Annotated in this window: 47 protein-coding genes (1 of these 47 running past the window's edge); 23 read left to right on the forward strand and 24 right to left on the reverse strand. The window is 59.8% G+C overall.

Annotated features, from left to right (window positions below; all coding sequences use genetic code 11):
• Positions 1–123: 123 nt before the first annotated feature.
• Positions 124–1,176 carry an S-methyl-5-thioribose-1-phosphate isomerase gene (gene mtnA / locus ACIX8_RS16720; RefSeq protein WP_014266552.1) on the forward strand — a complete coding sequence of 351 codons (1,053 nt, stop codon included), beginning with the start codon at positions 124–126 and terminating at the stop codon, positions 1,174–1,176.
• A gap of 119 nt (positions 1,177–1,295) precedes the next feature.
• Here the strand turns inward: mtnA and ACIX8_RS16725 are convergent, their stop codons facing one another.
• Positions 1,296–1,637 (reverse strand): carboxypeptidase-like regulatory domain-containing protein, encoded by a 342-nt coding sequence (locus ACIX8_RS16725; RefSeq protein ID WP_014266553.1) that lies wholly within the window; start codon positions 1,635–1,637, stop codon positions 1,296–1,298.
• Between the two features lie 418 nt (positions 1,638–2,055).
• Between ACIX8_RS16725 and ACIX8_RS16730 the strand changes: the two genes are divergently transcribed.
• The 5 genes from ACIX8_RS16730 (at position 2,056) to metG (ending at position 8,913) form a co-directional block, all read left to right on the forward strand.
• Positions 2,056–3,858, forward strand: a complete 1,803-nt coding sequence (locus ACIX8_RS16730; RefSeq protein WP_014266554.1) for a VWA domain-containing protein — start codon at positions 2,056–2,058, stop codon at positions 3,856–3,858.
• A 3-nt stretch (positions 3,859–3,861) separates the two neighbouring features.
• Positions 3,862–4,167 (forward strand): hypothetical protein, encoded by a 306-nt coding sequence (locus tag ACIX8_RS16735; RefSeq protein ID WP_044176945.1) that lies wholly within the window; start codon positions 3,862–3,864, stop codon positions 4,165–4,167.
• 148 nt (positions 4,168–4,315) lie between these two features.
• Positions 4,316–5,668, forward strand: coding sequence for an MFS transporter (locus ACIX8_RS16740; protein ID WP_014266556.1), 1,353 nt, complete (start codon positions 4,316–4,318; stop codon positions 5,666–5,668).
• 254 nt (positions 5,669–5,922) lie between these two features.
• Positions 5,923–6,537, forward strand: coding sequence for an RNA polymerase sigma factor (locus ACIX8_RS16745; RefSeq protein ID WP_044176947.1), 615 nt, complete (start codon positions 5,923–5,925; stop codon positions 6,535–6,537).
• A 21-nt stretch (positions 6,538–6,558) separates the two neighbouring features.
• Positions 6,559–8,913: a methionine--tRNA ligase subunit beta gene (gene metG, locus ACIX8_RS16750; protein WP_014266558.1), complete on the forward strand. Its 2,355-nt coding sequence runs from the start codon at positions 6,559–6,561 to the stop codon at positions 8,911–8,913.
• 6 nt (positions 8,914–8,919) lie between these two features.
• Here metG and ACIX8_RS16755 read toward each other — a convergent pair whose 3' ends face one another.
• Entirely contained in the window at positions 8,920–9,378 is a 459-nt protein-coding gene (locus ACIX8_RS16755; RefSeq protein ID WP_014266559.1) for a cupin domain-containing protein, read from the reverse strand.
• A 12-nt stretch (positions 9,379–9,390) separates the two neighbouring features.
• Positions 9,391–9,777 (reverse strand): cupin domain-containing protein, encoded by a 387-nt coding sequence (locus ACIX8_RS16760; protein ID WP_014266560.1) that lies wholly within the window; start codon positions 9,775–9,777, stop codon positions 9,391–9,393.
• A gap of 106 nt (positions 9,778–9,883) precedes the next feature.
• On the opposite strand from ACIX8_RS16760, the gene ACIX8_RS16765 reads away from it, so the two are divergent.
• Genes ACIX8_RS16765 through ACIX8_RS16775 form a run of 3 tightly spaced genes read left to right on the forward strand, consistent with a single transcriptional unit; the run spans position 9,884 to position 12,322 of the window.
• The gene (locus tag ACIX8_RS16765) at positions 9,884–10,717 is read left to right on the forward strand and encodes a TatD family hydrolase (RefSeq protein WP_014266561.1); all 834 of its coding nucleotides are present in this window, start codon (positions 9,884–9,886) and stop codon (positions 10,715–10,717) included.
• A 48-nt stretch (positions 10,718–10,765) separates the two neighbouring features.
• Positions 10,766–11,266, forward strand: coding sequence for a YajQ family cyclic di-GMP-binding protein (locus ACIX8_RS16770; RefSeq protein ID WP_014266562.1), 501 nt, complete (start codon positions 10,766–10,768; stop codon positions 11,264–11,266).
• Positions 11,267–11,317: 51 nt separating this feature from the next.
• Complete coding sequence (locus ACIX8_RS16775; RefSeq protein WP_014266563.1) at positions 11,318–12,322, forward strand: polyprenyl synthetase family protein; 1,005 nt, start codon at positions 11,318–11,320, stop codon at positions 12,320–12,322.
• Between the two features lie 4 nt (positions 12,323–12,326).
• On the opposite strand, the gene ACIX8_RS16780 is transcribed toward ACIX8_RS16775, so the two are convergent.
• From ACIX8_RS16780 to ACIX8_RS16790, 4 genes are read right to left on the reverse strand one after another with little or no spacing between them, the layout of a single operon-like run.
• Positions 12,327–12,899 (reverse strand): zeta toxin family protein, encoded by a 573-nt coding sequence (locus tag ACIX8_RS16780; protein ID WP_014266564.1) that lies wholly within the window; start codon positions 12,897–12,899, stop codon positions 12,327–12,329.
• Positions 12,899–13,051, reverse strand: coding sequence for a hypothetical protein (locus ACIX8_RS25990; RefSeq protein ID WP_014266565.1), 153 nt, complete (start codon positions 13,049–13,051; stop codon positions 12,899–12,901). Before ACIX8_RS25990 ends, ACIX8_RS16780 begins: the two co-directional genes overlap by 1 nt.
• Positions 13,052–13,061: 10 nt before the next feature.
• Positions 13,062–13,331: an exodeoxyribonuclease VII small subunit gene (locus tag ACIX8_RS16785; RefSeq protein ID WP_014266566.1), complete on the reverse strand. Its 270-nt coding sequence runs from the start codon at positions 13,329–13,331 to the stop codon at positions 13,062–13,064.
• Entirely contained in the window at positions 13,331–15,214 is a 1,884-nt protein-coding gene (locus ACIX8_RS16790) for a bifunctional homocysteine S-methyltransferase/methylenetetrahydrofolate reductase (RefSeq protein ID WP_014266567.1), read from the reverse strand. The genes ACIX8_RS16785 and ACIX8_RS16790 overlap by 1 nt, the downstream gene beginning before the upstream one ends.
• Before the next feature lie 146 nt (positions 15,215–15,360).
• Between ACIX8_RS16790 and ACIX8_RS16795 the strand changes: the two genes are divergently transcribed.
• Both ACIX8_RS16795 and bshB1 read left to right on the forward strand, forming a co-directional pair.
• Positions 15,361–17,034, forward strand: coding sequence for a hypothetical protein (locus ACIX8_RS16795; protein WP_014266568.1), 1,674 nt, complete (start codon positions 15,361–15,363; stop codon positions 17,032–17,034).
• Positions 17,035–17,045: 11 nt separating this feature from the next.
• A complete protein-coding gene (bshB1, locus tag ACIX8_RS16800) occupies positions 17,046–17,789 on the forward strand; it encodes a bacillithiol biosynthesis deacetylase BshB1 (protein WP_014266569.1) in 744 nt (247 codons plus the stop codon).
• 10 nt (positions 17,790–17,799) lie between these two features.
• Here the strand turns inward: bshB1 and lpxD are convergent, their stop codons facing one another.
• The 4 genes from lpxD to ACIX8_RS16820 form a co-directional block, all read right to left on the reverse strand.
• On the reverse strand, positions 17,800–18,729 hold the full coding sequence (gene lpxD / locus ACIX8_RS16805; RefSeq protein ID WP_014266570.1) for a UDP-3-O-(3-hydroxymyristoyl)glucosamine N-acyltransferase: 930 nt from the start codon (positions 18,727–18,729) through the stop codon (positions 17,800–17,802).
• A complete protein-coding gene (locus tag ACIX8_RS16810; RefSeq protein WP_014266571.1) occupies positions 18,726–19,670 on the reverse strand; it encodes a lysophospholipid acyltransferase family protein in 945 nt (314 codons plus the stop codon). The genes lpxD and ACIX8_RS16810 overlap by 4 nt, the downstream gene beginning before the upstream one ends.
• Positions 19,671–19,769: 99 nt before the next feature.
• Positions 19,770–20,468, reverse strand: coding sequence for a lipid-binding SYLF domain-containing protein (locus ACIX8_RS16815; RefSeq protein ID WP_014266572.1), 699 nt, complete (start codon positions 20,466–20,468; stop codon positions 19,770–19,772).
• A gap of 135 nt (positions 20,469–20,603) precedes the next feature.
• Complete coding sequence (locus ACIX8_RS16820; RefSeq protein ID WP_014266573.1) at positions 20,604–21,242, reverse strand: DedA family protein; 639 nt, start codon at positions 21,240–21,242, stop codon at positions 20,604–20,606.
• 324 nt (positions 21,243–21,566) lie between these two features.
• Here ACIX8_RS16820 and ACIX8_RS16825 point away from each other — a divergent pair, with 324 nt between their 5' ends.
• The 3 genes from ACIX8_RS16825 to ACIX8_RS25995 all read left to right on the forward strand — a co-directional run bounded on the left by ACIX8_RS16825 (position 21,567) and on the right by ACIX8_RS25995 (position 23,780).
• Positions 21,567–22,373, forward strand: coding sequence for a chlorite dismutase family protein (locus tag ACIX8_RS16825; protein ID WP_014266574.1), 807 nt, complete (start codon positions 21,567–21,569; stop codon positions 22,371–22,373).
• A gap of 2 nt (positions 22,374–22,375) precedes the next feature.
• Positions 22,376–23,278: an endonuclease III gene (gene nth / locus ACIX8_RS16830; RefSeq protein WP_014266575.1), complete on the forward strand. Its 903-nt coding sequence runs from the start codon at positions 22,376–22,378 to the stop codon at positions 23,276–23,278.
• A 361-nt stretch (positions 23,279–23,639) separates the two neighbouring features.
• Entirely contained in the window at positions 23,640–23,780 is a 141-nt protein-coding gene (locus ACIX8_RS25995) for a hypothetical protein (protein ID WP_190273683.1), read from the forward strand.
• Positions 23,781–23,817: 37 nt separating this feature from the next.
• Here the strand turns inward: ACIX8_RS25995 and ACIX8_RS16835 are convergent, their stop codons facing one another.
• Together ACIX8_RS16835 and ACIX8_RS16840 are read right to left on the reverse strand one after the other, a co-directional pair.
• Positions 23,818–24,585, reverse strand: a complete 768-nt coding sequence (locus tag ACIX8_RS16835) for a uroporphyrinogen-III synthase (protein WP_014266576.1) — start codon at positions 24,583–24,585, stop codon at positions 23,818–23,820.
• A 127-nt stretch (positions 24,586–24,712) separates the two neighbouring features.
• Positions 24,713–28,120, reverse strand: coding sequence for an alpha-mannosidase (locus ACIX8_RS16840; protein WP_223295362.1), 3,408 nt, complete (start codon positions 28,118–28,120; stop codon positions 24,713–24,715).
• Between the two features lie 78 nt (positions 28,121–28,198).
• Between ACIX8_RS16840 and deoC the strand changes: the two genes are divergently transcribed.
• Positions 28,199–29,224, forward strand: coding sequence for a deoxyribose-phosphate aldolase (gene deoC, locus ACIX8_RS16845; RefSeq protein ID WP_014266579.1), 1,026 nt, complete (start codon positions 28,199–28,201; stop codon positions 29,222–29,224).
• A 131-nt stretch (positions 29,225–29,355) separates the two neighbouring features.
• The gene (locus ACIX8_RS16850; RefSeq protein WP_014266580.1) at positions 29,356–31,758 is read left to right on the forward strand and encodes an aldehyde dehydrogenase family protein; all 2,403 of its coding nucleotides are present in this window, start codon (positions 29,356–29,358) and stop codon (positions 31,756–31,758) included.
• Positions 31,759–32,053: 295 nt separating this feature from the next.
• Here ACIX8_RS16850 and ACIX8_RS16855 read toward each other — a convergent pair whose 3' ends face one another.
• A complete protein-coding gene (locus ACIX8_RS16855; protein ID WP_014266581.1) occupies positions 32,054–33,022 on the reverse strand; it encodes an oxidoreductase in 969 nt (322 codons plus the stop codon).
• A 75-nt stretch (positions 33,023–33,097) separates the two neighbouring features.
• On the opposite strand from ACIX8_RS16855, the gene ACIX8_RS16860 reads away from it, so the two are divergent.
• The 3 genes from ACIX8_RS16860 to cysK all read left to right on the forward strand — a co-directional run bounded on the left by ACIX8_RS16860 (position 33,098) and on the right by cysK (position 35,485).
• Positions 33,098–33,502, forward strand: coding sequence for a winged helix-turn-helix transcriptional regulator (locus ACIX8_RS16860; protein WP_014266582.1), 405 nt, complete (start codon positions 33,098–33,100; stop codon positions 33,500–33,502).
• 140 nt (positions 33,503–33,642) lie between these two features.
• Positions 33,643–34,320 carry an ROK family protein gene (locus ACIX8_RS16865; RefSeq protein WP_014266583.1) on the forward strand — a complete coding sequence of 226 codons (678 nt, stop codon included), beginning with the start codon at positions 33,643–33,645 and terminating at the stop codon, positions 34,318–34,320.
• 109 nt (positions 34,321–34,429) lie between these two features.
• Positions 34,430–35,485 carry a cysteine synthase A gene (cysK, locus tag ACIX8_RS16870; RefSeq protein ID WP_014266584.1) on the forward strand — a complete coding sequence of 352 codons (1,056 nt, stop codon included), beginning with the start codon at positions 34,430–34,432 and terminating at the stop codon, positions 35,483–35,485.
• A 91-nt stretch (positions 35,486–35,576) separates the two neighbouring features.
• On the opposite strand, the gene ACIX8_RS16875 is transcribed toward cysK, so the two are convergent.
• Positions 35,577–37,130 carry a catalase gene (locus ACIX8_RS16875; RefSeq protein ID WP_014266585.1) on the reverse strand — a complete coding sequence of 518 codons (1,554 nt, stop codon included), beginning with the start codon at positions 37,128–37,130 and terminating at the stop codon, positions 35,577–35,579.
• Between the two features lie 102 nt (positions 37,131–37,232).
• Positions 37,233–38,219: a hydroxymethylbilane synthase gene (hemC, locus tag ACIX8_RS16880; protein WP_014266586.1), complete on the reverse strand. Its 987-nt coding sequence runs from the start codon at positions 38,217–38,219 to the stop codon at positions 37,233–37,235.
• Positions 38,220–38,264: 45 nt separating this feature from the next.
• On the opposite strand from hemC, the gene ACIX8_RS16885 reads away from it, so the two are divergent.
• Positions 38,265–38,936 (forward strand): NAD-dependent epimerase/dehydratase family protein, encoded by a 672-nt coding sequence (locus tag ACIX8_RS16885; RefSeq protein ID WP_014266587.1) that lies wholly within the window; start codon positions 38,265–38,267, stop codon positions 38,934–38,936.
• A 9-nt stretch (positions 38,937–38,945) separates the two neighbouring features.
• On the opposite strand, the gene hemA is transcribed toward ACIX8_RS16885, so the two are convergent.
• The 3 genes from hemA to ACIX8_RS16900 form a co-directional block, all read right to left on the reverse strand.
• On the reverse strand, positions 38,946–40,223 hold the full coding sequence (gene hemA, locus ACIX8_RS16890) for a glutamyl-tRNA reductase (protein WP_014266588.1): 1,278 nt from the start codon (positions 40,221–40,223) through the stop codon (positions 38,946–38,948).
• Complete coding sequence (gene ccsA / locus ACIX8_RS16895; RefSeq protein ID WP_014266589.1) at positions 40,220–41,035, reverse strand: cytochrome c biogenesis protein CcsA; 816 nt, start codon at positions 41,033–41,035, stop codon at positions 40,220–40,222. Before ccsA ends, hemA begins: the two co-directional genes overlap by 4 nt.
• A 125-nt stretch (positions 41,036–41,160) precedes the next feature.
• Positions 41,161–41,403 (reverse strand): hypothetical protein, encoded by a 243-nt coding sequence (locus tag ACIX8_RS16900; protein ID WP_150110642.1) that lies wholly within the window; start codon positions 41,401–41,403, stop codon positions 41,161–41,163.
• A gap of 142 nt (positions 41,404–41,545) precedes the next feature.
• Between ACIX8_RS16900 and mutS the strand changes: the two genes are divergently transcribed.
• Genes mutS through ACIX8_RS16915 form a run of 3 tightly spaced genes read left to right on the forward strand, consistent with a single transcriptional unit; the run spans position 41,546 to position 47,006 of the window.
• Positions 41,546–44,293, forward strand: a complete 2,748-nt coding sequence (mutS, locus tag ACIX8_RS16905) for a DNA mismatch repair protein MutS (RefSeq protein WP_014266591.1) — start codon at positions 41,546–41,548, stop codon at positions 44,291–44,293.
• On the forward strand, positions 44,290–45,480 hold the full coding sequence (locus tag ACIX8_RS16910; protein ID WP_014266592.1) for an anhydro-N-acetylmuramic acid kinase: 1,191 nt from the start codon (positions 44,290–44,292) through the stop codon (positions 45,478–45,480). Before mutS ends, ACIX8_RS16910 begins: the two co-directional genes overlap by 4 nt.
• A complete protein-coding gene (locus ACIX8_RS16915; protein WP_014266593.1) occupies positions 45,477–47,006 on the forward strand; it encodes an ABC transporter substrate-binding protein in 1,530 nt (509 codons plus the stop codon). The genes ACIX8_RS16910 and ACIX8_RS16915 overlap by 4 nt, the downstream gene beginning before the upstream one ends.
• Before the next feature lie 111 nt (positions 47,007–47,117).
• Here ACIX8_RS16915 and ACIX8_RS16920 read toward each other — a convergent pair whose 3' ends face one another.
• The 5 genes from ACIX8_RS16920 to ACIX8_RS16940 all read right to left on the reverse strand — a co-directional run.
• The gene (locus ACIX8_RS16920) at positions 47,118–48,650 is read right to left on the reverse strand and encodes a CehA/McbA family metallohydrolase (protein WP_014266594.1); all 1,533 of its coding nucleotides are present in this window, start codon (positions 48,648–48,650) and stop codon (positions 47,118–47,120) included.
• Positions 48,651–48,829: 179 nt separating this feature from the next.
• A complete protein-coding gene (locus ACIX8_RS16925; RefSeq protein ID WP_014266595.1) occupies positions 48,830–50,296 on the reverse strand; it encodes a cupin domain-containing protein in 1,467 nt (488 codons plus the stop codon).
• 6 nt (positions 50,297–50,302) lie between these two features.
• Complete coding sequence (locus tag ACIX8_RS16930; RefSeq protein WP_014266596.1) at positions 50,303–50,896, reverse strand: RNA polymerase sigma factor; 594 nt, start codon at positions 50,894–50,896, stop codon at positions 50,303–50,305.
• A 250-nt stretch (positions 50,897–51,146) separates the two neighbouring features.
• Positions 51,147–54,803 carry a carboxypeptidase-like regulatory domain-containing protein gene (locus ACIX8_RS16935; RefSeq protein WP_014266597.1) on the reverse strand — a complete coding sequence of 1,219 codons (3,657 nt, stop codon included), beginning with the start codon at positions 54,801–54,803 and terminating at the stop codon, positions 51,147–51,149.
• 211 nt (positions 54,804–55,014) lie between these two features.
• On the reverse strand, positions 55,015–57,671 hold the 3' portion of the coding sequence (locus tag ACIX8_RS16940) for a TonB-dependent receptor (RefSeq protein WP_014266598.1). The gene runs 637 nt beyond the window's last position; only the last 2,657 of its 3,294 coding nucleotides appear in the window; its start codon lies beyond the right edge, outside the window — the gene reads right to left on this strand; its stop codon occupies positions 55,015–55,017.

The following is a 57,671-nucleotide window of genomic DNA, read 5'->3' on the forward strand; positions in this document are numbered from 1 at the left end:
GGCATCCTTACCGCGCTACAACTACAACTCCGCCAGGGGCTTCAGCCAGCATTTCCCCCGACATCCCTTCCCACAGCCCTCACGACAACCGCACACCCTCGTCCGCGATAAACTGAAAGAGACATGATTCCTACCCTTGAATGGACGCCTGAAGGCGTTAACTTCCTCGATCAGACCAAGCTCCCCCTCGAAGAGACCTACGTTCTCGCCACCGACTATAAGCAAGTCGCCACCGTGATCCGCGACATGATCGTGCGCGGCGCTCCCGCCATCGGTGTCTCCGCCGCTATGGGCGTTGCCATCGGCATCGACCGCAGCACCGCCACCACCATTCCCGCCCTCAACGAAGAGGTCGCCGTCATCTGCGAGACCCTCGCGAAGACCCGCCCCACCGCGGTCAATCTCTTCTGGGGCATCGCCCAGGTGCGCGATCTCTACAACGAGCTCGCCGCGAAGAATACGCCGATCCGGGAGATCAAGGCCGCCGTCGTAGCGTTGGGCCAGCGGCTGTACGACGAAGACATCGCCGCCTGCAAGCGGATGGGAGCCCACGGCGCCTCACTGATGCCGAAGGAAGGCACCGTGCTGACGCATTGCAACGCCGGTGCACTCGCGACCTGCGGCTACGGATCGGCACTCGGCGTGATTCGCGGTGCCATCGAGGCCGGCCACAAGATCCACGTGTTCGCCGACGAAACCCGTCCCTTCCTTCAAGGCGCTCGTCTCACCGCGTGGGAACTGATGAAGGACAACATCCCCACCACCGTTCTCTGCGACAACATGAGCGCGCACCTGATGAGCAAGGGCCGCATCCAGGCCGTGATCGTCGGTGCGGACCGCATCGCCGCCAACGGCGACACCGCCAACAAGATCGGCACCTACGGCGTCTCCATCCTGGCCAAGGAGCACGGGATTCCCTTCTACGTAGCGGCGCCGTTCAACACCATCGACCTCGCTACGGCACACGGCAACGACATCCCTATCGAGCAGCGCGATGCCCGCGAGGTAACCCACTCCAACGGCAAGCAGATGACCCCGGACGGCGTGGGCATCGAAAACCCCGCCTTCGACGTGACCCCCGCGAAGTACATCACAGCGATCATTACCGAACGCGGTGTGCTGCGCGCGCCCTTCGACGAGTCGATCAAGGCGATGGCGCAAAAGGGCACAAACTAGAGCATTTCCCCGGGAGCAAATCTCCTGTAGGTGTATAGCGGAATCACGGAAGTGCATCTTCCGTGGCGGATCTGCTGGATAGTGCTCGTCCAGCAGATCCGCCCCAAGGGTCAGCGATTTTAATCTTTGGCGTTGCACTTACGAGTTGAGTCTGCACTGGCAGCGCCCAGGTCCACGTGCGAGACGCCTCCGGCTTCGACAGAGAGCTTCCGAACAGCGTGATGAGGCCCACCTTCGACAATCGAGTAACGTCCCGGCTTGAGATTTTCTGCTTTATATGTCCCTTCACAGGTCGCCATGATACCGATGACGGAGCCGCTGTCATTTCCTGTGAGAATGATTTGAGCGCCGGGATCGGCACTGCCAACGATAGAGCCTGTCGACGAAGAATCTTGCGCCTGCAGAAGGCCTGGCGCAAGAGCAAGAAGGATAGCAGCGGAAAATATAGAGAATTTGAGCATCGATTCCTTTCAGGTAAAAATCTGGCTTTAGACATACAGGAGCAGCATCGAAGTCCTTCAAGAAAACGCTGCAGGCAATGGCAAAGTTTTTGGAAAACAATCCCTGGATGTGACAGAGGTGGGCCGAAACACAGTGAGTCCTGAACCTGATACGCACAAACTCAGAACTTTGTTCCCACTAAAAGCGACTAGGGGCTGTCATCAAACTGCTTCTGGAGTGAAATCGAACCGTGCAAACAGTTTGCTGCGGCATGGTTTCGTTAAGAGCATGGCTTCAGCAAACGATTTGCGCTGCTCAATCTTTACCTCGAATTGCAGTTTGACGACAGACCCTGGCAAAAAACAAGCAAAGGAACTTGCTGATGACAGCCCGCGTCTAATGGCTAGTATCTCCACCGAAATCACTCGGAGTCAGACGATGCGCCAATTCTTGCTGGGAGTCTTCCTCACCTGTTGCCTGGGCGGGTATGCCGTAGCGCAAAGCGCCGGCACGCAACCGCACCCAGGCAACCCCAGCAGCCTGCCACCAGTCGCAGTCGATGTCGTCGTACAGGACTCGAACGGCCATCCAGTCCACGGCCTCACCAAAGAGAACTTCCAACTGCTCGAAAGCAAGACTCCCCAGCAGATTCGCCTCTTCGAGGAGCACACCCCCTCGACCCCTCAGGGACACGCCCTTGGGTTTGCCGGGATGCCCCCAGGCACGTTCACCAATTACACGCCCGTGCCTCCCCATGGAACGCTGAACATCCTGCTGCTGGATGCTCTCAACACCTCGCCGAAGGACCAGGCTCTTCTCCGCAGCCAACTGCAGCAGTATGTGAAGAATGTCCCCCCCGGCACACACATCGCCATCCTGGGGCTGGCGAACCATCTCACCATCCTGCAGGGCTTCACCTCCGATCCGGAGACGCTGAAAGACGCGGTTGAGCACAAACTCATCCCGCGTGCCGCTATCCAGCTGGACCATCCCATGGAGAACGCAGTCAGTCAAGGAATGGAGCAGACAGCCACCAACCTGCAGGAGTTCGAGGCCGAACAGAAGTCCCTTCAAATGCGGCTCCATCCGCAGTACACCCTGGATGCCTTCAACCAACTGGCGCACTATCTTGCAGGCCTTCCCGGCCACAAAAACCTGATCTGGTTCTCCGGCGCTTTTCCTCTGGATCTCTTTCCCGATCCCACGCGCAAAAACACCGCCGCCGGTACGGAGTTGGACAGCAACGAATTGCACGAGACAGCAGACCTGCTCACACAGGGACAGGTAGCTGTTTACCCCGTGGCCATTAGCCCGCCAACCCCAGGCAGCACACCGTCCGCCGATCGCACAGCGATGAACCAGTTGGCGAACAGCACCGGAGGCCGCGTCTTCGAGAACACCAACGGGCTCTTCGACACCGTATCTAAAATCATAGCGGCGGGATCGGACTACTACACCCTGGCCTACATCCCGTCGAATCCCAAAGGACAGGAACCGTACCGCGATATCCGCGTCAACCTGGCCGGAGCTCCGGCCTCTCAGGGGCTTAAGCTCTCCTACCGCCAGGGTTACTACACGGACGATCCGAACCAGCCCAGCAAGGCGGCAGACCCCGCCCCGGCGGTGACAACTACGACCCCTCCCCCTCCTGCCCCCGCCGCGAATCCGGATACGGCCTCTATCGTCGCCGCAATGCGCCGGGGGGCTCCGGCCCCTGTAGGAATCCTCTTCAAAGTACGGGTGCTGCCCGCGTCCACCGCTACCGAAGATACCGTAGCCAAGGGCAACCAGCTCGATCCTTATATCCCCATGAAAGGCCCCTTCCAGCGCTTCGACGTGGATTTCGTCGCGCTGCCGAGCGACTTCCAGTTCACGCAGCTGAGCAACGGCCTCTATAGCGGTTCGATTGAGTTCAAAGCCTACGTATATGATCCTGATGGAAAGCTGTTGAACGCCGCCGGCAGCCTCCTCCACTTAGAGCTGAAGCCGGAGACCTATAACCGGTTCATGCAGGAACCCCTTGCGGCCCATCTTGAGGTGAGCTCGCAAGCCGGGCGAGAGGCCTTCCTGCGGATCGGCATCCGAGACGTACCCTCGAACCGGATTGGCGTCGTGGAGTTCCCCCTTTCGAGCGTCGGCCACCTCGCTCCGCCCGTATACCCACAACCCGCAGCGGCCCCCGCCACGGCTCCCGCGCACAGTGCCCCTACAACCCCATCGGCGACACCGGCCCCCCATTAAACCTTGCCCCATAGATTCTTCAACCCGCGCACCCGCTCCCTCGCACGAGGCAATGTTCTGGTGCTGGGCAGCGTGTTGGCCGCCATCCCGATATCCCACTTCCCCCACATTCGCCCGACGCTGCTGCTCATTTTTCCGGCACTCGTCGCGATGCTCGGAACGGCGGAGACCGTGCGCTGTATTCAGCGCCGCTGGAGCCTGTATCACGGCGGCGTCCTGCTCTGTATCTACATGGATCTCATGGCACTTGCGCTGCTGCTCTTCTTCCTGCTGTACCCCTATTTTCTATGGTTTAGCACTGCCCGCTAAGATCTCTAGAAAACCTGTCTGTCCGCTTTCTTGACACTTACCGCTATCGCCAAGCTATGCTCATTGGCGACGCGTTTTGTCCTACATCGGCGGGCGCACGACAAAAATCGACACTTTGCGCCGCACTCGATCCTCAGGAGCCCGACCTATGTCCGCAGCAACCTCCGAGTCCTACGACTCCGGCTTTACCTCAGAAGCTCCTACCGGTTCCAACGTACGCTGGTTCGTCTGCGCCCTGCTGTTCATGGCGACGACGATCAACTACATGGACCGTTCGGTCTTCTCCTTCATCGAGCCGTTGCTGCACAACGCCCCCTTCATGGGCTGGAACTTCGCTGCGGACGCGCATCACCAGCCCGTCTTCGATAACAACTTCGGCAACGTCATCATCTACTTCCAGATCGCCTACGGCATCGGCTTCCTGCTCGCCGGCCGCATCATCGACAAGCTCGGCACCAAGACCGGTTATGCCCTCGCCATTCTCATCTGGGGCGCGGCCTCCATGAGCCACTCGCTGGTCACCTCGGTCATGGGCTTCTGCATCGCTCGTGTCTTCCTCGGCCTCGGAGAGTGCGGCAACTTCCCTGCCGCCATCAAGGCCACCACCGAGTGGTTCCCCGCCAAAGAACGCGCCAAGGCCGTCGGCATCTTCAACTCCGGCTCCAACGTCTCGTTCTTCATCGCGCCGCTGCTCATCACCTTCGTCACATCGCGCTGGGGCTGGCGTTCGGCCTTCCTCGCCACCGGCTCCATGGGAATGGTCTGGCTGGTCCTCTGGCTGAGCTTCCCCTACAACAAGCTGCGTCGCGGCTCTACCACCACGCAGCGCAATCTGGAACCCGTCGTTGCCGGCGGCTCCGTCCTCGGCAAGATCCTCACCAACCGGGGAACCTACGCCTTCGCCATCGGCAAGGGGCTGACAGACGGCGTCTGGTGGTTCTACCTCTTCTATCTTCCCCAGTTTCTCAATCGCAACTACGGCCTGGATCTGGCTCATGCCTACTGGTTTATCGTCACCGTCTACGTCATCTCGTCGGTCGGCTCCATCGGCGGAGGCACTCTCTCCGGCTGGCTGATGGGCCGGGGACACTCCGTCAACAGTGGCCGCAAGATCGCTATGCTGCTGATGGCCATCTGCGTGCTCCCCCTGGTCTTCGTCCCGCACATGGGCACGCTCTTTCCCAACAACCCCTGGCCTGCCACGCTGTTGATTGCGCTGGCTGCGGCAGCCCACCAGGGCTGGTCGGCAAACCTCTTCTCTACCCCCACGGATATGTTTCCCTCGACCGCTGTTTCTACTGTCGTCGGCATCGGTGGAGCTGCCGGAGCAGCTGGTGGCGCAGGCTTTACCTGGGTCGTCAAACACAACCTCTCGCTGCACCCGCTGCTGGTCTTCGAGATGGCGGCCGGAGCCTACCTCGTCTCCCTGCTGATCTTCCAGGTCCTCGTCCCGCGCCTCGGAGCTCCTTCCGAGCCGGAGCTCCCCCTCAGCGCCGCCTGATCACAGGAGAGTGTCATTTCAAAGGACATGACTGCGGTCATGTCTTTTGAACTTTGGGGTGTAATACTTTCCCTGTCCTTCCGTCAGCATGTATAGCCGCGACAAACGGCCGGAAAGGAAACGACACCATGACGACCCAATGCACCTGCCCCTGTGGCCCGCTCTGCACCTGCCCGGACTGCAAAGACTGTGGATGCAACTGCTCCTGCTAATACCAGCCGGGGGATGAAGCGAACCTTCCTCCCCCGGCATCTATGACTACAGGCTTTTGCTGCTCTCTTATGCCCACCGAGACCATCTCCGCACTGCTGGACCGTCGCCGCGACTTCCTCGGCTTCGTCCGCCGCCGTGTGTCCGATCCCGCTGTCGCCGAAGACATCCTGCAATCGGCCTACCTGCGCGCGGTCGAGCACTCCAGCGGCCTGCGGCAGGACGAGTCCATCGTGGCCTGGTTCTATCGCATCCTGCGCAACGCGGTCATCGACCACTACCGTCATCGCGGCTCGGAGAACGCCACCCTCGACCGCTGGGCAACAGAGTTGGGAGCGGGCCCCGAAGAGGCCTCGGCCCTGGCTCCGCACGATCCGGCAACCTTCAGCTTCGTCTGTCACTGCATCGAAGCCGTGCTGCCGTCGTTGACCCCGAACTATGCCCAACTCATCCGCGAGGTCGATCTGGACGAGGCTTCGCTCACCGACTTCGCCCATCGCCACGGCATCACCGCCGGCAACGCCGCCGTCCGAGCCCACCGCGCCCGCGCCGCCCTGAAACGCGCTCTGCTGCGCACCTGCGGCGCCTGCGCCACGCATGGCTGCCTCAATTGCAGTTGCGAGTGCCCCGCCGCCGCGATGTTCTCCAACCGCAACTAACTGTAAACTGGCATTTAACCGATGTCAGCCAATCGCAAAAAGTTCTATCTCACTACGCCGATCTACTACGTCAACGCGCGACCGCACATTGGCCATGCCTACACGACCATCGTCGCCGACGTTCTCGCCCGCCGCCACCGCCTGCTGGGCGACGACACCTTCTTCCTCACCGGCACCGACGAGCACGGCCAGAAGATCGAGCGCTCCGCCGCCGTCGCGGGCATAGCGCCGCAGCAGTTCGCCGACCAGGTCTCCATCCAGTTCCGCAACCTCTGGGACCGCATGGGTCTCACCTACGACCGTTACATCCGCACTACCGACGCGAAGCATAAGCGCGGCGCGCAAAAGCTCTTCGCAGACCTCTACGAACGCGGCCAGATCTACCTCAGCTCCTACACAGGTCAGTACAGCGTTGGAGAAGAGATCTTCGTCGAAGGCCCTCCCGGCACCATCGGCCCTGACGGCAAACCGACCGAAACCGTCACCGAGGAAAACTTCTTCTTCCGCCTGAGCGAGTACCAGCGCCCTCTGCTCGACCTCATCGAGTCCGACACGCTGGCGATCACGCCCGAAGCCCGCAAGAACGAGGTCCTGAGCTTCCTGCGCGGCAACGTCGTCGAAGGCCGCGCGGCTGGCCTTGAAATCGAAAACTCCAACACTGGCGCACCCTACGTAAAGGGCGCATTGCGCGACCTCTCCGTCTCGCGTTCGAGTTTCACGTGGGGCATCCCGGTCCCTGAACCCGCCGCCAGCGCCACCGACAAGAAGCATGTGATGTACGTCTGGCTCGACGCCCTGGCCAACTACATGACCGCCATCGGCTACGGCAGCGACGACCCGAAAGACACCGCCGAGTTCAACCACTACTGGCCCGCCGATGTGCACATCATGGCCAAGGAGATCACGCGCCAGCACTGCATTTACTGGCCCGCGTTTCTGCTGGCTGCCAATCTGTCGCTGCCAAAAGCTGTTACGGCCCACGGCTGGCTGCTCTTCGACAACTCGAAGATGTCGAAGTCCAAGGGCAACATCGTCCGCACGGAGACGATCCTTGATGCGTTTGGCGATGAAGTCTACGGCAAGCAGTTCCCTGACAGCACCAAGGCCGAGCGTGATCTGTTTGCTTCCGATGTGCTGCGGTACTTCCTGCTGCGTGAAATTCCGTTTGGGCAAGATGGCAGTTTCAGCTTCGATGCACTCGTCACGCGCTACAACGCGGACTTGGCAAATGGATATGGCAATCTCGTCAGCCGCACACTGTCGATGATCGCAAAGCGCGATGGGATTATTCCGGAAGACAAAGACGCGTTATTTGATCCTAACTTTATGGGCAATGATGTGCTCCCTTACAGCAGCATCAGAGCAACCGTAATGGAAGTTGCAGCCGACTTAGATCGATCGGCTTTCTCATCCTCGCTTTCCAAATTATGGTCTTTAGTCACATTGGTTGATGGCTACATCACCCAATACGCTCCATGGAAACTTGTAACATCGGATGACAAAGTCGATCAGTACAAAGCAAGCTTCATCTTGTATTCTGCTGCCGAATCAATCCGTATCGTTACAGCGATTCTCTACCCCACCCTGCCGACTGCCACCGCCAAAGTCTGGGCTCAACTCGGCCTCGGCGACATCGAAGTCGCCGCACGCAACGGCGAACTGAACAACCTGCAATGGGGCGGACTGAAGCCCGGAACAAAACTCGGCCCGCTGGCCCCCATCTTCCCTCGCGCCGACAAAGGACTCGTACAGATCATGACCGACATGGAAAACCCCACGCCCACTGAGGCCCGCCCCGAGGCTCCGCTGAAGGCCGCCGCTACACCTGCGCACGCACAGCCCGTACCCACCGACAGCACCCACCCTGCTGCGGCCCCGCGCACCAGCTCACTCGGCGAACCCTCCGGCTCTCTGCCAGTCGGCGGCAGCGGCTCCACGACGACCCACAACGGGCCAACACCCTCGCACACTGACGCTCCCGCCAGCGGCCCCTTCGCCTCGGTCGCCTCCCAGACGCCCATCACTGCCGGCCCAGCCGATGCCGCGCCCACCATCACCATCGACGACTTCGCCAAGATCGAGCTCCGCGTCGCACAAATCCTCGTCGCCGAGCGCATTCCGAAGGCCGACAAGCTCCTCCGCCTCGAGGTCGATCTCGGCCACGAGAAACGGCAGATCCTCTCCGGCATCGCCGAGTGGTACACCCCCGAAGACCTGATCGGCCGCCGCATCGTGGTCATCACCAACCTCGCTCCGCGCAAGATGCGCGGGCTGGAGTCGCACGGCATGCTGCTGGCGGCGTCGGAGGGCGAGGGCGGCAAGCCTGTGCTGGCTACGTTCGGAGAAGAGATTGCTCTGGGCTCAAGACTGAAATAAAGGCCGCTACGCCTGTCCGTGGCTCACCGAGACGACAAAGTACAGCGCCGGTGAGTCGCCGACATTGGTCAGGCCGTGCATCCTGTTCGATGCCGTATAAATCACGTCCCCCACGCCAACCGGTTCCGGCTTGCCTTCATTCAGGAACTCCAGCTTGCCCTGACGGATGAGCACAAACTCTGTGTTCCGGTGCTTATGCGGCGGGTGCGGCATCTTGCCAGGGGGCAGCATCGTTTCATGCACCTCTACAAACTCGCCGGTCGGCAGCGTTCCCTGCATGACCTGGCGTCCCCAGCCACCATTCTCGTTCTGCTTGACGGGCAGATCTTCGAAGCGAAAGACCTTGGATTGCGCCAGGGCACTATCCCCACTCGCTACCGCCGATTGGGCCTCCGAAACCCCGCACCCCAAAAAGGCGAACGCAGCCATGGCCGCACACATATCCCTGCGATTCATCGTTTCCATAGGTCTCTCCCCTTACTTGTTAATGTCTCCACCGATCGCGAAGACAAAGTATGCCGCCGCCCCGTCGCCGGCATTGCGAAGGGTATGCATCGTTCCTTTGGCAACAAAGATCACGCCACCAGCGTCCACGCGCTCGGTACGGCCATCGTGATCGAACTCCAGGGCACCTTCGCGAACGCAGATCACCTCGGTGTGCTCGATCCGGTGCGCCGGATTGGGCTTCGCCCCGGCAGGCTGCATGGACTCGTGCAAGGCCACAGGCTCCCCGGTAACGACCGCGCCATGAAGCACGTCGCGCCCCTCGCTACCGTTCGCTCCTGTGCGGACCGGCAGGCTTCCAAACGAGAACACCCGTGACTCGCTGCCCAGGCCACCGGCTTTTATCTCATCGCTCTTCAATGACTCTCCGAAAGGCCTCAAGACAGACTCACCGCCATGCCAGACATACTATCCTTCGCATCCACACACTCGCCACAAGGCGCAAGCCTGTAATCTGAAAGAGACCATGTACCTGATCGACTCACACTGCCATCTCGACGACTACGACAATCTCCCCCAGGTACTCGCCAACGCGCGGGAAGCGGGCGTGGCGAAGCTGCTGGCCATCGGGATAGGCGATGGGCCGGACACGATGCACCGCGCGCTCAATCTGGCACGTGAGCACGAACAGATCTTCGCCTCCGCCGGCATCCATCCGCAGGAGGCTCACCAGGCGACGCCCGAGCACCTTGCCAAGCTTGCCAGCCTCGTCGAAGACCCGCGCTGCATCGCCGTCGGCGAGATCGGCCTCGACTACTACCACCTCGACAATCCGGACATCGCCACACAGCACGCAGCCTTCGTCGCCCAGATGAAGATCGCCGTAGCCGTACGCAAACCGATCCTCATCCACTGCCGGACGTCCGAACTGGCCATCCCTGCGGCCAAGCAGAAGTACGAGCCCGCCGACGCCTGGGAGGACCTGCTCTCCCTCATCGCCGAGCACTGGACGCCCAGTGGCCTGCCCGGCATCATGCACTGCTTCTCCGGCAATGAAGACCAGGCCGCGCGTTCGCTCGCGGCGGGCTTCTATCTCTCCTTTGCCGGAAATCTCACCTACCCGAAGTCGACGACGATCCAGGCCGTCGCGAAGTCCGCGCCCGCCGACCGCATCCTCGTCGAAACCGACGCTCCGTTCCTCGCTCCAATCCCCTTGCGCGGCCAGACCAACGAGCCCGCTAACGTCGCCCACACGGCCCGGTATCTCGCCGGGCTGCGCGGCGCATCTTATGAAGAAGTAGCCGCACAGACCACTAAAAACTTTTACGAACTCTTCCCGCCAACGCGCGGCATAGAATAATCACCGCATCATAGACATAGCTTCGCAACAAGCGAACAGGACACCAACATGCCAGCAGATCAAAGTTTCGACGTCGTCAGCAAAGTAGAGATCCAGGAAGTAAAGAACGCCATCGACCAGGCGACCAAAGAAGTCAACGCCCGCTTCGACCTCAAGAACTCGAAGTCCACCATCGCCCTCGAAGGCGACGAGACTGTTCAGCTCGCCAGCCAGGACGAGTACACCATCAAGGCCGTCATCGAGATCCTCTCGCAGAAGCTGGTCAAGCGTGGCGTCTCGCTCAAGAACCTCGAGTACGAGAAGATTGAGCCCGCCTCGAACTCCTCCGTCCGCCAGAAGATCAAGCTGAAGCAGGGCATCGCGTCCGAACCGGCCAAGAAAATCGTCGCCCTGATCAAGGAATCGAAGAAAAAAGCGCAGGCCTCCATTCAGGGCGATACCGTCCGCGTGACCAGCAAAGATCGCGATACTCTTCAGGAAATCATGGGAATGCTGCGCGGCAAGGACTTCGGAGTCGATCTGCAGTTCACCAACTTCCGCTCAAACTAAAAATAAGTTCAACAACCGGAAGTCCATGTTCCTGCTACTCTTAATTCCAGCGTGAGTTCCCTTTCCATCGCGACCGCTACCGAGGTATTCGACCTCCTGCGTGACGACCTTGCTGCCATCGAGAGCGAGTTCGCCCACCAGTCCGACTCTCCCGTCGAAGTCGTTACCGACATTGCGCAGTACCTGATCGCCGGCGGCGGTAAACGTATCCGGCCGATGATGCTGCTGCTCTCCGCAAGGGCCGTCGGTTGCGAGTCGGAGGCGCGGATTCGCCTGGGCGCCGTCGTTGAGATGCTGCACACGGCGACACTGGTGCACGATGACATCATCGACGAGGCCAGCACGCGTCGCGGGCGGCCTTCGTCGAACACCACCTGGGGCAATGCCAAGTGCGTGCTCGCGGGCGACTGGCTCTACATGCAGTCCTTCCAGACGGCACTGGCCGAGCGCAACTTCCGCATCCTCGACCTGCTCATCTCGCTCACCCAGCAGATGGTCGAAGGCGAACTGCTGCAGATGGAGAAGCTCGGCCATCTGATCAACGAAGAAGAGTACTTCGACCTGATCTACCGCAAGACCGCCTGCCTGTTCAAGGTATCGATGCAGCTCGGTGCGGTGATCGCAGTGCCTCCAACCACGCCCAACGCCGCTCCCTTTGAAGAAGCACTGGGTGAGTATGGCCGCAACCTCGGCCTGGCCTTCCAGATCGTCGACGATGTGCTGGATCTCACAGCGCAGGACGACGTTCTGGGCAAGCCCACCGCCTCCGACCTGCGCGAAGGCAAGGCGACCCTGGCCGTCATCCACGCGCTGGAACGCGGCACGGGAGCCGATCGCGAGGCCATCCGCACGGTGCTCGCCGACCGCAGCTTCGCCCGCGTCGCTCACGCGGACATCCTTGAGATTCTGCAACGCCACGAGTCACTGGCCTATGCCATGGACACGGCCTGCGCCTACGCTGAAGCAGCTCGGCAATCCATCGCGGACCTTCCGGAGAGTGACTACAAGCGCGCGCTGCTGTGGGTTCCGGGGTTCGTTACAACGCGCGACCGGTAGAAGATCACACCAAAGAACGACAGGACTCCGCCCAGACAGGTATTGGATCGTAGAAGGTATAACCTCTGTGATCTTTCACAATGACCTTGTTATGCCCAATAAGCGTTGAATTATCGAAAACGATTGCCTCATCCGCTAGATTAAGCGCTTTCGGCAGATTCTCCAGGCTTCGCGGATAGCGACGTCTCTGATCTTCTTCCGGCACATCGTGGCCACCTCGCTTTACGCGATTCTTGACTCGTTGAAGATTCACGCTCACATCCGATGTGCCCACATAAAGCAGTCGAAGCCGATATCCAAGAGATGCCGCTCGCTTCATCATGTGAAGGTAGGTATTACCCGATAGCGTCGTTTCCACAAGAAAGCTCTCGCGTTTTGAGAGAAAATTTTCAGATCGGCGAAGCACTTCTCTACCAGCATCGATGGCCGAACCACCATGAGCTCCTGATATCTGCATATCCTTTGCAATAGCATCTGGATCAAGAATCGCAGTGCTTTGGAAAGTTTCGCGCCCAAATCTGGTGAGTGTACTCTTGCCGGCTCCATTAGCTCCGGCTACAACCGTCAGCAGCGGCATTAGCTTGCCTTCGCGCTCGGAGTTTCAGAAACGGTGTCCGGCTCAATCTTTTTTTCAGCAGTCGTCCATTCAAGGATTTTGTGTTCGATTGCAATCCCCTCATGGGTCACTTTCACGAGCCAATCGGCCAACTTGTGAATGTCCTGTTCCATGCCTCAAATCCTACTCTTCGTCGACATCCTCGTCATCCTCATCGCCCTCTTCATCCGCCACCGTCAGGGCCAACTCCTCCACCCGTACCGGCCCTGATTCTGACGGCTCCAGCAGCACCTGAATCCGGCTCTCCGCGCTCGAGAGCTGGGCCTTGCAGGCGTTCGACAGATGCACGCCGCGCTCGAACAGGCTGACGCTCTCATCCAGCGACAAGTCGCCGCGCTCAAGCTGCTCGACGACCTTCTCCAACTCCGCTAACTGATCCTCAAAGCTCGCCATTATGCAATCTCCTCCGTCAGACCAAGAACCTCGGCCGCGGCCGTGTACTTTCCGAAGGGAGCGCTCACCTGCACGCCCTGGACTGAACCACGCACACTCGCCAGCATCTCCTGCGCGATCTTGAGACCTTCCGCCAGTGCTTCCTCTTTACCGCCAGCCGCGGCCATGCGCACAAAGATCTCGTCCGGCATCGCGACCCGCAGGTCGTTCTTCATAAACTCCGCATTGCGCAGGCTGGTGAGCGGCCAGATGCCCGCAATCACAGGGATGCGGAACCCCTCAATGCGACGCAGAAAGTCCTCCAGCAAACGCAGGTCGAAGACCGGCTGCGTAATGCAGAACTCTGCTCCAGCCTCAACCTTGTACGCAAAACGCCGCACCTCGTGCTCGATATCGGGCACCCCTGGGTTCGCAGCAACGGAGATCGTAAAACCAGTCGATCCCCCGATCGGATTGCGCCCGATATCCAGGCCCTGATTAAGGCCATGGACAATATTCACCAGGCCGATAGCATCCACATCGAACACCGCGGTCGCATCGGGGTAGTTACCCATCTTCGGTGGGTCGCCCGTAAGGCACAGGATGTTCTTCAGCCCAATCGACGATGCTCCCAGCAAGTCACTCTGCATGCTCAACACATTGCGATCGCGGCACGTGTAGTGCAGGATCGTCTCGATGCCGACCTGCTGCTGAATCTGCACGCAGAGGCTCTGCGCTCCCATGCGCGCGCTGGCTCGCGGAGAGTCCGGCACGTTGATCACATGCACGCCCCGCTTCTTCATCAGCAGCGCGCCGGCAAGCTCCTTCGAGCAGTCGAAGCCCTTCGGCGGAACGATCTCCACCATCGTGACAAACTCGCCGTCTGCAATCATCCGGCCGATTTGCGAACGCTCGCCGAGCGGCCGCGGTTCCACACGATGCTCGCTCTCGCTGGCGTGCACGATATGCGGCGTATGTTCGGTCGCCCTCTCGCCGGACTCCTGCGCATCCATCGCGCGCAAAGAGCCGCGCATCGCACGAATATGTGCCGGGGTCGTGCCGCAGCATCCACCCACCCAGGAAGCTCCAGCCCGTACCGCCTTACGCACAAAGCTGGCCATGTACTCCGGCGAGGTGAGATAGATGTTGCGGCCTTCCACGTTGCGCGGCATACCCGCATTCGGCATCGCCAGCAGCGGCAGCGCGGTCGCCTCGCGCATGCGCTCGATCACCGTGAGCACCGTTGCCGGGCCTGAGCTACAGTTGCACCCAATAGCGTCCGCTCCAACGGCGGTCAATCGCTCGGCAGCGACCTCAGGGCTGGTTCCGTCAAGACAGTTGCCGTCCTCATCGACCGTCACCATCACGGCGACCTTCAGGTGCGGAGCTACCTGGCGAGCTGCCAGCACAGCCTGTTCCGCCTCGTCGATCGACATCATCGTCTCAATGATGATCAGGTCGACTCCCCCCTCGGCCAGGGCAGAGATCTGCTCGGCAAAGGCCTCGCGAGCCTCCTCCAGGCTGAGCTTGCCCAAAGGCTCCAGCCGTACCCCCAGAGGCCCTACGGCACCGGCGACAAAGGCTTCCGTGCCCTGTTTTTCGCGAATCGCATCGACGCTCTGGCGGGCAATCGCAGCCCCGGCCAGGTTGAACTCCCGCACCTTCTCGCGCAGCGCGAAGCGCTCCAGCCGGAAGGAATTCGCGCCGAAGGTATTGGTTTCAATGACCTCCGCTCCAGCCTGCAGATACTGCTGATGAACGGAGCGGACCATCTCGGGCTGCGACAGATTCAATTCGTCGTAACAACGGTTGATAAAAACACCGCAGCTATAAAGCATGGTGCCCATCGCACCGTCGCACAATACCGTGCCGCCGGCAAAAAGCCTATCGATCCCAACCGCCATTCGTCTCCCGTGTTCCTCGTGCATCCTCCATCGTATAACGTCACGAAGGAAGCAAAACGCGTGAAGCGGGGTTCCCCTTTGCTATACTCGGAACTAATAAATGCAGCAAATTGCTGTGGTCTCGCGACGGTTTGGAGTAGTTTACGTTGAAGAATAGAAGTCTCCCCGCACAGGTCGTTTCGGGCTTGCTCCTTGCAGTTGTCACGCTCGCGCTTACCGCGTGCAATCGCCTCTACGTATTTCCAGCCAACAACTTCGCTGGCCGCCCCATCCCCCCAAGCCAGATTCTGCAGCGTGTTCTGGCGGCTTACACCCTCAACGGCGCGCAGGGTGGCCTGGAGATTCTGGATGGTCTGCGCGACATTCGTACGAATATTCAGGACACGATCCCAGCCTTCACCATCTCCGGCTTCTCTGCCGCAGAACCGGTACAGATCATCAACTACCCGGAACAACTCACCGGTTACGTCCGTTCGTTTACCGATGGCACACTCCAGCAGATCAACTATGGCGCCGAAAAGAGCAATGGCGGTTTCCCATCGAATTTCGGAATTGCTAACTCCCCTTCCGCAGCCGCGACCACTGCGGGTACACGTTTTGCCGAAGCTGGGGAGACCGTCGGAATCCTGCAGGTCTCCGACAGTGGCGCAACTTACAACCTCAACCTTCCAAACGTCGATAAAGTAGCGATCGATCCAGGCAACACGATTATCCTGGCGATGGTTCGCAACTCGAACTCGCTCTATCGCGTGGTCAAGCTGGCTGCGTCTGTGAACCCCGTCAACCCTCCCGGCGCCATCGACTGCCAGCCGCTGTTGCTCCCGGTGTACTGTGTCGTCCCCGTACCGGGAACCTATGATCGTCCTGTAGATGCCTCCTTCTCGCTCGATGCGAGCAGCGTCTACATCCTGAACTGCGGCCCCGAATGCGGCGGCCAGCAGTCGAGCGTTACGGTTCTATCTGCTGCCGCCCTCGATGCTGACACTCCCCCAACGAGCTCAACTTACCCGTCTCCGCTGCAGAACATCTCCGTGCCGAATCCCATCCCTGTTCCAGGCGGGGTCACGACAGCACTCTCCGATGGCACAACTCTTTATCTTGCGGGGCAGAGTCTTCAGGGCAACGGTCTTTTCGGCGGCAATCTTTCGCTTCTGAACCTGGCCAACTACACCCTGCAACCGACCACCTACAGCATCTCCGACGGCACCCACTCGAGGATGTTGTTTGCCGACAACAACACGCTGTGGATCGGCTCGCAGAGCTGCGCCAACGGACCTCGCGCAGCTCGCGCCACCAGTGGAGACCAAACCCAGGCAGCCAACTATAACTGCCTCACCCGCTTCGTCACGGGAGGCAATACCGTTCTTCCTTCGTGGGCTGCCGGAACCAACTATACGATCGGCCAGAAAGTTACCGACGGCACCAACGTCGAGTACGCACTGACTGCCGGCACATCCGGTAAGAGCACTCCAACCTGGCAGACAGGAATCGATCAGGCGACCACTGACGGTGGCGTTAGCTGGGTTAATCTGGGCGCTGTCAGCCCGGTGGAGATCGTTCCCGCAGTCACCCCCAACAACAAGACCAACACGAATATCACCGTCCAGTACGTCAATACCAACCTGAACGAGATGTACTACGGCGATCTGAACGGCATCTGCTGGGTGCAGAACTACAACAAGGTCTATTCGGCCTACGGCGGCCAGATTCACGCCTTCTCAACCGTAGATGACAGTGAAATCGACAACTCCCTCATCACCGTCCAGGGCACCGTACTCGACGTTGCCTATATGGATGCGTTGACCAACGCCGCCAACTAATCATCTCTTCTATGCCTGGCACAAGCAGCACGCCACCACAGGTCGATGTACTCGCCATCGCAGCTCATCGCGATGACGTAGAGCAGACCTGTGGTGGCACGCTGCTTGTGCAGCACTCCCTGGGCTGGCGTACGGGCATTCTCGATCTCACACGAGGAGAGAGCGGCACCCGCGGCACTGCCGCCGAACGCGCCGCGGAAGCCGAAGCCGCCGCACGCATTCTGCATGTCTCACACCGCGAGGCGCTCGACCTGCCCGATGGCAACGTGCAGAACACCCTCGAAAATCGGCTGAAGATCGCCGCTGTCCTGCGCCGTCTGCGGCCTCGTGTCGTGATCCTTCCCTACTGGCAGGGCCGCCATCCGGACCATTACACCTCGGCGACCCTTGGCTACGAGGCCTGCTTTGCCGCAGGCCTGTCGCGGCTCGATCTGCCTTCGGAACACGGCGCGCCACATCGCCCCTACAAGATTCTCTACGCCTCGCTGTATTCCGATGTACGCCCTACGTTCGTCGTCGACATCACGGAGCACATCGAGACAAGGCTGCAATCGTTGCTGGCCTATCGCTCCCAGTATGGCGAGCAGCACGCAGGAGCGGGCCTCTTCGTTCCCGAAAGCGATATCCGCGAACGCATGTTCGCGACAGCGCGACACTATGGTCTTCTTGCCGGGGTTCGCTACGCTGAGCCCTTTGTGCAGAAAGAAGTGGGCGCGGTTCAAGACCTGATGATGCTGCCCGTGCAGAGCATTTAGCTTCGAAACGCTATTTGAGCCGCCGCACCCGGGCCAGAGACTTCAAATAATCCTTCACAGGCTCGGCAGGAGTCCCCGCAAACATCTCACCGGGCCCTGTCACCGTCTTGCCCGGAAAGATGCCTCCCTGCCCCCCAAGAATGACCCCTGGTCCCACATTGACGTGGTCGCCAAGCCCTACCTGACCGGCCAGCACAGCCCCATCCCCTACTGTCGTTGAGCCGGAGATACCCACCTGGGCGGCGATCACCACATGGCGGCCGATGTTGCAGTTGTGCCCAATATGCACCAGGTTGTCGATCTTCGCGCCCCGGCCGATCCGCGTCTCGCCCAGCGCTCCACGGTCGATAGTGGTGTTCGCGCCGATCTCTACGTCATCCTCGACGACCAGGCGGCCTTGCTGAGGAAACAAAAGGTACTCGCCAGTCCCGGAGTTGCGTACATAGCCGAACCCCGTTGCACCCAGCACCGCGCCGGACTGCACGACAACACGATCCCCGAGCGTCGCTCCCTTGCAGATCGTCGTCCGGCTGCCGATATTGCAATCCGCGCCGATGACAACATTCGCTTCGATCACCGCACCCGCACCCACCCGCGTCCGCTCACCCAGGATCGCAGAGGCATCGATGCTGGCAGCCGGATGATGGAGCGGGCTATCGTCAGGCACCGCGAGCTCTCTCGCGACTAAGGCAAACGCATACTTCGGATCGCGCACCCAGAGCACACGAATGTCGTCGCTCTCCAGGGTGCCGCGCCGCGCAAGAATCAATCCCGCATGGGATGCCAGTGCCGCTCGCAGCGTCGTTTCGTCCTGGGCAAAGACCAGGGCCTCCGCCTCTGCGCCCTCGATCTCCGAGACATGCGAGAGAATGGCCTGCGATGCCGTTTCAACCCCCAAAAGCGCGGCAATCTCCGTTGCCGTTCTGCGAATCGCACTCATTTGTAAAAGCTCCCTTCGCCTTCGGGCCTGGTCTTCCAGCGGCGATGCACCCAGAGCCACTGCTCCGGATAGCGACGGACATAGGATTCGATCGTTGACGTGAAGAGTGCCGTATTCGCCAGGATGTCCGCCTGCGTATCTTCCGTGCGCACCAGGCTGAGCTCTTCGCCGAAGTGCAGCACGTAGCGTCTTTCGCTCTCCTCCCACAGGAGAAATCCCGGCAGCACCGCCGCGCCGGTCTTCAGCGCGACCCGCGCCAACCCGGACGCCGTACAGGCCTCGACACCGAAGAACGGCACGAAGACCCCTTGTGGCGGAGTCATATTCGTGTCCATCAGGATCCCGACCGTCTCGCCGCGCTGCATCGCCGACAGCAAGCCACGGGCGAAGTCGTCTTTATGCAGGACACGATTGCCATGCATGCAGCGTATTCCGTTGACGAACGCATCCACCCTTGGATTGTCCAGCCTGCGAATGACCAGCGACATGGGATAGCCCCGCAGCGAGTGATAAAAGCTCGACAACTCCCATGCGCCCAGATGCCCGGTCAAAACCAGTACACCCTTGCCTTTGTCGCGGGCCTGAAGATAATTCTCCAGCCCTTCGTAGCGGACGAACTTTGAGGCGCTCTCCAGCGTGTAGCCGCGCATCTTGCAGAACTCCGCCATCTGCCAGCCCAGCCTGATGTAGAGCTTGTGGAGAATCTCGCGGCGCTCTTCTTCGGTCTTCTCTGGAAAGGCCAGCTTGAGATTTCGCAGGCCTGTCCGCCTCAGGCCCCCAAGTCCTTTCCAGCACACCCAGCCAATCGCCGCCCCCGTCCCTCGCGCTATCGATCTTGGCAGCAGGCCTATGGCTCCTACCAATCCGCGCAGAGCCCAATACTCCACGTTCTCCCGAAAGGAGGGTGTCACCGGCAACGAGGTCTGCGAGATAGCGGCCAAGAACTCAGTGTACGCAATGCAGACATTCCAGTCTCTCTCCAGACAAGCAGAAGGGCGGCCGGGGCCGCCCTTCTTTGCCTTGCATATTGCCTGGTTGGTTTAGTGGTTGTCCTGCGAGACGATGAAGTACTTCGCAACGGTGTGGACAAAACGACGTGCGTTCTGGGGTGTCGGCGAGTTGCCGTGCAGCACGCCCTCGAACGGGATATCTGCGCCATATTCAGCGCGGGTGTCATCGCCATTCTGCGAGAGCACTGTGCCGTCCAGATCGATACCGGCAAAGAGTCCCTTGCTGCGCGAGTAGGTCAGGAATTCGGCATTCAGCTTCCAGTCCGTACCTGCCTGTGCGTTGCGGCCCACGGGACCGGCTGTGGCAGCAGCATCGCCGCCGATCTTGAACTTGGACTTCAGCATGTCCTGAAGACCATTCTTATTCATCGCGACCAGTATGAGATCCGTGGACTGTCCACCGATCTGCCAGCCGAAGCTGCCACCAGCCAACTGTACGAACACCGGAGCACTCCAGCCACGCGGCGTGCGGCACGTTGCCGCACCCTGACCGTACTGACCGCCTACGATGAAAGCACCCTTTTTATAGGCCGGAATGACCACTACACAATGAGCACCCGCCAGAATGGACTGAGGAATTCCCTTATCCGGGGTCGCCATTACTTCATCGATTACGTCTGCCGCCGCGTTCAAACGATCCGTCAACTTGGCATCCTGTGCATGTGCATGTACAGGGATCAAACCAGCCGACATCACCAGGGCACAAAGGACTACGCTTACTTTCTTCATCGCATTGCCTTTCAATAGCGAGTTTGCGGCTATTTATAATTTCTGCCGCCTCAGGAAGTCAGATGGGATATAGCCATACCGGGGTTGCACAAGAAAAAACAGAGGTTATGAGGCATTACCGCCCGGCTCTCCTTGTCAGGATGCAGTTTCAGCTTCAGAGGCACCCATGCGATTCTTCCAGTGGGTCCAGATAAACCACACGACTCCAACCAGCAAAACCAGCTCCACGCCATGGTGGAACTTATCGAAGACCGCCTTGAAGCGCGGGTCGGTCTGGAAGCGTTTGCCCAGCTTCATACCCACATACGCCAGGACGTAGCACCAGGGCCACGAGCCAATAAACGTGTAGAGATGAAAGCGGAACTGATTCATCTTCGCCATTCCCGCCGGGAACGCAATGAATGTCCGAACGATCGGCAGCATCCTGCCAATCAGTACGGTGATGGAGCCGAAGCGGGCGAAGAAGTGCTCAGCCATGTCCAGATCGCGCTTGCTGAGCAGCAGGTACCGGCCAAAGCGTTCCACCATCGGACGGCCGCCTTTAGCACCGATCCAGTAAGCCGGAATCGACCCCAGATTGGAAGCCAGGGACGCGAGGGTCGCCAGGAGGATGAGCTGCATCTGCGAGTGGGCCAGCGCATAACCCGCGAAGGGCATGATGACCTCAGACGGAATGGGAATGCAGGCCGACTGAATCGCCATGAGCAGGACAACGCCGGCATAACCTCCCGCGCTGATGAAGGCCACCAGGATTGCAATGAGTTTCTCTGACATTCCTGTGCAGTATATCGGACAAATACTCCGGGTGCCCCATCCTCGACGCACGGTTTTATCGTGCGGCAGGGTGGGGTATCGTGCAAAGCACGACCGTCTTTTGCTCGTAGTGGAAACTATTCCTGGATGGAGGAGTGCGGTCGTTTGCTACCACAAACGATATCCCCGACGCAGAGCGTGCTTCGAAGATCAGTGGGGCTCGCTTGGCATCCATACCCCACCCTGCCGCACGATAAAACTGTGCGTCGAGGATGGGGCACCCGGACTTCCAGGGATTGATCAATCTCCAGGTGAGTCCCCCGCCATATTTGCTACGATTGCCCTATGTCCGAAGTCGTAAAAGCACCCGAAGCAGCCGCCTCCAGCACCCCTGAAAACTCCGCTCCCGCCAAGCCCCAGACCGGCGGCTATGGCGCTCCCCCCGCTCATAGCGGCCCTCCGGTCAAACGTCAGATCGTCTGCTTCAGCTTCTACAAGCTGCTGCCCGAGTGGCGCAGACTCCCCGCCGACGAAAAGGCCGCTCACAAAGCCGCCTTCGCCGACGTACTGGCCCGCTGGAACAAGCCCGGCGAGTTCCTCTCCCTGACCTACTCGACCATCGGAACGCGCGGAGACGTCGATATGTGCGTCTGGTCGATCGGCTATGCCATTGACGAGTTGAACAAGATGCGCTCGGAGCTACTCGCCACTCCCCTCGGCGGCTACCTTGAGTGCCCGCACAACTTCCTCGCCATGACCAAGCGCTCGCAGTACCAGATCGACCGTGAAGACGAGAGCGAAGGCGAAGGCCGCGGTGCGATTCGTCCCGGCGGACAGAAGTACATCTTCATCTATCCGTTCTGGAAGACGCGCCCCTGGTACCTGCTCTCCCTGACCGAGCGCAAGCGCCTGATGGACGAGCACATCCGCGTCGGCCTGCTCTACCCGCGCGTCAAGCTGAACACCACCTACTCCTTCGGCATCGACGACCAGGAGTTCGTCGTCGCCTTCGAGACCAACTTCCCCGAGGACTTCCTCGACCTCGTGCAGCAGCTTCGTGAGACCGAGGCCAGCCTGTACACCCTCAAGGACACTCCGATCTTCAGCTGCGTACGCCTGAAGCCGATGGAGATGCTGGATCGGTTGGGATAACGATGTCGCGAACCCCGTACAAGAGCGGACAGCGGAAGCGTCCAACGCAAAAGTCGCCTGCCGTCTTGCGCGACGAACGCGCACTGGAGCGGGACAGAGCCGTCAGCGAGATAGTTAGAAATGTGCTAACTCCGCCGCAGCGGCTGAAACCCGCTGCGCGGAAGGCTGCCATTGAAGGCGTTCCGGCAGCAAAAGCTCGGAAGATAGCAGCCAAAGAACCAGTTGCGCCAAAGGCCAAACGCGGCAAGACCGCGAAGCCGCTGGCGCCGGAACGTGTTGCCGCAATTCTCGACGCTCTGCGGAAGACTTACCCAAACGTAGTCTGCGCCCTGACACACCGCAACGCCTTCGAGCTCACCATCGCCACCGCTCTCTCGGCCCAGACGACTGACGTCACCGTGAACAAGGTCACCCCAGAGCTGTTCAAGATGTTTCCGACACCGAAGGCTTTGGCCGAAGCTCCCCTGCTGGAGATCGAGCGGATCATCCATACGACCGGCTTCTACCGGGCGAAGGCCAAGAACATCAAGGGTGCCGCACAGGTGCTCGTGGAGAAGTTCAACAGCCAGGTCCCGAAGACCATCGAGGAGATGATCCAGCTCCCCGGCGTCGCGCGCAAGACAGCGAACGTCGTTCTGGGCTCCTGGTTCGGGATTCCCTCAGGAGTCGTGGTCGATACGCACGTGCTGCGCATCTCGCGGCGGCTGGAGCTTACCCAGGCGACCGAACCCGTCAAAGTAGAGCAGGACCTGCAAAAGGTTATCCCACAGGATCGCTGGATTCAGTTCTCGCATGAACTGATCCATCACGGACGTCAGGTCTGCATCGCCCGCAAGCCCAAATGTGTGGATTGCAGTCTGGAAAAACTGTGCAACTCTGCGGATAAAACGTGGAGTTCGCACTAAAACCCGTCCCGACCACTGCAAAACAGGGCGTTATCTACATTGACTCATGCAGCCAATGTAGACACAAGTTCTTGTTTAACCCCGAAGGGGCGGCCCCATCACAGCCCAGGGCCTAGCCCTGGGTTTCAAACACAGATAAAGCACTGAGGGCTGAAGGCCCGACCTATCGGCAGCACAACGATAGATCGGGCTTACAGCCTAATGTCACTTACTTTGTAGCTAACTATGCCAGCTTCTTGGTGGGCAGCACGATCAACCCTAGAAGCTAAATGGAGCGCAGAGGCTAAACGGCCATGGGCACAAGCCCCAAAGGGGCGGCATATCCCAGCCTGGGGCGCAAGCCCCAGGTAAGAATCGAACCATGAATCAAGCGCTGAAAGCGCGATATATCTCGTTTGCACTGGCGAGATATACCGGGCTTTCAGCCCTCGATTTCCTGGCGGGCATGTACCTGGGGCTTGCGCCCCAGGCTGGGATAGGCCGCCCCTTCGGGGCTAAGTGAGTCCCAAACGCTATCACTGGCTACATCTATTTGAAGGCTACTTAAAGTGTTCAACAATTGCAGCCGCCAGAGAAACCACACTCGCTTCTTTCGCCTCGACATGCGGTGGAAAGCCTAGCTGAACGAGCGTCTGTGACGTAATCGGCCCAATCGAGACTCGCAGGATCTGTGGCGGAAGCGTAGCCCCAGCGGCTTCCAGCAGCGCAAAAAGATTCTGCGCCGTGGACGAACTGGTAAAGGTAACAGCATCCGGATAGTTCTCAGGGCGAGAGAACATCTCGCGGATCGCCGGAATCGAGCTCTCGGGAATGACAGTGCGGTAGGCCGGAGCGATGATTACCTCAGCGCCGGCAGCACCCAGGGTCTCAGGGAGATGATCGCGAGCCTGTTCGGCACGTACCAGCAGAAAACGCGTGGAAGAGCCATCAGGCTGAGACGCATAAGGCAGAAGCGCCTGAGCAAAAGACTCGGCAACAGCCTGCTGGGGGATAAGGTCTACGGTCAGACCAGCGGCCTCAACAGCGCGAGCTGTAGCCTGGCCGACGGCCGCCATTCGCGGCATCCGCACCCCGCTCGGAGATAACAACCTGCGTGCGAAGACTTCAACGGCATTGGCACTGGTAAAGAGAAGCCAGTGGAACGTATCGAGATGTTGAAGCGCAGCGTCGAGTGCAGCAAAGCTGACAGGCGATGTGGTTTCGATGGCCGGAATCAAAATGGGATCAATGCCCGCCATGCGCAGTTGTTCAGCGAGTTCAGAGGCTTGATGCGGGGCGCGCGTGACGAGGACACGGGGATGGATCATCGAAACCACACAGCTTTCTTTTCGCAGTCTTGTGAGTATTTCATCTCTACCACCCATAAAAAAGATACGGCCTTTTCAGGCCGTATCTTCGGTAAATCCAGCGACTCAACGAGAGTAGTTATCACTCCTACTTCGTTGCAACGTTGCTGCCGGAATAGAACACCTGCACGGTAAGAATCTCGTAAGGCTTGATCGGCACCGTCACGACATCTCCCGTGAGTGCCAGATGCGAGCCTTCGACCTTCTCCATCAGGTTGCTCTCCACCGCGTACTGCGCACCGCGCGGCACATGCAGCTTTACCTCGCTCGCCTTCCCTGCCCACTCGTACATGCGGAAGACGAGGGCGTTGGAGTCCTCGGCCTTCTTCACAGCCGTGAGCGTGACGTTGGCGTTCTCCACGGTACCCCAGGAGTGTTCTGTGGGGAGCGTGCCCGTGTGGCTGAAGACCTGCTGAGCCTTAAGCGGGTCGTTCAGCTCAAAGCCGCGATGAACGGTGAGTGCCTGCTTCCAGTCCCCAGCGTGCGGGTAGATCGCGTAGGTAAAGCGCTGGCGGCCACGGTCCGCGTCGGGATCGGGCCAGGTGGCCGAACGCAGCAGTGTGAGGCGCAGCATGTTGTCCACGGCATCGTAGCCATACTTGGAGTCGTTGATCAGCGAGAGCCCCTGGTGTGCGTCGCCGAGATCAGCCCAGCGCATGGCAGGAACTTCAAACCGAGCCTTCTCCCACGAGTTGCTGCGGGTAGTAGGCCGCTCGATGGAGCCATACGGAATCTCGTACGTAGCCTTGGCGCTCGAAGCCGCGAGGGGGAAGGCAGCCTTCAGGAGCACGTGCTGCTCCTGCCAGTCGATGTCATTGGCAACCTCGACCTGATCGGCTCCCGCATCGAGCGAGATGTCCTGCGTAAAGTGCGACTTCTGCCACGTGCGGGTCACCCGGATCGTGTCGCGCAGCGAACCATGCGTGAGCACGGTTACCGCGTCCACCGACGAGATGGGGGTGTAGTGGTCGAAGGTGCCGGGATCGACGTTCCAGGCGTCATACTGCTTCGGAGTGTCCTTGAAGGTCTGCAGCTCGTTGCCGCAGGCCTTCGGTGCGAGGAACTCCGTGTTCGCGGGCAGCGAGACCAGGCTGGTGATGCAGCCTGTCTTGCGGTCGAGAACCAGCTTCAGGTGAGCATTCGAGAGAGTAATCGCGTCGGACTTCTCGTCGAGGCGAAGATCGTTCTCCGCCGAAGCCTTGGCGTTGCCGGTAACAGCTTCAGCGTGCAGGACGGTGTAGCCCAGCGAGGGCACATCCTTGACGCGAGCGATCAGAGTGAACTGGTGCGTCGCGGCATCCTGGGAGACGACCTGCGAAGGAACCGGCTGGCCGTGAGCATCGAGCAGGCGAACGGACTTCGCGTCCTCGGGCAGCTGCACGTTGAGGTTGACGGTCTCACTGCGAGGCCAGGCCATCGCATTGAAGACCATGACCGGAACACCTGTGCTGACGTGGGTATCGACCGTGGCGCTGAGCGTGTTGATCGCAGCATCGCTGATCTCGCGGTCGGAGTGGAAGACCTCGGTATAGTCGCGCTGCGCATCCTTGTAGATGATGCCGATGCCCGATCCCGCGGCGAGATCATGGAACTGGTTGAAGGTGATCTTCTTCCAGTCTTCCGTAAGCTCGGCGGCAGGATAGGTCTTGCCATCCAGCCACGCGAACGACGCGAGCTTCTCGGCATCGAGAGTCGCGACTTCGCTGTTCCTCATATTGGCCTTGTGCTGGGCCTGGGTCGTGAAGACGCCGCGATGGAACTCAAGGTAGAGCTCATCCTTCCAGGTGGGCAGACCAACCGCACCGGCAGCAGAGGCCGGAGGAGCGGTGTAGCCCTTGGCAAGGCTGTCGTAGTTCCAGGTGGGAGAATCGGGATTCAGGTTGTGCTCGACGTCGTCGAAGTACTTCTGCGCGGTGCTGTAGTGCATCGCCGGCACAGCGTCGGTCTTCCCCTTCTCGATCCAGTGATCGGCCTGTTCAAGCATGGCGCGTGTCGGTCCGCCGCCGTGATCTCCGATGCCATAAAGGTCGAGCATCTCAGAGGTGCCAGGGTTGCGCTGGGCGGATTCGGCAAAGTCAGCCGAGATGCGTGTGGGGTTTACGTTGTCGTGAACGTAGTCGGTGGGGAAGTACGTCAGGACCTTGCTGCCATCGGGCGACTCCCACCAGAAGATGCGGAACGGAAGCTGGTTGGTATCGTTCCAGTGCATCTTCTGCGTGACAAAGTAATCCAGGCCGGAGCGCTTGTAGATCTGCGGCAGCTGCCAGTTGTAGCCGAAAGAATCGGGATTCCAGCCGATGCGTGCGGTCACGCCATACTGCTCCTGGAAGTAGCGCTGGCCGACAAGCAGCTGGCGAACCAGCGACTCTCCATCCGGCATGTTGAGGTCAGGCTCGATCCACATGCCGCCGACGATCTCCCAGCGTCCCTCTTTGACGCGCTGCTTGATCTGCGCATTGATGTCGGGATACTTCTCCGCCATCCACTCGGTGTACTGCGCAGCCGACTGGCTGTAGGTGTAATCGGGATACTCGTTCATCAACTGCAGCGCAGTGGAGAACGTACGCTTCACGGCATCGACCGTCTCGCTGCGAGGCCAGAGCCACGCGGCATCGATGTGCGCGTTGCCGGCGAGATCGACCTTCGCCTCCGAAAGCATCGGATGCAGTTCGCTCAGAATGCCCTGGGCCTTGCGCAGCGAAGCATCGAAGGCGGTCTGATCGGCGGCCGCAAGGGCCTTCATGTCGATCGCCTCAACGGCGGCCTCGACCTTGGGCAGCAGGTCCGGGCGGGGGGTCTTGAGCTGCGGCAGTAAATTGGCGGCAGCGATGCACTGCACGCGAATATCGTCTGGATCGGGGCGCTGGCCCGAGGAACTGGGCTCAATGCGCAGGGTCACGCCGCGGAAAGTCTTGTCGTCCACGGTGTGGAGAAGCTTCACCGCGACGAGGATCTTGTCGCCCGGCTTGGCAGGTTCAAAGAGGACGATAGGCTCGAGATCATCGCCAAGCGCGACACGCTTGCCGTTGAAGTAGATGATCTGGGGCATGGGACCGTTGGCGTCTGCCTGGAACTGGAACCAGACACGTGCGCCGGTAATGTCATACCCGTTGAGGGTCTTGGGAATCTCGATCTCCCGGCGATACCAGACCGCGTCCTTGGGGGCCTTGCTGTGACCGTGAACCAGAGGCCAGGAGGAGTCGTCGAGCGCCGGAGACTCGCCGTGCGGGAGGTCACCGGCATGGAAATGCCAGTCTGCCGCAGGCAGTGCGTCCAGGGTTTCAAGGGTGTGCAGCTTGGCAACGGCACCAGGCGACAGGTTCTTCAGCTCCCGAACCGGAGTGAAGGACTGGGCTGGAAGCAGCGCGGCGGAAAGCAGAACGGCGAGCGGAAAAACACAAAGACGCATGGGGGGAGAGTAGCAAATGGGAACGATCTTCACAAAGTCCCCCACCCACCGGCCCGAAGTGTCTTCCCTGCCGCGCTGGGTATACACTTCCTATTCGCATCTCGTTTCAGGCCTGCCGGACAATATTGGCGGGCCTGATTGCTTGAATTCGAGTGGAGCAGAGACATGGCTGTGAAGCAGGAAGAGCTACAGAAAAAATCTGAAGGGCACGCGAACGTTCCCGTCACGCTGCATGGCCGGGAGCTGGTTCCGAACCAGCGCATTCCGCTGAACCTGGACTGGGTCGAGGAGGTGCGGGTCAACACCAGCGCCGTCGAACGGCGTGCAGCGACCATTCCGGCCCGGCGCTCGGTCAAAAAGGACTGGCAGGCCGCATGGCTGCTGCGCGCCATCGCCTGCATGGACCTGACGACGCTCAGCGGCGACGACAGCGCGGAGAGGGTCAAACGGCTCTGCGCCAAGGCCCGGCGGCCCCTGCAGGACCACCTGGTGAAGGCGCTCGGCATTGAGGAGCTACACCTGACCACGGGCGCTGTCTGCGTATACCACGCGTTCGTCGAGACGGCCGTCAAGGCGCTCGAAGGCACGAACATTCCCGTCGCCGCCGTATCGACCGGCTTTCCCGCCGGACTTTCACCGCTGGCCGAGCGCGTCGAGGAGATTCGGCGCAGTGTCGAAGCGGGCGCCAGCGAAATCGACATCGTTATCACGCGGGCCCATGTCTTCAACGGCGAATGGAACGCGCTGTACGACGAGGTCGCGGCGTTCAAGGAGGCCTGTGGACAGGCCCACATGAAGGCGATCCTCGGCACCGGCGATCTACTGACCCTGCGCAACGTCGCGCGCGCAAGCTGGGTTGCGATGATGGCAGGCGCGGACTTCATCAAGACCTCCACCGGCAAGGAAGCCGTGAATGCTACCCTCCCCGTCTCGCTCGTGATGGTGCGGGCGATCCGCGATTACGCCGAACGCACCGGCATGGCCGTCGGTTTCAAGCCGGCAGGCGGCATCAAGACCGCCAAACAGGCCCTGGACTGGATGGCGACCATGAAGGACGAACTGGGCAGACCGTGGCTTGAGCCGACGCTGTTCCGTTATGGCGCGAGTTCGATGCTTGGGGATATCGAACGGCAGTTGGAGCACCACGTGAACGGCCGGTACTCGGCAGCGTATCGGCATCCGATTGCGTAAAGGCCCTCGACTGCGCAAGTTGTTTCGTTAAGGGCACGGCTTCAGCCGTGCCGTTCAGGTCAGGCAAGGGATGGGCTTTAGCCCCTGAGGGACCATTTCCTCAACCGCCTCAGCCGCAAGGAGAGATCAGCATGGCAAGCAGCATTGTGGAGAAGTTCTACAGCATGGAATACGGTCCGGCGCCCGAAGACGCGAGCGAAGTCAACAAGTGGCTCGACGCCCACAAGCGCAGCTTCGGGCACTACATCGACGGCGCATGGACGCAGGTCAGCGGCTCCAGCTTCGAGACCAGGAACCCCGCGACCGGCGAGGTGCTGGCGAAGATCGCGACCGCCGATGCCAGCGACGTAGACCGCGCCGTAAAGGCCGCTCGCGCCGCCCTGCCAGCCTGGCAGGCGCTCACGGGCCATCAGCGCGCTCGCTATCTCTACGCGTTTGCACGGCAGGTGCAGAAGCACGCGCGCAGGCTCGCCGTGCTGGAGACACTGGACAACGGCAAGTCGATCCGCGAGTCGCGTGACATCGATATCCCGCTGGTCGCCCGGCACTTCTACCATCACGCAGGCTGGGCACAGTTGCTCGACGAGGAGTTCCCCGGCTACACAAGCGTAGGCGTCGTCGGCCAGATCATCCCCTGGAACTTCCCGCTGCTGATGTTCGCGTGGAAGGTCGCACCGGCACTGGCCGCAGGCAACACCGTCGTCATCAAACCGGCCGAGTTCACCCCGCTCAGCGCGCTGGCCTTGGCTGAGATCGCTCAGGAGATCGGCCTGCCCAAGGGCGTGCTGAACGTCATCAACGGCGACGGCAAAACCGGCGCAGCCATCGTCGAGCACACCGACATCGACAAGATCGCCTTCACCGGATCGACCGAGGTCGGCCGCATTATCCGCAAGGCCACGGCAAAGACCAGCAAGAAGCTGAGCCTCGAACTTGGCGGCAAGAGCCCGTTCATCGTCTTCGACGATGCCGATCTCGACTCCACAGTCGAAGGTCTCGTCGATGGCATCTGGTTCAACCAGGGACAAGTCTGCTGCGCGGGCTCGCGGCTGCTGGTGCAGGAGCGCGTCGCCGAAAAGCTCTACGACAAGATCCGCTCCCGCATGGAGACCCTGCGCGTCGGCTCGCCACTGGACAAAGCCATCGACATTGGCGCCATCGTCGACCAGATCCAGTACGACCGCATCAAGGGCCTCGTCGAGACGGGCGTGAAAGAAGGTGCCACCTGCTGGCAGCCTGAGGTCACGATGCCGGAGAAGGGCCTGTTCTTCAAGCCGACGCTCCTGACCAACGTGCACCCCGCTTCGACCGTGGCCCAGGAGGAGATCTTTGGCCCGGTACTCGTCTCCATGACCTTCCGCACTCCTGCAGAGGCCGTGGAGCTCGCCAACAACACCACCTATGGCCTGGCCGCGTGCGTTTGGAGCGAGAACATCAACGTCGCGCTCGACGTGGCCGCGCAGGTAAAGGCCGGCGTGGTCTGGGTGAACGCGACCAACCTCTTCGACGCGGCATGTGGCTTTGGCGGCTATCGTGAGAGCGGCTATGGCCGCGAGGGCGGCAAGGAAGGCATGTACGAGTACCTCGTCCCCGTGCACGCCGAACGCAAGACCGCCGCGAAGACGCTGCCGGAGCCAGTGATCGACCAGCCGGAGGGCTTCGATGAAGAACGCAGCGCGGCTGTCGAGTTCGGCATCGACCGCACGGTGAAGCTGTACATCGGCGGCAAGCAGGCGCGGCCGGACTCCGGCTACAGCTATCCCGTCTATGACCGCAACGGCCAGCTTGTCGGCGAGGCCCCGCTAGGCAATCGCAAGGACATCCGCAACGCCGTCGAAGCCGCACGCAATATCTCGGCAAAGTGGGCAAAGACCACCGCCCATGGCCGCGCGCAGATCCTCTACTACATCGCCGAGAACATGGTGCAACGCCGCGCGGAGATCGTCGCCAAGCTAGCCGCGTTCGTCGGCCCGGAACAGGCAGCGATTGAACTCGACTACGGCGTGGAACGCACCTTCGCCTATGCCGCGTGGGCCGACAAATTCGAAGGCTCCGTACACAATCCACCCATGCGGATGGTGACGCTCGCCATGAAGGAGGCCATCGGCACGGTAGGAATCCTCTGCCCCGACGACGCGCCGCTGCTCGGCTTCCTCTCGCTCGTGCTTCCCGCCATCGCCATGGGCAACGCCGTCGTTGCCGTGCCGAGCGAGCGCTGCGCCACGCTGATGAGCGACCTGTACCAGGTCTTCGACACCAGCGACCTGCCCGGAGGAGTCGTCAACATCGTCGCGGGCAAAGCCAGCGAACTAGGCAAGACGCTGGCCGAGCACGACGACATCGACGCCATCTGGAGCTTCCGCGATGAGGCCGCAAGCGCGATGGTGAAGCTAGGCTCCATCGGCAATCTCAAGCAGGTGTGGACCAACGAAGGCCGCAGCATCGACTGGTTCGACCCCGCCCAGGCCGAAGGCCGCTACTTCCTGCGCCACGCCACGCAGATCAAGAACATCTGGGTCCCGTACGGGGAATAAACCAGACGCCGGGTCCATCCTCCAAACCGGGTGCCCCATCCCCAAACCGGAGTGTCCCATCCCAAACCGGGTGCCCCATCCTCGACGCGCGGCTTCTTGCGCGGCAGGGTGGGGTATCGTTCGTGGTAGCGAACGACCGCTCTCCTCTATTCGGGCACGGTCGCTGCTACAAGCCAAAGGCGGTCGTGCTTTGCACGATACCCCTGACTTAGAGCCGCAGTAGCCCGCGTCATGTCTACCCCCCACCCTGACGCGCAAAAAGCCACGCGTCGAGGATGGGGCCCCCGATTCTGCACTACCCCACCGCCGACAGCACCCCAAAGCTAACCCCGGTAAGCCGCTCAGACTCCGCCCACAGACGCTTCGCCACAGCCACATCCTTCGCCGCCTTCGCAATCGGCACAGGCACCGGATGCCCTTTCATCTCCGAGAAGCGATCGGGCCCGTAATACCCACCCGGCGTAGCCTCCCGAGCGACAGCCGCAAAGAGCGTAGGCAGCGCACCATGCGCGGAGTCCTGCGACGCAATCGGCTTGAGAACTGCAGAAAGTATCCGCATGACAAGACCGCTTGAGTCGCCCGGCCCGCTCGTCTGCAGGTTTGTAATGGCATACCCCGGATGGGCGGCCGTGCTGAGGATCGGCGAACCGATCGCCGTAAGCCGCCGCTGGAGTTCAAGTGCAAAAACCGAGTCCGCCAACTTGGACTGACCATAGGCCTGAAGCATCGGCTTGTAGACCCGTTCACCCTGCAGGTTGCTGAAGTCGATCTTGCCCCACTTGCTGGCGGAGCTGGAGACGGTAACCACCCGTGAGCCGGGCTGCGGCTTGATCGACAGCAGCAGCAACGCCGTCAGCGCGAAGGGCCCCAGATAGTTCGTACCGAACTGGCGCTCAAACCCGTCAACGGTCAACTCACGCGTGGGCAACCCCATCACCCCGGCGTTGTTGATCAACAGATCGAGCGACGCTCCCGGAAAGCGCTCGACATAGCGCCCCGCAAACGCCCGCACCGAACTCAGGTCGGCAAGGTCGAGAATCTCAGGGATGAGCTTCGCCTGCGGCACGATGCGGCGAATGCGCGCAATGGCATCCTCGGCCTTGGCCTGTGTGCGGGCGGGTAGAACGATCTCCGCCCCGTTGCGGGCGAGCTCCAGCGCCGCCTCCCAGCCGATGCCGCTGTTCGCTCCTGTAATCACAACCCGTCTTCCCTGCTGCGAGCCAACCTTGTCTGCCGTCCATGGGGTGTTCCGTTTCGTCGTCATAAATGCAGTATTCTTGCATTAGTATCTTTTGGCAATAAGGCACCTTTCTTGCGCGTACTTACCTCGAGGTAACAAATGAAGAAAACCACAAAAACAAAATGGGACGAGGCAGCGGCACTCTGCGACGGGCTCTCCGAGGACCAGGACGCTCTGACGCGCGAGATCATAACCGGCCTCGCCGACAAGTGGACGCTGTGGGTGATGAGCGTACTGGCGGAGGCCGGCGAGCCGCTGCGCTTCTCACGCGTGCTGGAGCAGGTAGAGGGCATCAGCCAGAAGTCGCTGACCAAGACGCTGCGACAGCTCGAACGCGATGGCCTGGTAACGCGAAAGATGTTCGCCGAGGTACCCCCACGCGTCGAGTACGCCATCACGCCGATTGGTATCGAGATGCTGGACCACGTCGAGCCGCTATGGAGTTGGGTAGCAAAGAGTGTGGGAAGGTTTCAGGAAGCTCGAACAAAGTTTGACGAGCGCTAGAACAACTTTTCTTTAAATGAAATGAAGAGTGAAGCCGCAATACCTGAAGGCCGTTCTCCCCCCAAAAACAGCACTTCGCGCCCAATTCGGCCTCCCGGCAACAAAAGACTTGCTCTGGTAGCTGGTAACATTTCCCCCACATGAGAGTTTTGGTAATCGACATAGGCGGCACAAACGTAAAGGTGGCATCCACCGACACCCCGGTCCCCATCAAGATCCCCTCCGGGCCAACGATGACAGCAAAGAGCATGTGCACCCAGGTGCTCGCCGCGACCAAAGGCTGGCGCTATGACCGCATCTCCATCGGCTACCCCGGCCCCGTAGTGAACCATCGCCCTATCGCCGAACCGCACAATCTTGGCGAGGGATGGGTAGGCTTCGACTACGACAAGGCCTTCGGCAAACCGCTCCGCTTTATCAACGACGCAGCGATGCAGGCTCTGGGTGGCTACAAGAGTGGACGCATGCTGTTTCTCGGCACCGGAACAGGGCTAGGGTCGGCGATGATTCTGGACGGCGTCGTCGTGCCGCTGGAACTGGCCCATCTCCCCTACAAAAAAGGCCACACCTACGAGGAGTACATCGGCGCAGCTGGCCTGGAGCATCGCGGCAAAAAGCGCTGGCGCAGATCGGTGCTCGACATCATCGAGCTCCTGCAAAAGGCCATGGTCTGCGATAACGTCCTGTTAGGCGGCGGCAACGCGAAGCTCATGAAGAAGCTTCCGCCGCATATCGTAGTGGGCTCCAACGAAAACGCCGTCAAAGGCGGCTTCAGGCTCTGGGAAGATCTGACATCGAAACAGGCAGCCAAGCTGTAGTTGCTAATGAGACTCACGATGTCCCAGACATCGTCTCGCAACGAAACCCCATCCCACTGTGTCTAAGATCTAGGTACAGCGCCCGTGCGCTTAAAGGAGCACCAGTTCCGTGGGACATCTCTACAACAATATTCTCGAAACAGTCGGCCACACCCCGGTTGTACGAATCAACAAACTCGCGCCGCCGGATATCAATCTTTACGTCAAGGTCGAAGCCTTCAACCCACTCGGTTCCGTAAAGGATCGCCTGGCCCTCGGCGTGATCGAAGATGCCGAGCGTCGCGGAGAACTGAAGCCAGGACAGACCGTCATTGAGTCGACCAGCGGCAACACCGGCATCGGACTCGCCATGGTCTGCGCGCAGAAAGGCTACCCGCTCGTCCTCGTGCTCGGTGAAAACTTCAGCGTCGAGCGCCGAAAACTCATGCGTTTCCTTGGCGCAAAGGTCATTCTCACACCCGCTTCGGGCCGCGCCACCGGCGCAGGAGAGAAAGCAAAGGAACTCGCCGAAAAGCACGGCTGGTTTATGACCCGCCAGTTCGATAACGAAGCCAACGCTGAGATGCACGAGCGTACCACCGCCGTAGAAATCCTCGAAGACTTCGACGGGGAACGTCTCGACTACTTTGTCACAGGCTATGGAACGGGCGGCACCCTCAACGGCATCGGCCGCGTGCTCGCAAAGCAACGCCCTGAGACGCAGGTCATCGTCGCTGAACCCGAGGAAGCTCCCATGCTCTCCAGCGGACTCCCGCAGGAGCGAGACGCCGAAGGGATCGCATCGGCAGCTCACCCCTCGTGGAACCCACATCCCTTCCAGGGCTGGAATCCCAACTTTCTCTCCAGACTCATGGGTGAGGCACAAGACATGAACTTCATTCGTGAAGTTGTCCTGGTACCCGGCGCTGAAGCGATGAAGCGGAGCCGCGAACTCGCTACGCAGGAAGGCATCTTCGTCGGCATCTCTTCCGGTGGAACTTTCGCCGCAGCCCTGCGCATTGCGGAAAAGGCACCGAAGGGATCTACGATCCTCTGCATGCTGCCCGATACCGGTGAACGCTACCTCAGCACACCGCTCTTCGCGGACATTTCGGTCGATATGACGGAAGAAGAGATCGCTATTGCGCACAGCACACCAAGCTTCTGGCTACCTGCTGCCAAATAAAACAGCCCGCCACTATACGAAGACCACGAAGGGCTGCCTCACGGCAGCCCTTCGTGTGTTTGCATTCAGCTGCGAGACACGAGTTACGAGTCTATTTCTCAGGCAGACGCGCTGCGGCCGGGAGTTCCGCGGCATCCGGCCCGTGGAGGTATTCAGGATGCTGATCCTTGCCCAGCAGGGAGGCGATCTTTGAGGCGTACTCGGCATCGGCCTTCTTGAAGTGCGAGAGCTGCAGCTTCTGGATACGCAGCGGCGTCTGGCCCAGCGAGTCCGCAATGGCCTTCGCCGTACGGTTCTTCTGGCCTTCGTCGAACAACCGCCATAGATCTCCCGCCTGCGTGTAGTCGTCGTTGTTCTCGCGGTGGTCGTAGCGAGCGATCTTCTCCAACGTGGTGCTGGTGGTGTAGGGACGCTCGGTGTACCTGGGATCCTGGGCGGGGCCGCCGAAGCTGTTGGGCTCGTAGTTCGGCAGCGAGCCATAGTTGCCGTCGAAGCGCATCGCGCCGTCGCGGTTGTAGTTGGCGCCAGCGTTCTTGCGTGCGTTGATCGGCAGCAGGTCGTAGTTCGTGCCGATGCGGTAACGATGCGCGTCCGGGTAGCTGAGCAAGCGGCCCTGCAACATCTTGTCCGGCGAGTAGCCCATGCCCGGCACGATGTTCGACGGGTTGAAGGCAGCCTGCTCGGTCTCGGCAAAGTAGTTATCCGGCATGCGATCGAGCGTCATTACGCCAACGTCGATCACCGGATAGTCTGCGTGCGGCCAGACCTTGGTGAGATCGAACGGGTTGTACTTGAACTTGTCGATCTCGCTCTCCGGCATTACCTGGATCTGCACGCGCCACGACGGAAACTCACCGCGCTCGATGGCATGGTGCAGGTCGCGCTGAGAATAGTCAGGATCAGCGCCGGCAAGCTTCTCGGCTTCTTCGACCGGCAGGTTCTTGATGCCCTGGTTGGTCTTGAAGTGCCACTTGACGTAATGCAACTCACCCGCCGCATTGATCAGCGAGAAGGTGTGCGACGAGTAGCCGTTCATGTGGCGATAGCCATCGGGAATGCCGCGGTCGGAGAACAGGATCGTAACCTGGTGCAGGCTCTCGGGAGACAGGCTCCAGAAGTCCCACATCATCGTGGCGGACTTCAGGTTCGAGCCCGGCTCACGCTTCTGCGTATGGATGAAGTCACCGAACTTGAGAGGATCGCGGATGAAGAACACAGGCGTGTTGTTGCCGACCATGTCCCAGTTCCCTTCCTCGGTATAGAACTTGATCGCAAAGCCGCGCGGGTCGCGAGCCGTATCGGCCGAGCCCTTTTCGCCGCCCACAGTAGAGAAGCGGATGAACATCGGGCAGGTATTGCCGACCTTCGAGAAGAGTTTAGCGGAGGTGTACTTCGTGATGTCGTGCGTCACGACGAAGTTACCGTGCGCGCCGGAACCCTTGGCATGGACCACGCGCTCGGGAATGCGTTCGCGGTTGAACTGCGCCATCTTCTCGAAGAGTTGGAAGTCGTCAAGTGTGATGGGCCCACGCCGGCCGGCGGTGACAGAGTTCTGATTGTCTCCGACGGGACGGCCCTGGTTCGTGGTAAGTGCCTGGGTACTGGGCTTCGGGCTGCTGCCGTTGGTGCTGTTCTTGTCTGCCATGTTTGCTCTCCCGGTTAACTCGTAGTCCATTGGACGCTACGGCCCCAAAGGCGTTGCCTCTGAATGGACACGGCCTCCAGCAATCACGGCATGACCAAAGAATTACGCAACAGGCTGAACTTGAAGAAGTTCCAACGCACCGCGAGCCGTAAGCTCAGAAGCAACAGCAGATCCGAGTTCGCAGGCTGGTGTGCCAAACGGAACTTTCTGCACGACATGCGCCACCTGCTCTCCGTCGGGAGAAACAACCATCGCATGCAGGTGCCACTGGTCATCCACGGCATGACAGAAGGCGCCCAGCGGAAGCTGGCAGCCTCCCCCCAGAACGGCGAGCACTGTACGCTCGGCCTGAACGGCATATTCTGTCGCGGAATCGTTGAGCTCACGAATAGCCGCATAGATGGCTGGATCGCGGCTGGAATCTTCGGTATCCAGCGGGTGAAGCGGACATCGAGTCTCGAGCGCAAGCGCTCCCTGACCGGGTGCGGGGGTCAATTCGTCGATCGAGAAGCGCTGATGGACGTTTTCTGCACGGCCAATGCGGTCGAGCCCGGCGCTGGCGAGGACCAGCGCGTCGGCCTGGCCTTCGCTCCACTTGCGCAGGCGCGTATCGATATTGCCGCGCATCTCGACGAACTCCAGATCGGGACGCAGGGCCAGCAGCATCGCCTGGCGACGCGGGCTGGTCGTGCCGATGCGTGCCCCTGAGGGCAGCATGTGCAAGCCCCAGTAGCTCTCACAAACGAAGGCGTCGCGGGCGTCGGCGCGCACGGGAATCGCCGCCAGGGTAAAGCGCGGGTCGAGCGTGGTGGGAAGATCCTTGAGCGAATGGACGGCGAGATCGATCTTGCCCACGGCAAGCGTGTCTTCGATCTCCTTGATGAAGATGCCCTTGGCGTCGAGCGAGGTGCCGTCGGGAAAGGTGGCCGGAGCAACGAAGCCGGGGTCCTGCATGCGATCCCCAACCGTGCGGATGACTTCGATCTCAACCGCGTGGCCGCGTTCACGAAGCTGCGCGGCGATATGGTTTGCCTGCCAGAGCGCGAGCTGAGAGCCGCGCGAGCCTATTCGAATGGTGGGTATAGTCACAGGTCTAGGATACGCCGCATCAGTGCAGTGGAATACGATACATACATGCGTGTAATTCTTTTCGGCGGTACCGGCATGGTGGGTCAGGGCGTTTTGCGACAGTGCATCGAGGATGCCGAAGTCGAACGCGTACTGCTTGTGGTGCGCAAGACTACAGGCCTGGCCTCAGGCAAGGTCGAGGAACTGGTACACAACAACTTCTTCGACTGGACCGGCGCTGAAGAGCATTTCGACGGCTACGACACCTGCTTCTTCTGCCTGGGAGTTTCATCCGTTGGCATGAGCGCGGCCAGCTACAGCCGAATTACGTACGATCTCACACTAAGTGTCGCGGAGATGCTGATCTCACGCGGGAGCCTGAAGACCTTCGTCTACGTCTCAGGCTCAGGTACCGACAGCACGGAGAAGGGCCGCAGCATGTGGGCCCGCGTAAAAGGCGCCACCGAAAACGCCCTGATGCGTCTCCCCTTGCCGAACGTCTTCTGCTTCCGTCCGGGATATATCCAGCCCCTGCACGGCATCCGCTCGAAGGTCGGCTGGTACAACGCGATCTATACGACGCTGTCGTGGACCTATCCCCTGCTGCGGCGCGTCGCTGCAGGCCTGGTGACGAGCACCGAAGAACTCGGCTGCGCCATGATCGGAGTGGCTCGGAGCGGATACCCGAAAAAGATATTGGAAACGCGGGATATTCAGGCGGCTGCGCTGCAGAGATAAGCGCTCAAGCTACTCGTCGGACTCAGAAGCATTCGCTGCTCCACGCAGCGCCGCGATCTGCGGATGCAGCAGCTTAGCAGTCAGCGACTTCGTCAACGCCTCAATCGCAGCCTGCTGCTCCGGCGTAAGCGGCTGCGGCGACAATCGTTGTGCCGTGCGCGCAAGTTCCTGCTGGCGTAGCGCTTCAGCTTCAAGCATGAGCTGCTTGATCGCCTGAGCCGCGGGCGCCTGGGCGAGACGCTCTCCATAAAGCTCAACCTCACGGCTCACAATAGACTCTGCAGCCTCGGCCTCGCGACTGCGGACAGCCTGGTTCTGCGCGGCCACCTGCTGCAAGTCGTCCATGTCGTAGACGAAGCAGCCTTCGAGCTTGTTGATCTCCGGCGCAACGTCGCGTGGCACAGCAATATCGATAAAGAACACAGGCCGATTGCGGCGGCGTTGCAGCAGCGCCCGCGCCCGGTCCGGAGTAAAGACATGCCCTGCACCCGTGCTCGTAATCACAATATCGGCGCGGTGCGATTGCTCGTGGAGCTGCTCGAACGGAATCACCCCGGTTGTAATCGAAGGCGTACGCAACGAGTCGGCGATCTTCTCAGCCCGGGCCTCGGTGCGGTTAGAAACCAGCAGCGTCGTCGCCCCCTGCTGGATCAGGTGCCGCGCGGCAAGATCGCTCATCTTCCCTGCCCCGACGATCAGCACCGTCTTGCCGTTCAGTGAACCGAAGATCTTGCGCGCCAGTTCGGCAGCGACCGACGCAATCGAAACTGTGGAACTTCCGATCTGCGTCTCAGTGCGTACCTTCTTCGCGACAGAAAACGCGCGCTGCAACAGCGGGTCGAGCGTCGAGCGAACCGCTCCGACCTCGCGGGCCACGGTCCACGACTGCTTGACCTGGCCGAGAATCTGCGGCTCCCCTACCACCATCGAGTCCAGCGAGCTGGCCACGCGAAACAGGTGCCGGATCGCCTCGCGCTCGCGGAACTCGTAGACATGCGGCTCGATCTCATTGGCGGGCAGATTGAGGTAGTCGTGCAGAAAACGCAGCATGCCCATAGGCGGCACGGACGACGCCTGGGGAGCATCCTGCACGGTCAACAACTCGACACGATTGCAGGTGGAAAGAATCAGCGCCTCGCGCACGCCGGGCTGATGCGCCAGCGTCCGCGTGGCATCGGCCAACCGCGAAACAGGAATCGCGAGCCGTTCGCGCACATCAAGCGGCGCAGTCGTGTGGTTCACGCCGAGCAGCAAAATGGACCCCGAGTTTGTCTTGAGTTCGCTCATGGGGCCTTAAACCTGTGCACGACAGAGAGCTGGTTGGCCGCCCATACCGCAAGCACCACCAGAAAGACGAAGCTGGAAAGATAGACCGCCCTGCGTCCACGCAGACCGCTATGACGGCGGATGAAGATCATCAGCATGTACGCGATCCACATCGCGAAGGAGAGCAGCACCTTAGGGTCGGCAAAGAACGCGGGGCCGATAGTCTGCAGAGCGATGACCGAACCGATCAGCAAGCCAGCCGTCATGCACGGCAGGCCGAAGAGCAGCGACTTCAGGGCGATCTGGTCGGTGGTTTCAAGCGGCGGCAGCCACGTGCGGGGCTGGCCGGCACGCTTCTGCTTCAACCGGCGCTCCTGGATGAGGTACAGCAGGCTGGCGATCAGGGAGAGAAACAGCGCCGCATACGCCGCCAGCAGCAGCGCCACATGCAGAAACAGCCAGAGGGTGCCGACGAAGGGGTAGGCGATCGTCTCGTGTCCGGGCCGGAAGGCGGGAACGATCGTCAGCAGCACCGCAATCGGCAGCAGGAAAATACCGAAGGAGACCGTCCGGTACTTTGCGGCCAGTACCAGGAACGCGCCTGCCAGCAGCAAACCGAGCATCGAAAGCGTCTCATGGGTGTCGACCGGCAGGGCGCGGTGCGCGGCGTAGAGGATCTCCACAAGGGCTACAAAATGGAAGAAAACTCCGGCAAGTGCCGCAGGGAGAGCAACATGCCGCCAGCGCGGACGGCTATAGAGGGCCGCAGGCAGCACCGCGAGCGCGGCAATGCCGTAGAGAAGAACCGCGACTCGGAGCCAGAGAAGGGACATTCGACCATGCACGGCGAAGGATTCGCCACAATGATCCAGTATAGCTGGCAGGAACGCGTCCTATGTCTTCGTTTGGTCTTTCAGTGTCATCCTGCGCTCATGGGCAGGAATCGAGCGGAGCCCGTTCAGCCGTTCGATCGGCTGTTGTCGTACGCCACGCTCTGGTCCAGATAGGACTGCAGCTTACCTTCAATGAGGCTGAGCGGCAGCAGGCTCGGGCGGTCGATGATCTCGATGGTCAGCATGCCGTCGGCATGGGCGTACCTCGCAGTAATGCCGTCTTTGGTGAGAGTGCCGGACGTTCCCGTCAGCTCAATGTCGTTATCACGGAGGCGTACGGTGGCGGCGGCATATTGTGCGTCGGACATGGGAATCTGGATCATTCTTGCCAGTGTAGACGCAAAGAACGAAATGGGCACCTCCTTTTGCGCTTTGAATTCTTGCGGGTCGGGCAGGTGAGGATTTGCAATGGCTCCGTATCCGGTATCCTGACCTTTCTTGCATTAAACGATGGCAACGACAAACGAAATCACGAACGAAGCCGGGCTGACTCCCGTAATGCGGCAGTTCCGCACCGCTAAGGATGCCCACCCCGACGCCCTGCTCTTCTTCCGGATGGGCGACTTCTACGAGCTCTTCTACGACGACGCCATTGTCGCCGCGCGCGAACTTCAGCTCACCCTGACCGCGCGCGACAAGAGCAAGTCCGTGCCCATGTGCGGCGTACCGTACCACTCGGCGGGACCGTATCTGCAGCGCCTGCTGCGGCTGGGTTATCGCGTGGCGCTCTGTGAGCAGATGGAGGACCCGAAGGCCACCAAGACCATCGTGCGTCGCGAGGTCACGCGTGTGCTCACTCCCGGCACGGCACTCGACCCATCGCTGGCCGCCAGCGAGAGCCAGTGGCTGGCGAGCGTCGCGGGAGTAGGCGCGGCTGCGGCGGCCTGTGTGGGAGTGGCGGCCATCGACCTCTCGACCGGCGAGTTTCGCGCGACCGAGTTCACCGGTGCAAACGCCTGGGCCTTAGCTCTCGACGAACTCGCACGGCTGCGGCCCGCGGAGTTGATCTTCTCCCGGGGCCCCGGAGGCTTCGGCGCTAAGACCACGCAGAGCGTCCGTCAGACGTCGCTACGGGAATCCGATGCCCCCGACGAGACCGAGACCAAAGAGGAGTCGGCGCCAGCGGATATCGGCGGCGCACGGACCGAAGTTGAAGAGTGGGTCTTCAACAAAGAGTATGCCGTGCCCCTTCTGCGGCAGCAGCTTCGGGTGCACTCCCTCGATGGCCTGGGACTCGGCAACCACGCCGCAGCCGCAGTCGCCGCGGGTGCGATCGTGCATTACCTGCGCACGACCAAGCAGGGCGCCCTTGAGCATCTCGATACCCTGCGCTACTACGAGAAGCGCGACTGCCTGGAACTCGACGCCGTCAGCGTACGCAACCTCGAGCTCGTCGACCCCCTCTTCAGCAGCGAAGGCCCGAAGACCACGCTCTTCTACACGCTCGACGCCTGCTGCACACCGATGGGCAAGCGCCTGCTGCGCGCACAGTTGCTGCGCCCCATGCAGTCGCTCGCCGAGATCAACGAACGGCTTGCCGCAGTCGGGGAAGCTGCCGGGGACATCCGCCGCCGCGAGGGTCTGCGCCGGGCGATGGACGGTCTGCTCGATCTGGAACGGCTGCTGGGCCGGGTCTCGCTCGACTCCGCCGGACCGCGCGAGGTCGTCGGGCTTGGAGCCACGCTGGCACGTCTGCCCGGCCTGCGCGCCGCGGTCGCGGAGCTTGCCGCAACCTCTCCTTCGGGCCGATGGGCTTTCCTCGCAACCAGGCTCGATACCCTCGATGATTTAAACGAAATGATCGCACGCACCCTGGTTGAGGAGCCACCCATCTCGCTGAGCGATGGTGGAGCAATTCGAGAAGGCGTCGATGCGGAACTGGACGAACTGCGCGGGCTCTCGACCAGCGGCCGCCAGCGCATCGCAGCCATCGAAGAGCGCGAGCGAGCACGCACCGGCATCGGCTCGCTGAAGGTGCGATTCAACTCGGTCTTCGGCTACTACCTCGAAGTCACCAAGGCCAACGCGAAGTCCGTGCCCGCCGACTACGAACGCAAGCAGACGCTGGTAAACGCCGAGCGCTTCACTACCCCTGAACTGAAAGAGCTGGAGACCAAGATCCTCACCGCGCAGGAGCGCTCCGGCGAGATCGAGCGCAGAATCTTCTCCGAACTCCGCCGCCAGTTGCTGACCAATGCTGTACGAGTGCGCGAGACCGCACGCCGCGTAGCCGAGATCGATCTCCTCGGCTGCTTCGCGCATCTCGCCGCAATGCGCGGCTGGGTAAAGCCACAGGTCGATGCCAGCGAGGTGCTGGAGTTCGTCTCCGCGCGTCATCCCGTGGTCGAACAGCGTCTCGAAGAGAGCGGCGGCGGGCGCTTCATTCCGAACTCGCTGCACCTCGAAGCCGCCGGAGGAGAGGCCAACGGTCCCTCGCTGCTGCTCATCACCGGCCCCAACATGGGCGGTAAGAGCACCTACCTGCGCCAGGCCGCGTTGTTAGTCATCATGGCTCAATGCGGCTGCTTTGTACCTGCGGAGCGTATGCGACTGGGGCTGGTCGATCGCGTCTACACCCGTATCGGCGCCAGCGACAACGTGGCGCGCGGACGCTCCACCTTCATGGTCGAGATGACCGAGACTGCCGCCATCCTGAATACCGCCACAGCTCGATCACTCGTGCTGCTGGACGAGATGGGACGCGGCACCGCCACCTACGACGGTCTCTCGCTTGCATGGGCAACGGTCGAGCATCTGCACAACGACATCGGCGCACGCACACTGTTCGCTACGCACTATCACGAGCTCACCCTGCTGGCCGATCGGCTGGCACGCCTTCGGAACGTTCGCGTCACCGTGCGGGAGAGCGGCGGCGGCATCGTCTTTCTGCATACGGTCGAAGCAGGCGCCGCCAACAAGAGCTACGGCATCGAAGTCGCACGGCTGGCAGGGCTTCCCGGGGTCGTCATCGAACGCGCACGCGCCGTACTGCGCGTGCATGAGCGTGCCGAGTCGCAACAGATACGCGAGGCAGCTCCCGTCGCGGAGCGTGAAGCTTCAATGCAGATGACGATGTTCACGCCACTCTCGCAGCGCATCGTCGATCGCATCGAACAAACAGATGTCGACGGTCTGACACCGCGTGAGGCTTTGCAGTTACTGGCAGAGTTACAGCGCGAGTTGAAAGGAAGCGCATGAACACCGGCAAACCGAAACCGATGCTCGTTGCAGGCGTAATGAGCGGCACCTCCGCCGATGGAGTCGATGTCGCAATCTGCCGCGTATCCCCTGCACTGCCGAAGGGCGCGCCGCGAGTAAAGGTACTCGGACACCGCTCGTTCGCTTACGATGCCAAACTGCGCGCTGCCGTACTCGCTGCGATGGATGCCAAACAAACCAGCACGGCAGAACTCGCACGGCTTTCGTGGCGACTGGGCTCTGTGTATGCAGAGTGTGTCGACGTTACGGCACACGAGCTCAAGCTGAAGCCGCAGCTAGTCGCGTGTCATGGACAGACGATCTATCACCAGGCAACAGCCTTGCCCTATCTCGGCCAGCCGGTGCGCTGCACGTGGCAGATCGGCGAAGCCTCCCTGATCGCAGAGCGCCTGCGTGTGCCCGTGATCAGCGACTTTCGTCCGGCGGACATGGCTGCGGGAGGCCAGGCCGCGCCCCTGGTGCCGATGCTCGACTTCTGCCTGTTTCGCCATGCCACGAAGAATCGGCTGCTGCTGAACCTCGGCGGCATTGCGAACGTTGCGGTACTCCCGGCAGGCTGTTCTGTAGATGGAGTGATGGCCTTCGACACCGGCCCGGCAAACATGATCGCCGACGTCTGCATGAAACGGCTCTACGGTCGCCGCTTCGATAAAGATGGTGCCATCGCAGCACGCGGCAAGGTGCTCGACGGCGTAGTCGCAAAGCTGATGCAGGCGAGTTACTTCTCTGCCCTGCCGCCTAAGTCCTGCGGCCGCGAAGAGTTCGGCGAAGCCTTCGTCACACGATTTATCGCGCTGTGCGAACGAGAAGGTGCACGCAAGCAGGACATCCTCGCAACCGCGATAGCCTTCACAACAGAGACGATCCTCGACGCGTACCGGCGCTTCTGCCTGCCGCATCTCGGACAGCGTGCGCGTACAACAGAACTGTTCGCCGCCGGTGGCGGCACACGCAACGCAACCCTGGTGCAACGACTGCACGAGAGCTTCTCCGCGCTCGGCGTACGTGTCACCACCACCGAAGAAGCAGGAGTCGCGACCGAAGCGAAAGAGGCTGCGGCCTTCGCACTGATGGGCTGGCTTACGTGGCGTGGCCTGCCGGGCAATGTGCCTTCGGCCACGGGAGCAACACGTCCCGTGGTACTCGGAAAGATCACGCTCGCATGAAGAGTCTGGGCTGCCTGTTGGCATTGGGCGCACTGCTGCCTCTGGCTGCCTGCAACCTACCTACGGCCACAGAGCGCGGCACCCTGCACTTCCTCATCGCAAGCTCACCGAACAATCTCGACCTGCGCCAGGGCACCGACGCTCAGTCCGAGCGTGTCGGCACATTGATCTACGACGCACTTGTAGAAAAAGACGACCACTTCAACCTCCAGCCATGGCTCGCCACAAGCTGGGAGCGCCCCGATCCGCTGACCTGGATCTTTCATCTGCGCAGCGGCGTTCACTTTCACGACGGCAAGCCGCTTACCGCCGACGACGTCGCGTGGTCGATCCGCAGCATGACGAACGGCGCCTTGATCACCGCAAAAGGTGGAGCATTCGCCGATGTTACCTCCATCGAAGTGCGCGATCCCCTGACCCTGATCGTGCGCACCCGCCAGGCGGACGCGAGCCTGCTCTTCAACCTCAGCGACGGACTCTTCGGTGTCGTTGAAAAAGGCGCGGGGCGTGAAGAAGGGCTGCATCCGGTTGGCACCGGGCCGTTCAAGTTCGTCAGCCAGGTGCAGGACAAGGAAGTTGTTGTCGAACGCAATCCCAGCTACTGGGCCGGTCCACCCAAGATCGGACATATACGCTTCGACGTCGTCCCTGATGCCATCACCATGGCGCTTGAGATGAAGAAGGGCTCCGGCGACGCCGAGAGCAGCGACATCACGCTGGATATGGTGCACGCGCTGCGAGGACTCCCCAACCTGCGCACTGAATCCGGGCCGGGCTCGATCGTCATCTACGCCAACTTCAACGTGAACGACCCCGCGCTGCGCGACCGGCGCGTGCGCCAGGCGATTGCCTGCGCCCTTGACCGGCCCGCTCTGATCGCTGCCTTATGGCGTGGCGAAGCTCGCCCCGCCAATACATTTTTGCCGACGGATCACTGGGCCCAGGCCAGCGATTCGCAGCTACCACTGTATCCGCACGATACAGCTCGTGCTGTGCGACTGCTGGACGAAGCAGGCCTGAAGCCAGACAAGAACGGCATCCGCCTGCGCTTCACACTGAAGACCTCCACCGACGAGACTACGCGGCTCGTAGCCCAGGCCATCCAGCAGGAACTGCACGAAGCGGGCATCGAGCTGACGCTGCGCTCGGCGGAGTTCGGCACCTTCTATTCGGACATCACCAAGGGCGCGTTCCAGATGTATATCCTGCGCTGGATCGGCTCGAACGAAGACCCGGACATATTCCGCTATGCCTATGCGACAGCCAGCTTCCCTCCAAAGGGCGGCAACCGCGGACGCTACTCCAATCCACGCATCGATGCTCTTCTACAAGCTGCCAGCGCAGAGACAGACCAGGCCGCACAGCGGCGCGCTTACGTCGAGGTGCAGCAGATCCTCGCGAACGATCTACCGGGCATTCCACTGTGGTACCCGAACAACGAGGTCGTGCATTCAACCCGGCTGACAAACGTGAAACTGGACCCTGGGGGAAGTTTCAACTTTTTAAGGACAGCGGTGCTGCAGTAGACGTGCCAACATTCGGCGATGATCCGGAAGTTGGATCATCGCCGAATGGGCGGATTGCCAGGCAGTCAGGCTCCTTCAAAGAGACCGAAGGACTGAGCTCAGAGATCGTCTCTAGAAGTTCAAATAAATGGGATTCCCTGCGACCAACAACGTTCCATCGGCAGACCGGACATTGACCCGAAGCCAATGCCGCTTTCCGTCGCTGGGATAATCGAAGCTGCGCACTTCCTCTTTAGTTTGTGCCGGGGCAGCCTCAACGAGAGTGGTAAGTTCACCATCGCGAATGATCTCAGGGTGTGCATTCTGCAAGGCGAGCATCCTGAGGGTGAAGTGCACCGCCTGTCCTGCAGGGGACGAGATATCGTCCCCCATCGACGCGGTGTTTGCGCCTGCATGAGCAGAGAATTCGAGCGTGCGGTCGGCTGTGCCTTCAAGGTCGATGAAGACATGACCGGCGCGAATAGCCTTCAGGATCTCAACTTCAGAGAGGTTCTGAGCATAAACGACCGTGGTCGGATGCCCGACCGCCGATCGTGTCTGCGGAGGATAGTCGGCGTCATGGTTATCGCTTCCGCCAACTCCAGTGAGCCGATAGCCTTTGTTCAGCTTGTCCTGCCAAAAGGGAATGCCGGACCGGGGACCATCAAGCGAGCCGCCATTGATCGCTTCAATGGCATTCACGCGGCTGTAGTCGGTGTCAGGAACGGTCCATCCACAACCCATGCAGGCAGCGCCGGACGGCGAGCCCGGATGGTTGATGGAGATGAGACCGTGAAGATCCTGCACCTGTTGCAACAGATCATTGATATGCGGAACGTGGGGACTGGTCAGCCTGAAGTCAATGAAGGCCGTTGTGCCAAAGACATTGGCATGGCCCTGAAAGGTCGTAATTTCGCGGCCGGGCATCAGAAGAAGATGGTCGAAGTATGGCTGGAGTTCCCGCATGTCGTTATATTGCGAGATCGTGTTGTGATCCGTAATGGCAATGAAATCCAGCTTTCTGGCTACAGCTGCCTCGACCGTCTTATAGAGCGGACAGGGCACCTTTACTCCCGACTGGCTGAGACAGGAGCCGTCGCTATGCGCATTGTGCATATGCAGGTCTCCCCTATACCAGGCGGCGCCATCACGCAGCGGCTTCTGGCTAAAGGTTGAAGTCTCGAGAAGATCCGCCCGATGCGAGAGATAGATCTTTGCTTCGTAGTTGGAGCTCACGCCCTCCTCGATATTGGGGACGCCGAGGATAAGTTTCCACTGGCCCGGCACGATGACGCCGGGAAGATAGGAAGGGGTGGCGTCCGTCTCCGAGATCGTGAAGTAGTTTTTGTTGCCTCCGCTCCAGCCGCGGAATCGCTCGCTATCGAAGACACCAAGATCGATGTTGGTGTGCTTGTCGTGCTCCGTGTAGGAAAGTTCTACCGCTACCCGAGTCACATCCGGTCCTACGGTGAATGGCAGTTCGAGATACGTCTGGCGATCTGCGTAAGTAACTGTTCCGCGCAATACCAGATCGGGCTTTCCCTGCTGCGCATAGACACAGCTTCCGGCACAAAAACACGCGAGCAAGACAGTACTTACAACCACTCCAAAGGCCCTGGTGAGCTTAGGGCCTACAGCAAAGAATCTGACCAACATACTGCGCATTCTTTTTCTCCACTCGTTTGAACTTGCCAATTCTTCCTAAGTACTTCGCAGCAGCCTGTCAGCACGGGCATCGTGATGCAGGATGGCTCAGAATGCTTTAGTCAAGCGCACACCGGCGCGAACTACTCCGTATATTGCAAGACAGAGCAGCCGCGCCGATTGTGTCAATGTGCAATGAATTAGTTCTTCGATAACAGCGTGCGCACAATCCCCTTGGTCTCCTCAAGGCTCGCCGACTGCCTTGGAGCCGCATTGACGAGCGAGAGAACCGCTGCATCAAGTTTGCGGGCCTGAGCATAGCTAAGCGGTTCATGGAGGCCGTGGCTGGCCTTCGTCTCAATCAGTGGGTCGAGGAGATCGGACAATCGTGCCGTGGCTGCGAGGAGATCGCCTTGTTCCTCGTCGATCAGAGTGTTCAGCCCAGGGGCGGAAGGGCTGCCCTGTAAGGCATGGCGGCGGCCAACCAAGAGGTCATGCAGATAGGCTTTGCCTACAACGGCCCGCGAAGCATCGGAGATCTCAGTGACCCGCTCTCCGCGTTCGTGCGCATCGGGAATCAGCGTCTCCAGCAGGTTCTCTGCCAGGGGCTGTCCCTCTCCATCGCCACCGCGCTGCGGCAGCAACGCAGGCTGATCGAGAGCCATGGTTACTCCCTGGAGATTGGAGAAGACTGTGTCGAACTTCTCCTGCCGGGCTTTATCCCTGATGAGTCCAACCACGCGCACTTCCCCGCCCTTACGAGTGATCGTAGCTTCCCATCCGGAGTCGGCACCCAGCGTGCGCAGAAGATTCCAGGCCTGCACTTCGATTGCATCTCCGGGCCCATCGACAGGCTGGAGATCTTCATTCTTCGTCAGCTTTTCCGAGGTTACCGGCGGTATATAGATGCGCCGCTTCTGAGGAATGTCCTCCATCACAGAGACAGGCTCCAACGCTGCAAAGATCAACGTAAGCTCGACCGGACGGTAGTCCGAAGAACGAACACGAAGGCTCGCAGACCGAAGCAGCCCCTGATCGGTGTCCGTTTTGATCGTCCAATAGGGCTCCTCGTGCAGAACGGAGTCACGATGACTCAAAAGCCCGTCATGCCACTGCCGGTAGCTGTGCGCAGACAGCATCTGGCGATCATCCCAGCGAGCCTGCAGGAGCTGTCCATGCACGCGCTCACAGGGGCTGTCGCCCGGACCGGAGAGCTGCTCCCAATAGGGATCGGATGTTTCGCATGTGGCTGTGCCGACATGCAGACGATAGAAATGCTGGCTGGCGGTCGTGTCGACCTCTGTCGCCTCCGCGCGTGAAAGGAGCTCCGCCGCGCTGACCGACTGTATATGCCGGGGCCAGGCAAAGATTCCGATGACCAGTGCGGCCGCGATCGCGCCCCAGGCGATTCTGGGGGCAAAGATCTTCGGGCTCCTGCGCTGGGGGAAGACGAGCGTGTTGGAAGGTGAAAGGGGTTCCCGATTTCGGGAAGAGGAGCGGCTGAGTTCGCTCAGATCCTGGAGAAGAACCCTCTTTTGCGCTGAGACACTTTGGCAACGAGGGCAGCGGGCGACATGCTCCGAGACAAGTTTCTGTTCGGCTGCGGGGGCCGTGCCATTGAGAACCGAAAGGATCAGTGCTTCCGAGGGGTGGTGTTTGAAAAGCATGGGTCTTTATCCTTGTTTCGCCGGAATCCCTTTACGAAGTTTCCGAAGAGAACGGCGAACAACATCAACTGCGACCCTATAGGTCAAATCTTTTTTTAGCGCGATTTCTTTGTAGCTGCAGCCTTCAGCAAACATTAGAACGCATTGTCTCTCAAGGGGAGCAAGTTGCAGCAGGCTGTTCTCGAGACGCTTTCTGGATTCCTTCGCCATATACGCTTCTTCAGCGGATGGAGTTCCGTCTGGAGCCGTCTCTATCTGGGACTGGGAATCAGGCTCCACGATACTGGAAGCGACCTTGCGATGTTCAATGTAATTGAGTGCCAGGTTACGCAGAACGGTACTTGTCCATCTCGCCGCGCTCTGAATGGCACTCCCGCTTTTGACTTCGACAACCAGCCGGGCAAAGGTCTCCTGGGTGAGGTCTTCGGCGAGAGCTCGATTCCGGACCATGGCAAAAGCCTGTCCAAACAAGCTCTGTCGGCGGGCGCTATAAAACTCGGCTACGTCTTCCAGAACGAGTACTCCAGAGTGCTCATCCGAAGACGCACATTCTGTCCCTTGAGGGAGGTTACTGGAGTTCTTCGCGATTCGGGATTCCATCAGCCAGAGTGTCTCTGCCGGCTAAGCCGGCACGGTACAGGAGAGTTCAAAAGATTGAGAGTATCTCTGAAATAAGCTCTTTTAACATCATATCGGCCATCCGATGTGGGCCCACTAACGAGAGGCACTCTTTCCCGAACTTTAATTTCTGCCATCCGGCCCCTTGGCTAGGCATTCAGGATGGAATTGGCCGGGTCGTATCTCCGAAATGCTCGGAGACACGACCCGGTTTGTCCAGCAGTGTCTAGCCCTAGAATGAGAGCTTCAGAGCGAATTGCAGCTCGCGCGGAGTATTGCGCAAGGTTGTAATGGAAGCGAAGTTCTTAGGATTCAGATAGTTCAGGTTGCCAGGCTGCCCGAACTGCGGATTGTTGAGAGTGTTGAAGGATTCCGCCCGGAACTGGAGTCTTGTCTCGTGATAGATCTGAAACTCCTTGAAGATAGAGGCATCGAGGTTGTACCAGCTTGGTCCCCGGGCCTGCTGCGGACTTCCGCCAAGCACGGAGTAGTCAGTTTGTCCGATCTGCGTGGCGGCAGCCGGCTGGGCAAAAGCACTAGGATTGAGCCATTGGGTTGGATTGTGCGGTCCCGCATACAAGCTGACCCCTGGATTTACGGGAGCAAAGCAACCGAAATCCGATGTAGTCGCCGTAGCACAGCTAACGGTTAGAGGCTGGCCGCTTTGGTAGGTATAGATGTAGTTCGCGGACCATCCTCCAATGAACGCATCGGTAATGCGATTGATGCTGCCCAGGTAGGCCTTGTCACGCCCGATGGGCAGAGCGTAGGTACCTGAGACGTGAGCCACATTGGTAGCATCCGTATCGCAGAGACCGAAGTCCCCTGAGATTCCGAATCCAGGAAGCCACTGCGCACGATAAGCCGAGGTGGCAGTGCCTTGCGTTCTTTGGTTGCTGAAGCACTTGCTGTACGTGTAGTTAGCGAGAAGCTGCAGACCGAAGCTGGTCTGATGCTCAAAGGTCGTCTGCATCGAGTTATATTCGCTGCCCGCATTCGTCGTTTCGTAGATTGCGTTAGGAGCAAAGTGAGGGAAAGGAATAAAGCTCTGGTTGTTGTTGGCGATGGAAGGTATCTGCGAGATGTTAGTCCCGACCGGCAAAACCTCGGAAGGCGAGTTATTGTTGCCCAACACGTCCAGATGACGCCCTAAGGTGCCGACATAAGCGATCTGAAGCGAGTCGTGATTAGTAAATTGATCCTGAACAGTCAGGTTGAACGTCTGGACATAGGGTGTCTGGTAGTTATATTGACGTCCATAAAGATTGACGCCGGCACCGTTGACCTGGGTTGGGTCAGAGAGGTTGATGGTCGAGAAAGTATTCTCTATCGTGGCCGCCTGCCCGTTGGAAAGCAGGATGGGAGACTGCGAGTTGGGAGCATTCTGGGTAATCGTATAGATGAACGGATAGTTAGTTCCCAGGGTCCCACCGTAACCGAGGTTACCGAGAGCTCCATACGAGATACCAAAACCTCCACGAACGACAAGAGTTCTAGTAGCACGATAGGCAAAACCTAATCGAGGCGAAAAGTTGGTCTTTTGTGCGGCCCCAAGCGTCTTGCTTGAAACGCAGTCAAGATTGATATTGCTCGATGCCAACAAGGCGTCGAAGGTGGACGATCTGGGAACACCGCAACCCTGTTGCGAGATGTAGAACGTCCCCGTGTTTCCGTTGCCACCCACCGGAACGAAGTTAGCTTGCCGTCCATTCGTCTCCGAATAAGGAGTGAAGTAGTCCCAGCGCAGACCGAGGTTCAAAGTAAGTGCGGACGTAGCTCTCCAGTCATCCTGGAAATAAGCTCCGGTATACCACCGGTGGTACTGGGTGCCGGCGAAGTTCGATCCGGAGAAGCTTTGCAGGCCACCTACATTATTTACACCGCCAACTGTCGATGCCGTTGGCGTCAACAACATGTCGGAGATACCGTTCAGGCTCTGATTCTGGTTCGGAATATCAGTGAATTGACCATTGAAGGTGAACAAACCTCTTGGAGCCGGAGGCTGCATGATATTGCCCTGCAGATCGTCAACCTGGACTCCGGTTTTAATCGTGTGCCGGCCGAGTTCCTTGATGACATTATCCGTGACCTCCAGGTCCCAGACGGTCTGGATCGTCGGACGATCGTCGGTCGGCCCTAAGCCTGTCAGTCCGCTGATGTTGAAGGAGGAAAGACCACCATTTCCCGCCACCTGGGGGATGCCCTGAATACCGTACTGAGCGGGAATTCCAGTCACGTTTGCATTGGACAGCAGCTGCTCTTTTTCGCTGTGCCCAAAGCCTACGTGGAGCTCATTGGAGAGTGTCGGCGTAAAGATATGCGTGTAGCCGGTAGCGAATGCATAGGATGGGAAGGCATCGTTTTGGTCGTTCTGACCAGGCAGGGCTCCTGGAGCAAATTGGTTGAAGTAGCTCTCGTCAAACACTCCAAAGAGCGTGTCCTTGGAGCCGAAGGTCTCATCGATACGAAGGTCGTATTGGTTGACGGTCTCGGTCGACTTGGGATTATTGAGATAGTTATTGGCGAACGCCCCTGCTTTGGTCGGCAAAGGATATAGCTTGAGCAGCTTCACAGCATTGGGATCAAGCCGGCTCACGGGAATCTGATTGAGCTGCGAAGCCAAACCGGTAAAGTTTGTAATGCCCGCAACACTGCCTCCGGCATAGAAAGGATCGCGGACATAAATAGCACTGCCCGTGGTGTTCCGCATACCGGAGATGGTGTCTATCTGGCCGGGCTGAACCTGGCGCGTCGTCGCGGGATCGAGCACCGTGCCATGCGCAAAGACTCGGCCCAGGCCATCGGTCGAGGTTCCGCTGTTGAATGAGATCAGGTCCTGCAGATTGGTAAAGCCGCTGTTTACCATGTTGGCCGTTGGCACAGTGCTGGTAGCCTGCGCAGGTGTAACGATCCGCGTGCCCTGGTAATCGAAGAAGAAAAACGTCTTGTCTTTTCCGTTGTAGAGCTTGGGAATGAGGACAGGCCCGCCTACCGTTCCGCCAAACTGGTTCTGGTGATACTCAGCCCTCGGCTTGCCTTGCTGGTTGGAAAAGTAGTCATTGGCGTTGAAGGCAGTGTTCCGCACATACTCCCAAAGGTTGCCATGGAGCTGATTCGTTCCTGAGCGGACGACTGCGTTGATAACGCCGCCGGTCGAGTGCCCGAACTCGGCGCTATAGTCGCCGGTCTGCATCTTGAATTCCTGGATGGCGTCAGGGGGAGGAGTTACCGTCGCATCTGTGCCGACGGAAGATCCGCCGAAGAATTCAATATTGTTGTTAATACCGTCGAGACGGAAGTCGTTCTGATAGAGCTGAACACCGTTGACCGAATAGAAGGCATTTTCAGGAGTTCCACCGTTCTGCCCGATCGGAGCTGTCGCGACACCGGCGGCCAACTGGCCCAGAGAGCCCCAGTTGCGCGTTTCGAGCGGCAGATTGTTGATGGTCTGGTGCCCGATGGTCTGTCCAATGGCCGCATCTTCGGTCTGCAGCAGAGGGGATGCTGCCGTGACAGTCACCTGCTGCTGCACGTTACCGGTCGCCAGGAGAATATCGATGGCGTCAGTCTGCTGGACGTGCACCTCGATTCCGTGAACCACGCGGGCTTCAAATCCTTCGTGCGTGGCTGTAGCGGTGTAGGTTCCGGGATTCACACCCGTGAAGATGTAGGTTCCGGCAGAGGTAGAGGTCACGCTGGAGCTGACCCCGGTGAGATCGTTCTTTAAAACAATCGTCGTGCCTCCAACCACCGCACCCGATGCATCTTTAACGGTACCCGCAACGCCGCCTGCATCGATCTGGGCCATCGCACCTTCCGTGGCGAAGAGCGCCAGCAGAAGAAGACAGGCAAACGACAGGATGAAATTTCTTACACGATGTTGAACCATTGACCCCTCTAGTTGAAAATCTTTTTCTGCCGCGGACACAGGAAGCCGCACAGGCTTGAGACAAGCCTGGGAGGCGACCCTAAACGTGATCGACAGCGCACACAGCGTTATTCGGACATTTCCGATTGAGTGACGCTTACTGGGAATGACAGGAAGGAGGAGGGGAGTTTGTCAACACAGGATGAATTGTTCCGCAGCTCGAAGATTCAGTTCAAAAAGAAAGCCGTAGCGCGAACTGCATCGTTCTTTGATCGCCGGAGAGAGTGGTGATCTGACCAGCTGCGCCGCTGCTGAAATCGCCGTTTGGCTGCCCAAAGAGGGGCGTATTGGCCATATTGAAGACCTCCCAGCGAAACTCCAGATTGGCATGCTCGAGCGGGAACTCTCGCAACAACGCAGCATCGAAGACACTGGTATGCGGACCGCGCATCGTATTTCGGGCCAGATCTCCGACATAGCCGGAATTAGGAAGGCTATAGCTGTCCGTCAGGTGAGGCGCATCGACCCGACACGCCTGGTTCTGGCTGGCATAGAACCAGCAATCAACCTTTCCAACGGTATGCGGCTTGCCGATCAGGTTGGGGACATTCGTCGCTGCTCCGTAGGGATCGAGCGAGTTGCCGAGAGTGCTGCCTGCATTTATCTGGTAGGGAATTCCGCTGTAGAAGGTGTACACGCCCGAGGTACGGAAGCCTTCGAGGATGCCCCTTAAAAACGGTGCCTTGAGATAGCCGAAGTGAGGCTCGTAGATGTAATTGACGGAGACCCGGTGAGGCACATCGAAATCGCTCGGCCCATACCAGGCCCCTGGAGCGCGCCCGTTCGGAGCGCCTCCCGAGCCGTTCTCCAACTCTTCCGGACTATTGTCGAGGCTTCGCGAATAGGTGAAGGAGGCCCGCAGCGTGAGGCCGTTCTGCATCCGCCGGACCAGGCTGCCTTGCAGACCGTTGTAGTTTCCATAGCCGATGGGCGTCGTGTATTCGATGTAGCCGAAGTTCGGATACGGCACCAGTCCGGTGGAGTGGTTACCCACGATCAGTGGCTGGTTGTAGTCATAGATCAGGTCGAGATGGGTGGATTTTGTGCCCACGTAATCAAGCTGCAGCGTCCAGAAAGAGGCGATCTCGCGCTGAAACCCAAGGCTCCACTGCTGCACCGTAGGCGATGGTGCGTGCTGACTTACCGCGCGGATGTGAAAGCTCTGCAGGTTATTGCTGTTAATGCTGTTCGGATCGAGAAAGTCATTGGAAAACCCTTGCCTGGCAACGAGAGCTGGAACTCCCGCCGATGCCGTGACTTCCTTATTGAGCAGGAAAGGCGGATTCAGGGCCAACTCATCTTCGCTTCCAAAACGTTCAAACGAGGTGTAATACGTGCCGTACCCTACCCGAAGCACGGTCTTCGTGTCAGGCGAGTAGGCGAGAGCCACTCTCGGAGCAAAGTCCTTCTTATTGGGATCAACGAGCGCGCGATCGGCAAGGGACCCGGAGTGCGCAAATACGAGCGACCCTGCCCCGCTGGGATTAAAGTTGGCGAGACGGTTCTTGCCCTCCACGGGGGGCGTTGCGAACTCGTATCGCAAACCGAGATTCAGCGTAAGCCGCGGCAGGATCTTCCAGTCGTCCTGTAGAAATCCTGCGGCCATCCAGAGCCGCTGGTCCACAACGTCGTTATTGGTTAGCTGCACCTGGTTGACCAATCCGAGCAATCCGTCGGCGTAAGCGAAATGAGTGAAGGTAGATTCGAAATCCAACGAACCACGTACCGCTGCTTCATCCTGGAAGATGTTGCGCATCGGAGCTGACAGGGTCGCGCCGAATTTCAAATTATGCTTGCCCGTGGCGACTGCAAGTGTGTCGTTATATTGAAATTGTTGAGGAGCCTGTTCCTTGGGCAGATAGATCGGGGAGCCGATAAAAGCATAAGAGCTGCTGAACTTGATCAGCGGCAAACCGCCTCCCGCCGCGGCAACATCAGGAATGCCGGGAATATAGTCACCCGCGGTCTGTGGCAGCGAGAAGGGGAGCTGCTCGCTCAGAACGTGGTCCCGGATAAATCCAAAGCGAAGATCGTTCAGGACCGAGGGACGAAAGACATGAGTCCAACCGATCACAAAGCTGTTGGATTCGAGAAATAGATGTCCCCACGCTGAGTTCGTTGAGCCATCCGCCAGGCCTCCGAGATAGCCCGGAACCATGCGGCTGCGATTCGCATAGTTGTAGCGCCCAAAGATCACATTGTTCGTGGAGGGCGTCCAGTCGACGCGCTCGTCGTAGCTATCGTTGTTATCGATGGTGAGAGCGTTTCGCGCATAGTTATTCAAATCGCTCTGCCCTTGCGGATGCGGCACATTGGGCTGAGGAAAAAGCGCCATGACCGCCTGAATCGCAGGATCGAGATCGGCTGAGGGGATCTGGTTGTTCGCAAACGGCTGCCCTGTAGAGGGATTGACGATAATCGGATAGGTTACCCCTACCCTCGCAGCCGTTGCCGGGCTGAAATCTCCAATCCGTTCATTGGGCAGTGGGACAGTCGACGTACGGGAGACACCTTCCCGGATACGTGTCCCCTCATAATTCGAAAAGTAGAACAATTTGTTATGCCGAAGCGGGCCGCCGATACTTGCCCCGAATTGGTTCTGATTATTTTCCGGCCTTCTGAATCCATAGAGGTTAGAGAAAAAATCATTGGCATCGAAGTAGCTATTGCGAATGTATTCATAAAGTGCACCGTGAACAGCATTCGTTCCGCCCTTGGTATTGATCGATACCACTGCCCCCGGGCTCCGTCCATACTCCGCTGAATAAGGGTTCGTGATGATGTTGAATTGCTGAATCACATCCACCGAAGGATGCGCGACCTCCGTGC

This window comes from Granulicella mallensis MP5ACTX8 (assembly GCF_000178955.2).
GTDB classification, from domain to species: domain Bacteria; phylum Acidobacteriota; class Terriglobia; order Terriglobales; family Acidobacteriaceae; genus Granulicella; species Granulicella mallensis.

What these genes read in the sequence shown, in the direction of transcription:
- mtnA (WP_014266552.1), top strand. Translation starts at nt 124, where the DNA reads ATGATTCCTACCCTTGAATGGACGCCTGAAGGCGTTAACTTCCTCGAT.
- ACIX8_RS16725 (WP_014266553.1), bottom strand. Translation starts at nt 1,637, where the DNA reads ATGCTCAAATTCTCTATATTTTCCGCTGCTATCCTTCTTGCTCTTGCG.
- ACIX8_RS16730 (WP_014266554.1), top strand. Translation starts at nt 2,056, where the DNA reads ATGCGCCAATTCTTGCTGGGAGTCTTCCTCACCTGTTGCCTGGGCGGG.
- ACIX8_RS16740 (WP_014266556.1), top strand. Translation starts at nt 4,316, where the DNA reads ATGTCCGCAGCAACCTCCGAGTCCTACGACTCCGGCTTTACCTCAGAA.
- ACIX8_RS16745 (WP_044176947.1), top strand. Translation starts at nt 5,923, where the DNA reads ATGACTACAGGCTTTTGCTGCTCTCTTATGCCCACCGAGACCATCTCC.
- metG (WP_014266558.1), top strand. Translation starts at nt 6,559, where the DNA reads ATGTCAGCCAATCGCAAAAAGTTCTATCTCACTACGCCGATCTACTAC.
- ACIX8_RS16755 (WP_014266559.1), bottom strand. Translation starts at nt 9,378, where the DNA reads ATGGAAACGATGAATCGCAGGGATATGTGTGCGGCCATGGCTGCGTTC.
- ACIX8_RS16765 (WP_014266561.1), top strand. Translation starts at nt 9,884, where the DNA reads ATGTACCTGATCGACTCACACTGCCATCTCGACGACTACGACAATCTC.
- ACIX8_RS16770 (WP_014266562.1), top strand. Translation starts at nt 10,766, where the DNA reads ATGCCAGCAGATCAAAGTTTCGACGTCGTCAGCAAAGTAGAGATCCAG.
- ACIX8_RS16780 (WP_014266564.1), bottom strand. Translation starts at nt 12,899, where the DNA reads ATGCCGCTGCTGACGGTTGTAGCCGGAGCTAATGGAGCCGGCAAGAGT.
- ACIX8_RS25990 (WP_014266565.1), bottom strand. Translation starts at nt 13,051, where the DNA reads ATGGAACAGGACATTCACAAGTTGGCCGATTGGCTCGTGAAAGTGACC.
- ACIX8_RS16785 (WP_014266566.1), bottom strand. Translation starts at nt 13,331, where the DNA reads ATGGCGAGCTTTGAGGATCAGTTAGCGGAGTTGGAGAAGGTCGTCGAG.
- ACIX8_RS16790 (WP_014266567.1), bottom strand. Translation starts at nt 15,214, where the DNA reads ATGGCGGTTGGGATCGATAGGCTTTTTGCCGGCGGCACGGTATTGTGC.
- bshB1 (WP_014266569.1), top strand. Translation starts at nt 17,046, where the DNA reads ATGCCTGGCACAAGCAGCACGCCACCACAGGTCGATGTACTCGCCATC.
- lpxD (WP_014266570.1), bottom strand. Translation starts at nt 18,729, where the DNA reads ATGAGTGCGATTCGCAGAACGGCAACGGAGATTGCCGCGCTTTTGGGG.
- ACIX8_RS16815 (WP_014266572.1), bottom strand. Translation starts at nt 20,468, where the DNA reads ATGAAGAAAGTAAGCGTAGTCCTTTGTGCCCTGGTGATGTCGGCTGGT.
- ACIX8_RS16820 (WP_014266573.1), bottom strand. Translation starts at nt 21,242, where the DNA reads ATGTCAGAGAAACTCATTGCAATCCTGGTGGCCTTCATCAGCGCGGGA.
- ACIX8_RS16825 (WP_014266574.1), top strand. Translation starts at nt 21,567, where the DNA reads ATGTCCGAAGTCGTAAAAGCACCCGAAGCAGCCGCCTCCAGCACCCCT.
- nth (WP_014266575.1), top strand. Translation starts at nt 22,376, where the DNA reads ATGTCGCGAACCCCGTACAAGAGCGGACAGCGGAAGCGTCCAACGCAA.
- ACIX8_RS25995 (WP_190273683.1), top strand. Translation starts at nt 23,640, where the DNA reads ATGAATCAAGCGCTGAAAGCGCGATATATCTCGTTTGCACTGGCGAGA.
- ACIX8_RS16835 (WP_014266576.1), bottom strand. Translation starts at nt 24,585, where the DNA reads ATGATCCATCCCCGTGTCCTCGTCACGCGCGCCCCGCATCAAGCCTCT.
- deoC (WP_014266579.1), top strand. Translation starts at nt 28,199, where the DNA reads ATGGCTGTGAAGCAGGAAGAGCTACAGAAAAAATCTGAAGGGCACGCG.
- ACIX8_RS16850 (WP_014266580.1), top strand. Translation starts at nt 29,356, where the DNA reads ATGGCAAGCAGCATTGTGGAGAAGTTCTACAGCATGGAATACGGTCCG.
- ACIX8_RS16855 (WP_014266581.1), bottom strand. Translation starts at nt 33,022, where the DNA reads ATGACGACGAAACGGAACACCCCATGGACGGCAGACAAGGTTGGCTCG.
- ACIX8_RS16860 (WP_014266582.1), top strand. Translation starts at nt 33,098, where the DNA reads ATGAAGAAAACCACAAAAACAAAATGGGACGAGGCAGCGGCACTCTGC.
- ACIX8_RS16865 (WP_014266583.1), top strand. Translation starts at nt 33,643, where the DNA reads ATGAGAGTTTTGGTAATCGACATAGGCGGCACAAACGTAAAGGTGGCA.
- ACIX8_RS16875 (WP_014266585.1), bottom strand. Translation starts at nt 37,130, where the DNA reads ATGGCAGACAAGAACAGCACCAACGGCAGCAGCCCGAAGCCCAGTACC.
- ACIX8_RS16885 (WP_014266587.1), top strand. Translation starts at nt 38,265, where the DNA reads ATGCGTGTAATTCTTTTCGGCGGTACCGGCATGGTGGGTCAGGGCGTT.
- hemA (WP_014266588.1), bottom strand. Translation starts at nt 40,223, where the DNA reads ATGAGCGAACTCAAGACAAACTCGGGGTCCATTTTGCTGCTCGGCGTG.
- ccsA (WP_014266589.1), bottom strand. Translation starts at nt 41,035, where the DNA reads ATGTCCCTTCTCTGGCTCCGAGTCGCGGTTCTTCTCTACGGCATTGCC.
- ACIX8_RS16900 (WP_150110642.1), bottom strand. Translation starts at nt 41,403, where the DNA reads ATGTCCGACGCACAATATGCCGCCGCCACCGTACGCCTCCGTGATAAC.
- mutS (WP_014266591.1), top strand. Translation starts at nt 41,546, where the DNA reads ATGGCAACGACAAACGAAATCACGAACGAAGCCGGGCTGACTCCCGTA.
- ACIX8_RS16910 (WP_014266592.1), top strand. Translation starts at nt 44,290, where the DNA reads ATGAACACCGGCAAACCGAAACCGATGCTCGTTGCAGGCGTAATGAGC.
- ACIX8_RS16915 (WP_014266593.1), top strand. Translation starts at nt 45,477, where the DNA reads ATGAAGAGTCTGGGCTGCCTGTTGGCATTGGGCGCACTGCTGCCTCTG.
- ACIX8_RS16920 (WP_014266594.1), bottom strand. Translation starts at nt 48,650, where the DNA reads ATGCGCAGTATGTTGGTCAGATTCTTTGCTGTAGGCCCTAAGCTCACC.
- ACIX8_RS16925 (WP_014266595.1), bottom strand. Translation starts at nt 50,296, where the DNA reads ATGCTTTTCAAACACCACCCCTCGGAAGCACTGATCCTTTCGGTTCTC.
- ACIX8_RS16930 (WP_014266596.1), bottom strand. Translation starts at nt 50,896, where the DNA reads ATGGAATCCCGAATCGCGAAGAACTCCAGTAACCTCCCTCAAGGGACA.
- ACIX8_RS16935 (WP_014266597.1), bottom strand. Translation starts at nt 54,803, where the DNA reads ATGGTTCAACATCGTGTAAGAAATTTCATCCTGTCGTTTGCCTGTCTT.